The following is a 55417-nucleotide window of genomic DNA, read 5'->3' as shown; positions in this document are numbered from 1 at the left end:
GCCATGGCAAACGCGATCCCGATGATGTTCATCCGGAACCCTCCGATACGCGCCGCGACCGAGGCACCGGCATGCCACCTTCCCTGGGGCGGGGGTGAAAGTCAGTCATCTGGGCCACGGCACAAGCCTGTCCGGCTGCAGCGCCGCACGCGATCAAGGTGGCACCCCAACCGGCCCTGGGGACGACCCCACCGTGCGGGGTGGAGTTTTCCCTACCGGGAGGCACTCGGAACAGGCAGGGCGAGGTTCGTGATTCCTTCTGCTGGTCAGATGGTTGCGGTCGCCAGGGTTGTCACCATGGGTGCCGGGGTGGTTACCCACGTTGGCCGCGTTCGGGCTTGTGGTGGTGAGCGGACAAGTCCGGCATCGCTCTGCCCATGACTGTGCTCGCCAAGTCCGGGCACAGTGACATCGAGATCGCGCCATCGTGTGCGTCCGAGGACGATCTTGTTCACTATCTACACGGCTTCGGTTGTTGGTGTAAGCCATCGGGCTTATGCCGGTGTCACGTCAGGCCTTCAGCACTGGCTGAGGCCAGTCGAACGGGTGTCCGGGTAGCGGCGGCGCTCGGTGGAACTCAGGCTCACCCCTGTGCTAGCACGGCGCTACCGCACCTTGGGTGCCTACAGGGCACCAGCCTGGGTGTTCTCGCAACCATTTCTGTCGAGCTGATTCAACGCTGCTCTGCGTCAAACCACGCGCAGCGTTGACACAGCCGCCGGTCTGGCACTTGATGTTTGTGCCTGGCTCGTAGCACTGGTTCTCGTCTTTCAAACAGGCAGCTTTGCTGTGCACCGTCGGGGTGGTCTTCGGCTTGGATGTTGTGGTCGCCGCTGCGACTGTCGTGGTAGGCGTGGTCTGGGTCGGGCTGGGGGCAGCGGTTGTCGATGGCTGTGCAACCGTCGTTACGGCTGTTGTGGTCGAAACCACCAGCGGAGCAGGTTGGTTTCCGACAGGAGAGGTGCAGGCTGTCGACATGGCCAGCAGGAAGGCCGAGGAGATCAGCAGCGAAATGCGCAGCATTTTTCCTCCTCGGATGAAGCTCCTGGGCTCTCTCGTCAGATACGTAGTCGTGAAATTGTCGTAGAGCGTTACGGCTACGGTTTGGGTAGCCACACTGCGATCTCGGCGAGCGCGTCGAGCACCGCACTGCCGACGTGTCCTGCCGCACTCTCCGTTTCGGCGATGACCATGGTGGCGCCGTCACGGTGGGCTCGGTAGTGGTGACCGGTGAAATGGACATCGGCGAGGTCGAGCAGTGCGCCGGCGAGCGGAGTGATGTCGCCGCTTCCTTGGACTGTCTCGACTCGTTCGAAGGCGTCCGCGTGACTGCGGCTCGTGAAGCCGATCCAGGCGACGGAGATGACTGCTGAATTTCCTGCGGTGTCACCAACTGCGAGTAGTACCCGGTCCAGTGACTTGCACGGGGTGCGAAGGAAGAAGCCGCGTACTCGGCCGGTGGACGCCGCGACGCATTTCAGATCTCGCTTCACCGCTTTCTTCAAAGTACTCATTCCCATGCAGTTCCACGCTTCGTCGGCTTTGCCGTTGCGCGCGGAAGCTTTGCTCTCGTTCTTGCGCTGGTCGAGATTTCTTCCGTTCACTGAGTCTGCGGTGATGCCGGACTCCGCCGCCGTCCCGCCGGCGCCAAGTGCGCCGGTGGTTCCGCCAGCCAGCGCAAGGGCGACGGCGCCGGCGGCGACGAGTCGCCCCACACCTTTGCCGGGACCAGGATCCGACCCACCGCCTGACCGCCGATTCGCCGTGCCACGGACCACCCTTTCCGGGACCATGCCGCCACTACCGGCGAGGTAGGCTACGGGCGGATAGCGTTTCGTCGCTGCCGCCAAATGGGCGATCTGCCGGCTCGGGTTTCAGCTCCTCGCCGGGCCGTCCTGATCTCGGTCACTTGTGTGGCGTTGTCCGCAGGTCGGTCGCGGTCGGGGCATGGCTGCCGCCGGGGGTCGGACTCGTCTGTCTGGGTGGATGTCGGGCCGTATGACGTCACAGGTCAGCACCTGGCTTGGTCCGGGTTTCGCATGGGGAAGGAGCCCAAAATGAGTGGGTCGACCGGTTCGAGGTTCGCCGAAGCTGCGGCAGGGCGCCGCCGTGGGTTCGCTGCGTGGTTCCGGTAGCGCGGCCAGTGGGTTGCGGTTTGCGTTCTACGGGCGGACGTCGACGTGTGAGTTCCAGGATCCGAAGACGTCGCGTGCGTGCCAGCGTGGGTCGCGTTTACCCAGGTAGGATCTTCTCGATGCGGCTGGCCGAGCCAGATCGACGTTGCGCGAGCGGCCGACGCCATCTGGATGCGGAGCACAACGTGACCGTTGCCAGCGAAGGGCTTGAACACCTGATTGGGGCTCGTGGAGGCAACGATGAACGGATCACATGTTGCGACCGCTTTGGACGCGATCAACCCTCGTGATGCTCTGCTGATCATCGGGTGTTCGAAGGCCAAGACGACGGGCGGCCGGCCCTCGACACCTGAAGCCAAGACAGTTTGGTCGGAGCCGATGCTTCGCGCGCGGGCTGAGGTGCTGGCCGGGTCCAAAGTCGACGACCGATATCAATTACCCGCCTGGCGTCGCTACAACGGACACTTCTACCGCAACGTGGGTAATGCGTTGGGCGAGGCCATCGGCAACGGGCGGACGCTGATTCTCAGCGGTGGCTATGGGGTTGTCCGGGGTGACGAGCCGATTGCGTACTACGACCGGAAACTCAAGCTCCGCGACTGGCCGCCCGGCCTGCTCGAGCGGACTCTTGTCGAACAGACGCGCCGAGTCGGTGCGACGAAGGTGATCGGATTTGTGTCTGCCAGCGCAGACTACGCGAAACTGCTGCGCAAGACCCCCTGGGGCGCGGCAGGCATCGATGCCACGCTGGTGACGATCGACTGGCACACCGGCGGAGCGCAAATCGAAGTGCCGCGACGTCTCGCGCAGGCACTCAGCGCCTGGTGGTATGGCACGCCAGCGGACTACCCCGCAGAGATGATCGCGGAGTCACTGAGATGAGAAGCAACCGAGATCTACACAGATCCGAGTTGTACGCCTTGCTCGATCTGCTCGCCAATCGGCTCGGCGGCACTCGTCAGCTCAGTACCTGCACCGGGCGCGACGGTTGGCCAAGCCACGGCGTCTACTTCTTCTTCGAACCCGGCGAACTACGCATTGACGGTAAGCCGCGCGTGGTACGAGTCGGTACTCACGGCCTCCACGGCACCAGCCGGACCACCTTGTGGAAACGGCTCGCCCAACACCGCGGCTCACGCGTCGGCGGCGGGAACCATCGCGGGTCAATCTTCCGTAAGCACGTCGGGAGCGCTTTGATCAACCGTGACCGCATGCCTGCCGGCTCGCTAGAGGCCTGGGTCAGTCCCCAACCCCGGGCCGAGTGGTCGGCAGCCGAGGCAGACATCGAACACATGGTCAGCAACCACATCGGCCGGATGCCCTTCCTGTGGCTAAATGTGCCCACGAGTGCCGACGGCACCAGTCAACGTGGATACATCGAGCGAAACAGCATCGGCTTGCTCTCAAACCAACTCAGCTCCCAGGATCCCCCCGGCCCAGTGTGGCTTGGCCACCACGCGGCGAGCTTGAAAGTCCGCGCGTCCGGGCTATGGAACGTTAACCATGTCGAAGAGGACTACGAGCCAGAGTTCCTCACCTTGATGCGGGGCCTAATAAAACGCATCGCAATCTCCGCATAACGTGGCACGTCGTGCACGTAAAGCGGCGCTTCGGGGCCGGCTGGTACGGCGACCGAGGAAGGCTTGCGCCGTACGCCCCGACGTCGTCAAGCTCAGAGCCGCCAACCGGCCTCGTGTGGTTAGTGTGCACGACCGGAGGGGATATCAACCCCCCACGCACTTGACGAGGGATTCTACTGAATGTAATCTCAGCTGCCGCGCAATGCCGCTGGTCAGAGACCTAACTATGTGTCCGAGGGGGATTTGAACCCCACGGCCGTTGAGACTGCACCCTTACGCGTGGAACACGGCGACTTCGTCCGGAGCTTTTTGTGCTTACCGGAGTGCGGTCTTTGCGCCCGCGGCTACTGCTGCTGCTACTTCTGCCAGAGCTGGGGACTCCAGCTTCCACTGCTGCCAGTGCAGCGGTACGTCCAGTGGGCGATCCGGCGCCAGGTCCACCAGGGCATCGCCTCGAGGAGCCGCTTGGATCTCCGGGACCATGCCCCAGCCCAGGCCTCCGGCCACCGCGTCCACGAATGACTCCGATGCCGGGATGAGGTGGCGGACCAGGGTGAAGTTGCGGCGGCGGGTCAGGGCCCTCAGGAAGCGGTCCTGGAGGTCGTCTTTGCGGTCGAACATGATCACTGGTGCTGCCGGGAGGGAGGTGGGGAGGGGAGGCGTCAGCCAGCGGGCGATGAACGCGGGGGAGGCCATTGCCCGGTAGCGCATGCGGCCCAGGCGGACCGATGTGCAGCCCTGGACTGGTTGAGGCGAAGCCGTTACCGCGGCCATGACCAAGCCCTCGCGCAGCAGTGCCGCTGTGTGGTCCTGGTCTTCTCGTTGGAGGTCGAACGCGATCGAGAGCGACGCTGGGAGGCGCGAGAGGGACGGGAGGAACCACGTTGCCAGGGAGTCCGCGTTGACCGCGATCGAGAGCGTGCGCGTCGATGAGTCCAGGCCCAGCTCGGACAGGGCGTCCTGCTCCAGCTGGGCCAGGGAACGCGCGAAGCGGACCAGGACCTGGCCGGATGCCGTCAGGGAGATCGGCTTCGTGCGCAGGAGCAAGACCCGGCCCGTGCGCTGCTCCAGCGCCTTGATGCGCTGGCTGACCGCCGATGGGGTCACGTGCAGGAGCGCCGCCGCTGCGTCGAAGCTTTGCTCGTCTACTACGGCCAGGAGCGTTCTGACCTGGTCGAGCGGGAGATCGGACATCACGAGCGCTAATGTTACGTAAGAATCTTTAGCTGGAGTAATCCAGCGGGCCGGCCGTACCGTGGACGGGTGCTTCCACTGCTCCTCGCCGGGTTCGGGACCAGCCTGTCCCTGATCGTCGCCATCGGCTCACAGAACGCCTTCCTCCTGCAGCAAGGGCTGCGGGGAGGCGCAGTGACCCCGCTGGTCGTCATCTGCGCCGTGTCGGATCTGGTGCTGATCGGGCTCGGCGTCAGTGGGATCGGGGCCGTGATCGAGCAGTGGCCGACGGCGACCGGGGTGATCGCCGTCGGGGGCGGGCTCTTCTTGCTCGGCTATGGCGCTCTTGCCGCGCGGCGGGCTTTTCGGCGTTCCGTCCTGACCGTCGGTGAGGAACGGACGCCGGTGCGGAAGGCCGTGCTGGCCTGCGTTGCGTTCACCTGGCTCAATCCGCACGTCTACCTCGACACCGTCCTCCTGCTCGGCTCGGTCGCCGTCGCCCACGGCGATGGGCGGTGGCTGTTCGGGCTCGGCGCCGGCATGGCCAGCGCCGTCTGGTTCAGCGCGCTCGGTTTCGGGGCCAAGAAGCTGGCCGGCGTGTTCGCGAAGCCCGTGGCGTGGCGCGTTCTGGACGTCGTCATCGCCGTGACCATGACCGGGCTCGGCGCCACGATGCTCCTGAGTCACCTGTGACTCACCAGAGCTGGCCGCGCTCCGTCGCCGGTGGGCGTTCCAGCTCCAGCAGGAACTGCTTGCGCTTCAGCCCGCCCGCGTAGCCCGTCAGCTTCCCGTTCTTGCCGACGACCCGGTGGCACGCCACCAGGATGCTCAGCGGGTTCCGGCCGACCGCCGCCCCGACCTCGTGCGGCAGCCCGCCGACCGCCTTCGCCAGGTCGCCGTACGTTGCCGTCGCGCCGTAGGGGATCTTGGCGATCTCGATCCAGACGGCGCGATCGAAGTCCGGGCCGCCGGCCTGCGTCGGCACGTCGAACACCGTGCGCTGCCTGGCGAAGTACTCCTTCAGCTGGCGTACGCCCTCGGGGAACGCCGAGTCGTCACGAGGGCCGAACGTGGTTCGGTCCGGCCGGGTCCAGTGGTGCGGGAAGTACAGGCCGGTCACGACGTCGCCGTCGCCGACCAAGGTCAGCTCGCCGATCGGGGAATCGACCAGAGTGTGGTTCATCAGTCCTCCCAAGTAGTGCCGTCTGCCCGGGCGCCGCGTACGCCGGGGAGACGGAAATCCGCCAAAGCCGCCGTGACGACCGTCCGATGGGGACGCCACGGCGTCGACATCCGCAGCCGGCGTGTCATGCCGGCCCAGCCCGCCGAGGTGGCGGCGACGACCCAGACGTCCGGGTCCGGCGCCGCGAACCGCCTGGCCGGGCGCAGCCACGACGCCGCTGTCTCCGGCCAGGTCACCGTCGCCAGCACCAGGCCGCCCCACGCCGCGGCGATCCGCTCGCCGTCGGCCCGGGAGGCCGGGTCGGCCGCGGTGCCGAGCACGATGTGCCGGGCTCGGCCGATCAGGTTCACGAGTGCCTCGAGTTCCGCGTCGGTCATGTCGCGTCGTGGAAGACCAGGCCCAGGGTGTGCCGGCGGCCCGAACGGACCGCCGAGACGCCGTGGCGGACCGGTGCCGCCGACCAGCCGCGGGCCGAGCGGACCGGGCGGTCGCGGGTGGTGAACACGAGGCCGTGGCCCTGCGGGATGAGTGTCGCGGTGCCGCGGGACTGCGCCCGTGGCCGCTGCTCGACCAGCAGGAACTCCCCACCCGTGTGGTCGGTGCCCGGGTCGTCGAGGTTGATCACGACCTGCAGGGGGAACACCTTGTCGCCGTAGAGGTCGCGGTGCAGTGCGTTCCAGCCTCCCGTCTCGTAGCGCAACAGGATCGGTGTCGGCCGTTTCTGGCCGGCGGCGTGGCAGGCTTCGAGCCACTCGTCCAAAGTGGACGGCCAGTCCGCCTCGCGGCCGAGGCGGGCGTACCAGTCCTGGGCGATCGGCAGCAGACGCGGGTAGAGCGCTTGCCGCAGTTTCTCCACCGGTTCGGGGAACGGCGCGGCGAAGTAGTGGTAGTCGCCGTTGTCGCCGAAGCGGTGACGGCGCAGGTTGACCGTCGCGCGGAAGTGTTCCGGTCGGTCCCAGAGGGCGATGAGCTTCGCGCACTCGGCTGGGGTGAGCAGCGGGGGAAGGAGCGCGCAGCCGTAGTCATCGACCTCGGCGGCCACCGCGCCCCAATCGGCCGCGGCGACGCGTTTCTCGTAGGTGCTCATATCGGGTAGACGCCCGGGCGGGGTGAAACGTGAGATCGGCCGGGCAAAGATTTCCGGGCCGAGTGGTGAGCAGCGGCAGACAGGGCGTCGGTTTGCCCCGCCCGCCGCCGCTGTCCGGCCGGGAGAGCCCTGCTGAACCCGCGGCTCAGGCCGCTTCCATCGTCAGCAGGACCCGCTTCGCTTCCTCACCACCCGCGTACTGGCCGTACGAGCCGTCCGAGCGGACCACCCGGTGACACGGCACCACCACCGGCAGGGGGTTGAGCGCGCAGGCCGTGCCGACCGCTCGGACCGCCTTGGGGCTGCCCGCCGCCGTGGCCACCTGGGCGTAGCTCTCCGTGTGGCCGTACGCGATCTCCGGCAGGTGCTCCAGCACCGACAGCCGGAATCCGCGGGCCAGGCGGAAGTCCAGCGGGACGTCGAACGACCGGCGGCCGGCCGTGAAGTACTCGTCCAGCTGGCGGGTCACCCGGTCCAGGCGGGCCGGGGCCCGGAGGATGCGGGGGCTGATCGCCGACGCCAGCGCGGCCAGGACCGCGTCGTGGTCCTGGCGGTCGAAGGCCACCTTGACCAGGCCCCGCTCGGTTGCCGCCAGGAGCAGGGAGCCGACCGGGGTGTCGAGGGTGCGGTAGGCGACGTCCAGCAGGCCTTCGCGCTCGGCGGCGGCCGTCAAGCGCTCGTGCAGGTGGTCCGGCAGGACTTCGTAGGCCACCGGAAGCGACGGGATGACGTCGATCATGAGTGCGCTCCTTCCAAGGGGTAGGTGGCCCGCAGGGTCTTGACGCCGTCGGCGGCGGCGCGGCGGGCGGCGTCCGCGCTGCCTCCGGTGATTTCCGCGATTTCGCGATAGGGCAGCCCGGCCAGGTAGTGGTAGGCGACGGCGACGCGCTGCTTGTCCGGCAGCTTCGCGAGCGCCTCCCACAGGTCGCGATCCGGCTTGTCGGTGGGGCCGGGCCGGTCCGGGATGTCGCCGACCGGGAGCGGTCGGCGCGCCTGGGCGCGGGTGACGTCGATGGCCTTGCGGTGCGCGATCGTGACGAGCCACGCCTGGACGTTCGCCTCTGCGGGCAGGTCCGTATACGCCTTGAGGGCCGCGAGAAAGGTCTCCGACCAGGCATCTTCGGCGTCGGCGGGACCGAGCACGGCCCGGCAGACCCGGAGGACCATCGGCCCGTGCTCGGCCACGACTTGCTCGAACGGTTTCACGATCACACCCTGTAGACGTCCGGGAACGCCGCAATGTGAGATCGAGTTTGTCACGCGCCCGGGTGAAGGGTCCCGGTGACGACGGTGGCGCCCAGCTCGTCCGAATCGCGCACGCGCGGTGTCAACCCGGCCGCGGCGAAAATCCCGCTCACCACCGGCGCCTGCCGTTCACTCGATTCCACGAGCAGGGACCCACCGGGCGCGAGCCACCCCGGCGCGCCCGCGGCGACGCGGCGGGCGAGGTCGAGGCCGTCCGTACCGCCGTCGAGCGCGACGCGGGGTTCGTGCAGGCGCGCCTCCGGCGGCATGGTCGCGACGGCGTCCGAAGGGACGTACGGCACGTTCGCCATGAGCACGTCGACTCGCCCGCGAAGCGACGACGGCAGCGCGTCGTAGAGGTCGCCTTCATGCACGAAGGCGTCGGGAAGGTTCACCCGGGCACAGGCGATGGCCGCGGGCTCGACGTCGGCCGCGTGCAGCTCACGCGGGCGCAGCGCGGCGGTGAACGCGGCCCCCAGCGCGCCCGAGCCGCAGCACAGGTCGAGCACCACCGGGTCGGGCGGCGCGAGCGAGACGGCGACGTCGACCAGGAACTCGGTGCGGTGGCGCGGCACGAACACCCCGGGCCGGACGGTGATCCGCAGGCCGTGGAACTCGGCCCAGCCGAGCAGGTGCTCCAACGGCAGTCCGGCGACGCGGCGCTCCACCAGGGAATCGAGTTCGGCGGGCGTCGACGCGGCGGCCATCAGCAGGTCCGCCTCGTCCTCGGCGAACACGCAGCCCGCGGCGCGCAGCCGCGAGACGACAGTCGAAGTGTCCAACAAGGAACGGACGTTACCGGACCTGCACCGCGTCCCCGACGTTCAGGCCCTCGAAGAACGCCGCCGAATCGGCGTCGGTGAGGTGGACGCAGCCGTGCGACGGCGCGTCCAGCGGCCCGGCGTGGAAGGCGATGCCACCGGCGGCGAAGAACACCGAGTTGGGCATGTCCGTGCCGTACACGCTGCTGGTGTGCTCGCGGTCCTTCCAGGCCACGCGGAACGACCCGGCCGGCGTCGCCTGGTCCGGCGGGCCGAAACCGGCCGGGACCGGGCCGCGCACGACCTTGTCGTCGCGCAGCAGCCAGGCCAGGTGCTGCGTGAGGCTCACGCACGCGCCGGTCGTCACCGCACACGGCGGCGCGGGCAGCGGTGTCGTGGTGGTGGGCGGGGCCGAAGTGGACGTCCGGACGAGCGGCGCCGGCTCGGCGATCGGGCTCGGCGTCGTCGTGCGCGGTGCCGCGCACGACGACGTGACCAGCGTCAACCCCAGCAGGGTCGCCGCCCCGGCTCTTCGCATCCGTTCCCCTCCTCGCAAGACCTCTCGGAGGGCAATACGGGTGAGCGGCTCCGGAGGTTGAGCCGCGCGTGCACCCGGGTTGTCCCTGCGTGCACCGCGGCTAGCGCGGGGAGTACCCGGGCGGTCAAGGTCGAACCATGACGAAGCTGAGCGCCGAGCAGATCGCCCGGCACGCCTACGCGGCCGGGTTCCGCGGCCAGGGCCTGACCACCGCGGTCGCCGTCGCGCTGGCCGAGTCCGGCGGGCGGACGACCGCGCACAACGCCACGCCGCCGGACGATTCCTACGGCCTGTGGCAGATCAACATGCTCGGCGCGCTCGGCCCCGAGCGGCGTCACCAGTACCACCTGAAGGCGGACGACCGGCTGTTCGACCCGGACACCAACGCCCGGGTCGCCAACAGCATCTCGAGCGACGGGCGCGACTTCACCCCCTGGTCGACGTACACGAACGGCGCCTACAAAGACCACCTCACGGCCGCCCGCAAAGCCGCCCAAGACGTCACGAAGCACCACGGGAAGCCGAGCAGCAGCCACACGGCCGGTGGGGACAGCCCGCTCCGGGTGGACGACACGATCCTGCATTCGTACGTGAGCCGCACCCGGCACGTCGCCGACGCACTCGGCTCCGCGACCGGGCAGCTGCGCGACGTCCGGGAGATCGGCCACGAGAGCTTCGGCAAGGTCGGCGAGGAATCGGGCTTCGCCGACGCGCTCGCCGGCTTCGGATCGGCCCTGCAGAAGCAGGTCAAGGGCGTCGGGACGCACGCCGACGGGCTCGCCACCGCCGCGCGGAAGGCCGCGAAGTCCTATCGCGACCACGAGACGGCCACCGCGGCCGCGCTGAACGGGATGGGCTGACATGGACACCACCGCGCTCGCGCATTCCTTCGCGAAGGACCTCGTCGCGCACCGCAACAAGCTCGCCGGGAAGGCCGAAGACGCCGTCCGCGCCGAGTACGCCCTGCACCAGGTGGCCGGTGCGCTGGACGCCCAGCACGACGCCTACCACAAGGAAAGCGCCACCGTGCTCGAACACTGGCGCGGTCACGGCGCCGACGGCTTCCGGCACAACAGCGCGAAGCTGACGAAGGAGCTTCGGATCACCGGCGCGGCCGGAGCTGCGGCCGAGAAGGTCGTCGCGCACGTGGCGTCCACAGTGGACAGCGGACACACGGCCGTGCAGCGGCTGGTCGACGAGTACACCGCCAAGGCGAAGCAGGTTCTCGACGCGGGCGTCGCCGCCGGGACGCAGGCCGCGCTGATGTGCGCGGTCGGGCACGCCGCCGACCTCGCACCGCAGTACACGCGGCAGTCCGCGTCGACGCTGCGGCACGTCGACGCGGAACTCAAGGCGGCGGCGAAGAAACTGCACGACCTGCGGAAGGACCTGACCCACGACGGCGTCCTGGACAAGACCGTGGACCAGACGAAGGTGACGCACCCGGGCAAGGCGAGCGCGCGGGGCAAGGACGTCGTCCACGCCGCGCGTAGCCAGCTCGGCGTCCGCGAGAACCCGCCGGGCAGCAACCGGAACCCGTACGGGCCGACCGCGGCGTGGTGCTCGTCGTTCGCGACGGCGATGTGGCGCAAGGCCGGCGTGAAGATCCCGGTGCTGCCCTTCAGCGGTGACGTCTTCCACTGGGGCCAGGCCAACGGCCACGCCTACGGCAAGAACTCGCTGCACGAGGCGAAGCCGGGTGACGTGCTGATCTTCGGGACCGGTCCGCAGAACACGTCGACGAGCACACACATCGGCATCGTCGAGAAGGTCGAGGGGAACCAGGTCACGATGATCGAGGGCAACTCCGGGGACGCCGTCCGCCGGAACACGCACCCGCTCTCGGCGTCCACGTTCTACGGAGGGGTCCACCCGTGATCACCGGAAAAGCCGCCGACCGCACGGTCGCCGTCGAGGTCGCGCCGGGCGGGGCGCTGCAGGAGCTGACGCTGGAGGCGTCGGCGCTGAGGCTGGAGCCGGACGAGCTGGCCCGCCGGATCCTGGTGCTGGCCGCGGCTGCCTCGGCGCGGGCCACGGCTTCGCTGTGGCACAACGTGGACGGTCTCGGCCTTCCCGAGGCGGGTGAGGACGCGGAAGCGACCACACCGGACAGCTGGCGGGCCCGGTGAACGCCGAGCGGACGGCCGCGGAACTGGCCGACGCTGCCTTCGAGACCCCGGATCCGGGGTTCGGCGCGAGGTTGGCGGCGATCCGCGCTTCTGCCGCGGACGACGGAGTTTCCGTGGTGGTCGATCTCCACGGAGCGCTCGTGGACCTGCGGTTCGACCGGCGGGCGCTGAATCGGTCGCCGCGGGAGCTGGCCGGGGTGATCCGGCTCCTCGCTTCGGAGGCCGGGGCCGACGCCCTGCGGGAGGGACGCGAGGTGCTGGGGGACTTGCTGCCGGACCCACCGCCGGCTCCGCGGAGCAGGCGGCAGCCCGAGCCGGAAGACGACGCGTTCACGCCCGTGACCTGGGCGACCTGAGCGGTCAGCGGGCGTCGTCGACCAGCCGGGTCAAGCGGTCGGCCAGCCAAGCGCCGTCGGCCGGGGTGACCATCACCCACGGCTCGCCGGCCACGTCCTCCGGCGTCACCGCGTACCGGCCGGCCGCCGTGTCGAACCAGGCCAGGACCGGGGTGCGGCCCGCCGGACCGGTCGCCGCCAGCTGGCCCGCCGCATACCGCTCGGCCGTCACCAGCGTCGCCAGCGGACGGACCGCGCGGCCGGTGATCCCGGCCGCGCCCAGCGCCCGCTCGAACGCGTCGTAACCGCTGCGCGCGTACGCGTCCATCGCCGCCGAGTACGTCGCGCGGGGGAGGCGGAGCTGGTCGCCCGGGCCCGCCTCGGCGTCGCCGAGCATCCGGGCCACCGCGGGGACCAGCTCGGCCGGGCGCAGCGGTTCCAGCACCAGGTCACGCTCGTCCAGCACCGCGAGCACCCCGGCCGCGTCCCGCACCGCCGCGAGCAGCCGCCACGGCGCTTCGCCCAGCACCAGCGCATCGACGCTCAGCGACGGCGCACCCAGCACCACGAACAAGTCAGCCAGCCCCGGGTCGACGTCGTCGCCGTCCGTGAGGCCCGCTTCGGCCAGACCGGCGAAGACGCGCACGCCCAGGTCGTCGCGCTCGGCGTGCGTGGTGCCGTGCGCCGGCACGTCGAACGGGTACGGCGGCGGCCCACCCGGCCCCAGGTCCGCCCAGAGGAGATCGAATTCCAGATGCGACAGGATCACTCCGGCCGCCGTCGCGGTGCGCCGCGCCATGGTCCCCCTTCCCGTGCCGTGCGGCCGCCGTCGGGCACGATGGTGCCGATGGCCGAGCCGCACCCGATGGACGTCCCCGCGAGCGGGTACCTCGTCGTCCGCGCTTCCGGCGCGGCGGCCGCGCGCGCGGCGATCCTCGGCGGCAGCGGCGACCCCGAAGGCATCCAGCTGCTGCTGCGCTGCCCGGTCCCGCGCGCGGTGGCCGAGTCCGGCGCGAAGCTGACGTACGCCGACGCGACGCTGCACCTCCTGCCGACCGGCGTCGTGATGCTGACCGTCGCAGCGGCGAAGCTGTCGATCTCGTTCGCCGAACTGCGGCCGCTGATGTTCCGGCCGGTCGAGGTCGACGCGCCGCTGCGCTCGCTGTTCGCCGGCGCGGTGGCGCACGTCGTGGCGGCCGGCCCGCGGCTCGACCCGCACGGGCTGGCCCACCACCTGCTCGGCCTGGCGGAATTGGTGCTGCGCAGCGCGTTGCGCGTCGAACTCGACCGTGTCGACGCTCTGGCGGCGCGAAGGCGTGAAGCGCTCGAGTACATGCGCGCGCACCTCGGCGAGCAGTCGCTCAGCGCGGACAAGATCGCCGAAGCGCTGTACATCTCGCGTCGGCGGCTGTACCAGCTCTTCGACGACGGCCAGGGCGTTTCGGAACGGCTGAAGGGCCTGCGTGTCGAGCGCGCGAAGGCGTTGCTGGCGGATCCGGCGAAGGCGGCTCGGGGCATCGGGGAGATCGCGCGCGACTGCGGGTTCACCAGCGCCCCGCACTTCTCGCGGACGTTCCGCCGCGCGACGGGCCGGACTCCGCGCGAGTTCCGCGAGCTGGCGCTGCGGGGGTGAGGTCGACGCCGGCGACGAGCGTCCCGGCCAGGCCGGCGACCTCCAGCCAGCCGCGGCCGCCGGGGGAGTGGAGCGTGAACACCGCCGCGCGTGGCCGGTCCGGATCGAGGACGACGGCCTGCAGCTGCGCGCCGGACAGGCCGATCCGCTCGACGATCACCACCGGGTAGCCGCGGCCGGTCCGCGCGTGGCTGACCTCGCGGATCCCGGGGGTCGTGTCGGCGACGAAGTGGCCGAGATCCGCGGCATCGTCGAGGGTGCCGTCGATCGGGACGACTCCGGCGATGAGCAGGGCAGGGTCGGCGTCGCGGTGTTCGACCAGGGCCAGCAGCCCGGCCCGCTGCTCGTGGGCGATCTCCGCGCACTGGACGGCGGCGGCCTCCAGGCCGAGGTCGCGGGCGGCGTCGGGGCCGCGCAGGCGCGCCATCAGCGCGTGCAGCTCGGCCGTGGTGCGCTCGACCGAGTCCAGGCTCACCGGGGTGATCCCCGGAACGGCGGGCAGTTTCACCGGCCGCCCAGCGCCGCGGCGAACGCGCTGACCGCGCCCGGTGGCGGTGTCACCGGCACGACGGGGGTCTTCGCGACGGTGATCCCCAGCTCGCGGCCGACGGCCGAGAACGTCTCCAGATGTGTGGCCACGCCACGGAAATCCGGAGCACTCGGCAGGGGAGTGCCGTCGCCGAGGGCTCGGAGCCGGTCGGCGATTCGGGCTGCTTCCGTTGTGTGGGCGCGTTCCAGCTCGCGGGCTTCGGCGAGGACGCGGTCGAGGTCGTCGTGCCGGGCGATGAGCCGGGTGCGGGCCGCCGTGAGGTTCGACCGGGTGGCGGGGGAGAACTGTGCTTCGGTTTCGGCTTGCTCGACGTCGTCTTGGGCGGTGGTCACGGCTTGGCGGGCGGCGATGGCCCGGCGATCGAGTTCCTCGGCGCGGCGGTGGTGGGCGACGAGGGTGCCGGCCCAGTCGTCGAGGATCGCGGCGGCCGCGCGGAGGGCTTCGGGGACGGCGGCGAGGCCGGCCGCGGCGCGTCCGGCGCGGTCGGCGAGTGCTTGTGCGGACCGGCCGGCCCACTCGGGGATTTCGCCGGGAGAAGGGACTTCGCCGAGTCTTGCCGCCGCGGCGGCGTAGTGGCGGGCGGCTTCGGCGACGGCGTCGGGCCGGCCGGGAACCGGGTCGAAGCCGAGGCCGCGGAACTCAGCCATGGGCTCGGCCCAGCTCGTCGGCTGCTGCCGCGTCCGTGGTCCGATAGGCCTTCGCAGCCGCGCGGACGCTGCCCGCCGCCGTCGCGAAGTCCGTTTCCACCGCCCGTATCCTGCCCGACCACGCGCCGGTCAGCGCGGTGAGCGCACCCGACACCGACAGCGGGCCCAGCTCACCGGAAGCCGCCGTCTCGACCGAACCCGCCGCCTCGCCGTACTCCGATGCCGTGTCCTCGAGCCGCAGTGCCAAGGCGTCGAGCGCCGCCGGGTCCGCGTGGAAGCCGGTCATTCGCCGAACACCGGGGGATAGGCCGGGGGCAGGTCGTCGAGCAGGTCGTAGCCGTCGGCGTACTTGTCGCGGTGCTCGGTGTCCTCCTCGCGGCGGGTGCCCTGGCCCGGCGGGTACATGCCGTACCCCGTGCCCGCGCCACGACCGCTCGCCGCGCCCGGTCCGAAACCCGATGCCGCGGCCCCGAAGCGCCCGGCACCGGCCCGTCCGCCCTCGTTCGACGAACCCGCAGAGCCGCTTTGGCCGGCAAAGCCCGCGAAACCCGGTCCGGCGGAAGCTCCCGGCCCGGTCGCGCCGATCACCCCGTCGACGCCGGGCAGCACGCCGGCTCCGGTGAACGCGGACGGCAACGCGGAGGCGGTGTTGGTCGAGTCATCCGGCACCCGGTCCGGCACCTCGCCGGGGCCGCGGTCCGGGTGGTCGTCCGGGTCGTGACCGACCGGCGGGTCCTCGACCACCGGCGCGTAAGGCACGCGCGGAACCACCGCGGCCGAACCCGCCGCACTGACCCGCGGCGCCGCGTCGAACGCCGGCGGCAGGCGGTGGCGGACGTCGTGGCTCGCGCTCTCGTACTGCTCCATCACGCGGACCGCCTCGGCCTTGGCGTCGTCCGCCTGCTTCTTCGTCGGCAGCTTGTCGTCGAGCAGCTCGTCCAGCATGTACGTGCCTTCGGGCCCGTCGAGCCGCTTGACCGCGTACCCCTCCTTGAACCAGCGCTCGGCCCAGTAGTGCACCGGTTCCGGCATCTTCCGCCGGGCTTCGCCGATCGCCGCGGTGTAGGTGTCGAGGCCGTCGCCGATGTGCCGGGCGTTCTCGCCCGCCGTGCTCGCCCAGCCGGTCAGGCTCTGCACCGAGTCCGCGGCCTGCGCCGCCGACGGCCCGCGCCACGACAGCAGCAGCTTCTGCACGAGCGTGTGGACGTCGCCGGTGGCCGTGTCGACGCCCCGGGCGAGCTCGGCCCACCGGTGGGCCTGCTCGCCGAGCCGCGGCGGGTCGGCCGACTGCACCATGTCCCACAGCTCGCGGTGGTCGTAGCTGTCCCAGTTGATCTTGCCGAACGCGGCTTCGCGGTCATTCACGGCTTTCTCGCGACGCACCCGCCGCGCCTTCGCCTTCTCACGCGCGGTCGGCTGGTGGTGCGTGGAGTGGAACTCAGGCATCGACCTCACCCACCCGCAGCGACGCTGCCGCCTCTTCGTCGTTGCTCCGGTGCGCCGCCGCGACGGTGTCGAGCGCCTGCCGCAGCGAAGCGAGCTCGGCCAGGTACGACTCCAGCGCGGCCTGCACGCCGCCGGCCTCGGCGCCGCCGCGCAGCCCGAACGAGCGGCGCATCCAGTGGGAGACCGGCCCCTTGCCGTCGGCCAGCGGCGCGCCCAGCTCGCGGGCGCTTTCGAGGTAGCCGGACAGCTCCTGGTGCCGTGCGTCGAGGGCGTTCTTGGCGGCGTCGATCTCGGCGTAGTCCAGCTCGAGGACGTCGGTGCCGTCGGCGACCAGCGCGGCCGCGCCGGTGCCCTGCGGCTTCGCGACACCCGAGGCGTGTTCCCTCGGTTCGTCCTTCTCGGGCTGGTGTCCGGCACGCAGCTGCCGCCGCGCGTCGGCCTCGTCGCGCACAGTCGCCATGGAGGTCCTTCCCTCGCCACCCAGGCGTCCATCCTCGCCAATGCGCGCCGCGATGAGAAGGGACCCCCACCCGGGTGCACGGGTGGACACGAAGACTGCACGGGCGGATAGGGCAGGATGTCCGGATGATCCCGCGTCGTGCGTTCGGAGCCGTTCTCGCCGCCCTCATCGGGCTCGTCGTGCTCGCCGGGCCGGCCTCGGCCCACACCGAGCTGGAGTCCAGCTCACCCGCCGAAGGTGCCACGCTCGCGGCCGCGCCGACGGAGGTCCGGCTGACCTTCGGCGAGCCTGTGACGCTGCCGCCGGAGGCGGTCGAGGTCACCGGCCGCGACGGCACCGCCTGGACGGTCGGCACGCCGGCGGTGGCCGGCGCCGTCGTGACCGCGCCGGTGACGCCGTCCGGGCCGGCCCAGGCCTACACGCTGACCTGGAAGGTGATCGCGAAGGACGGTGACAACCTCACCGGCACCCTGCACTTCACCCTCGCCGCCGCGGCTTCTTCCGGCGCGGCGCCGACGACGGCCGTCCAGCAGCAGGCCCAGGCACCCACCGCCCCGACCGCGGTGGACACCAGCGGCATCCCCGGCTGGATCTGGGTCGTGGTCGGGGTCGTCGGGCTGCTCGCGGTGATCGTCGTCGGCCTGCGTCAGCTGAGGGGCCGCGGGAAGGACTGAGCTACTCCTCCCGCGGGACCGTCACGACCCACCGCTCGGGCCGCCGGCGCAGGTAGCCCCACCAGTACAGCGCCGACACCACCAGCACCCCGGCGGTGATGCCGAGGTCGAGCGCGCTCTGCTCCACCAGGACGTAGGCCAGCGCCGCGACGGCGAGCACCGGCACGACCGGCCAGGCGGGCATGCGCCACACGTGCGGCTTCCGGTGCGCCGCCCGGCGTGCGCCGAGCGCGGCGGCCGCGACGCTCAGGTAAAGCGCGACGACGGCGACCCCGGTGACGCCGCTGAGCGTGTCCACCGGCACGAAGCAGAGGACGGCTTCGGACAGCCCGACCACGAGCGTCGCGACCCACGGCGCGCCGAACCGCTCGCTCACGACGCTCATCGCGCGGTTCACCGGTGCCGGCCACGCCTGGTCGCGCGCCGAGGCGTAGAGCACGCGCGAGTTCTGGATGACCATGACGATCACCGCGTTCACGATCGCCGCCGCGATGCAGAGGCTGATCGCGGCGCCGACGCCCGCGTTGCTCCAGCCGATGACCAGCGCGGTGAGATCGACGCCGGCGAGCGCGGCCGCGTCCGGCACCGCGAGGGTCACCGCGACGACCGGCACCAGGATGACCAGTGCGCTGATCCCGAGCGTCCAGAACACGGTCCGGGCGACGGTTTTGCGCGGTTCGCGCATCTCCTCGGCGAGGTAGACGGCCGTGCTGAAGCCCTGGACGACGAACAACGCGACGGCGAGCCCGGCGACGACGGCGATCAGGCCGATCCCGCTCGTGCCGAGGCTCGGTTCGACCAGCACGGCCGGGCTCTGCGTGGTGTGGGTGAACCCGAGCAGCGACACGACGAAGATCGCGACGACCTCGATGACCAGGAAGATCCCGGTGATCCAGGCGTTGGAGCGCAGGTTCAGCAGGCCCATCACGGTCGACGCGAGCATCACCAGCGCCCCGGCCACCGAAGGGTTGATGTCGGCGACCGCGGCGACATAGCCGGCGACGCCGATCGCGATGATCGGGGGCACGACGAGGATGACGATGAACGACAGCATGAAGGTCAGCCAGCCGGCGAACCGGTTCGCCACCGTCGTCACCATCGCGTACTCGCCGCCGGCGCTCGGCACCAGCGTGCCGAGCTCGGAGTAGCAGAAGGCGATCCCGACGCAGAGCAGCACCGCGAGGGCGATGGCGAGCGCGGTGCCGGTGCCGAGGTCGGCGAACAGCGGCGGCACGAGGACGAACAGCGACGACGCCGGCGTCACGCAGCTGAGCGTGAGCAGGGTGCCGCCGCCGACGCCGATGGAGCGGGTCAGCGTGCGGGGACCGGCGGGCGCGGTGGCGGGGCCGGTTTCGGGCGGGGCGGGAGTGCGGGGCATGGGCGTTCCCTCCGGCCGGGGCAAGGTGCGACGGATGGAACAACACCGATTCGGTGTTGTCAACGCCACTGAGACGACTGAATTCGTTGTCTGGCTGGGCCTGAGTCTTCGGATTTAGTCACTGATCGTGACCAAGGTGCCGCGTTTGCCCTGTGTCGCCCGCGTCGGGGATGATCCGGGGGGTGAGCAGCCAGGACACCCCCAGCCGGCCCGCGCCGCCGGTGCTCGACGACATCTCGCGGCAGATCATCGCGCAGCTCCAAGAGGACGGCCGGCGCGCGTACGCCACGATCGGCAAGGCGGTCGGCCTGTCGGAGGCCGCCGTCCGGCAGCGGGTGCAGCGGCTGTCCGACTCCGGCGTCATCCAGATCGTCGCCGTCTCGGATCCCTTGCAGGTCGGGCTCTTCCGGCAGGCGATGATCGCCATCACCGTCGAGGGGCCCCTCGAACCGGTCGGCGACGCACTGGCCGAAATGGACGAAATCGCGTATGTGATCCTCTGCGCCGGGCGCTACGACCTGCTCTGCGAGGCCGTCTGCGCGGACGACGAGGCGCTGCTCCAGCTGATCTCGACGCGGATCCGCGCGCTGCCGGGCGTCCGGCACGCGGAGGCGATGGTCTACCTCAAGCTGCGGAAGCAGACCTACCAGTGGGGCTCTCGCTGAGGGTGACGACTAAATCCGAAGACTTACCGAGGATATTGACCATGGATTAGTTGAGCAGATTCGTCTGGACGACTGAATCGCTTGCGTCGAGGGGCTGGGGCGTGCGATAACCGAGGCATGACCACTACCGCCGAAGACACCGCTGTGGCTTCGAGCCTCGCGCAGTCCGCCCGCAGCAACCTCTGGATGCACTTCACGCGCCACTCCGCCTTCGACGAGACCGACGTCCCGGTGATCGTGCGCGGCGAGGGTGCGTACATCTGGGACGCCCGCGGGAAGCGCTACCTGGACGGGCTCGCCGGCCTGTTCGCGGTCCAGGTCGGCCACGGCCGCGAGGAGCTCGCCGAAGCCGCCGCGCGGCAGACGAAGCAGCTCGCCTACTTCCCGCTGTGGGGCCACGCGCACCCGACGGCCATCGAGCTGGCCTCACGGTTGGCCGAAGCGGCCCCCGGTGACCTGAACCGCGTGTTCTTCACCGTGAGCGGCGGCGAGTCGGTCGAAACGGCGTGGAAGCTCGCCAAGCAGTACTTCAAGCTCGTCGGCAAGCCTGCCAAGCACAAGGTGATCAGCCGCGCGCTGGCCTACCACGGGACGTCGCAGGGCGCGCTGTCGATCACCGGCATCCCGGCCGCGAAGGCCGACTTCGAGCCGCTCGTGCCGAGCACCCTGCGCGTGCCGAACACGAACTTCTACCGCGCGCCCGAGCACGCCGACGACTACGAGGCCTACGGGCGCTGGGCCGCCGATCAGATCGAGCAGGCCATCGAGTTCGAAGGTGCCGACACCGTCGCCGCGGTGTTCCTCGAGCCCGTGCAGAACACCGGTGGCTGCTTCGTGCCGCCGCCGGGGTACTTCGCGCGGGTGCGGGAGATCTGCGACAAGCACGACGTGCTGCTGGTGTCCGACGAGGTGATCTGCGCGTTCGGCCGCATCGGGTACGACTTCGCCGCCAAGCGCTACGGCTACCAGCCGGACATCATCACGACGGCGAAGGGCCTGACGTCCGGGTACGCGCCGCTGGGCGCGGTGCTGGCTTCGGAGCGGTTGATGGAACCGTTCACCCGTGGTGCGACGACGTTCATGCACGGCTCGACCTACGGCGGGCATCCGGTGTCGTGCGCCGTCGCGCTGGCGAACCTCGATTTGATGGATCGTGAGGGTCTGTACGACCACGTGCTTTCCCGGGAGGACGCCTTCCGGTCCACTTTGGACAAGCTGACCGACCTGCCGATCGTCGGGGACGTCCGGGGGGCCGGGTTCTTCTACGGCATCGAGCTGGTGAAGGACAAGGCGACCAAGGAGACGTTCAGCGGCCCGGAATCCGAGCGGGTGCTGCGCGGGTTCCTGTCGGACGCGTTGTTCGAGGCCGGGCTGTACTGCCGGGCCGACGATCGGGCCGAGCCGGTCGTGCAGCTGTCGCCGCCGCTGATCTGCGACCAGGCGCAGTTCGACGAGATGGAGCAGATCCTGCGCGAGACGCTCACTCAGGCTTGGAAACTGCTGTAGGGCGGACCTCCGGCCCCCGGTATCCACGCTAGCGGAGGGCACCGACAGTTTCGGTCCGGTGTGGCGGCGGAGCGTGTCCCCACCAAGGTCTTGAATGAGTCATTCAGGACCTCCCCAGCCCTGAATGACTCATTCAGGACGTTGCGGCCGGCGCCGGTGTTGGCCCGAAAGGGCGGGGAATCGCGCGTTCCCCGCCCTCGCGCGGGTTTCTGGGTACCGTGGAGCGCGGGGGACCGGGGGGAGCGGCCGGTGACCGGGCCGCCCGCGTCCGCGCCGACCGGCCGCGCACCCCGGGAGGAGAACCCGATGACCGCGACCACGGGCACCCCGCGCCTGCCGTTCGAACGGCCGAACGTCCTGGAGATCGCCCCGCTCTTCGAGGTGCTGCGCCGGCAGGGCCCGGTCGTGCCGGTGACCACCCCGACCGGCGACCCGGCGTGGCTGGTCACCGGGTTCGATCAGGTCCGCGCGGTGTTCACGGACCCGCGCTTCGGCCGCTCGCACCCGGCGCCGGAAACCGCGTCGGCGCTGTCGGACGCGGCGATCCTCAGCCGGCCGCAGGGCGACCACGAAACCGAGCACGTGGAGCACGCGCGGATGCGGAAGATGCTCGTGCCCGCGTTCTCCGCCAACCGGATCCGGCGGCTCGCCGGTCACGTCCAGGAGCTGGCCGACGGCTGTTTCGACGCCCTGGAGCACGCCCGGCGCGCGGACGAGCCCGTCGACCTGCACGAACACCTGTCGTTCCCGCTGCCGGTGCTGGTGATCTGCGAGCTGCTCGGCGTGCCGTACGAAGACCGCGCCACCTTCCGGGTCCTGTCCGAGCGGATGGGCCGGATGGACATCGGCTCCGGCGCCGGCGCGGCGCTCGACGAGTTCGCCGAGTACATGGGCCGGCTGGCGGAGGTCAAGCGGCGCTCACCCGGTCAGGACGTCGTCTCCGACATGGTCCGGGCGCAGGCCGACGACCCGGCGTTCACCGACGGCGACCTCGCGCGGCTGGCCGCCGGCTTGCTGTTCGCCGGCCACGAGACGACGTCCAACCGCATCGACCTCGGCGTCCTGTACCTGCTCACCGACCTCGCGCGGCGCGACGCGCTGGCCGCCGACCCCGAGGGCCGGACGCACGGCGTCGTCGAGGAGATCCTGCGGCTGTCCGCGCCGGGCGGGCTCGGCGTCCTGCGGTACGCGCACGACGACGTCGAGCTCGGCGGGGTGACGATCGCCCGGGGCGACGCCGTCGTCCTGTCGCTGGCGGCGGCGAACCGGGACTCGTCGGTGTTCCCCGCCGCCGCGGAGTTCGACCCCGAGCGCAAGCCGAACTCGCACGTGGCGTTCGCTTACGGCGGCTGGTTCTGCATCGGCGCGAGTCTCGCCCGCACGGAGCTGCGCGTCGTGTTCGGCTCGCTGTTCCGCCGGTTCCCGGGGCTCCGGTTGGCGGTGCCGGTCGGTGAGCTGGAGGTCCGGACGAACCGGGTCACCGGGGGAGTGGACCGCGTGCCGGTCCTCTGGTAGACCTGCGGCGGCCACGACAGGAGGAAAACGTGACCCTGTGGGACAAACTCGGGATGGACGACAAGCTCATCAAGGTGCTGACGGAGATCCCACCGGGGCCGGACGCGTCGGAGTTCGGCCCGGCCTACGTCACGATCCACCAGCTGGCCGTGGAGCTGGATCAGCGGTTTCCCGAGGTTCGCAAGCAGCTGGACGTGCCCCTCGGCGGCGGCGCGAGCCGGCACGCGGGGCTGGTGGAGCTGCTGGGCAAGGAACTGGTCGACAAGATCAAGCGCTACGGCGACGTGTACCCGATCGAAGCGGCGCAGCTGTCTTCGGTGCGGTTTCGCGAGCTGCGGCTGCGCGGCCCGGGCGGGCGTGACCTGGTGGGCGCGTCGCGGACCGACCTGCCGCTGATCCGCCTGCGGCCCAAGGACTGACCGTGCTGCCTCCACCGCCGGTCCGGGTCCTGGTGGCCGAACGCGACCCGGCGGTGCGGTCCCGCCTGGGTTCCCTGCTGGCCGAGGCCGACGGCATCGAGCTGATCGGCTCGGCGTCCGACGCGCCCACAGCCCGCGCGACTCTCCGCAGCCGGCTGCCGGACGTGGTGCTGCTGGACCTGCGGCTGGGATCGCTGGGGCCGGTGTTCCGCCGCCCGGCGGTGGTGGCTTTGGTGACGTTCGACTCCGACGCGGGGATCCTGCGGGCGTTGCGCGACGGGGCGTCGGGGTACCTGCTGCGCTCGGCGCGGCGCAACGAGCTGATCAAGGTGGTCCGGCTGGCAGCGGACGGGCACGTGGTGCTCTCACCGGACGCTTCCCGCCGCCTGGTGTCGGCGGCGACGCGGTTGTCGGGGCCGCGGGACGAGCGGCTGGCCGGGGTGGACCGGTTGTCCCTGCGGGAGCGTGAGGTGCTGGTCGGAGTGGGGTCCGCGCTGACCGACACGGAGATCGCTTCGCGACTGGAGCTGCCGGAGCCGGTGGTCCGGAACCTGGTGGCCCAGGTGGTGCGGAAGCTGGGGTGCGCGCACCGGACCGAGGCGGGGTTGCTGGCGTACGAGCGGGGGCTGTGCCGGCCCGGCACCGAACGGCCGTGAAGGCCTCCTTGCCGGCCATAAGAGCCGGTAAGGAGGCCTTCACGGACTTCAGAAGCCGGTCAGGCCGTCGGGGACCCCCACTCCGGTCGGGGCGTCGTAGCCCGGACCGGCCACGCACAGGTAGTCGTTGCCGCACTTCTTCCCGGCGCCCGACGGGTCGTTGTTGCCCGCCGTGACGTCGACGAACTGGGACGCGTGCGCGTAGATCGTCGATGGCCGGGTCACGCCCGCCTGGCCCGAGCGGCCGATCAGGCCCGCGATGTACGGCGCCGACGCGCTGGTGCCGTTCGCCGGGAGCCAGCCGCCCGCGTCCGTGTAGTGGATCGCGATGTCCTCCGCCGCCGACGCGACGTCCGCGACCGTTCGCTTGCCGCAGTGCGTGTCCTTCTGCCACGACGGCTTCGCGATGTACGCCGAGCAACCGCTGCCGCCGTACTGCCACGCCGACTCCGCCCAGCCTCGGGCCGAAGACGGGTCACGCGCCAGCGTCGTCCCGCCGACCGCGACCGTGGTCGCCAGGACCGCCGGGTAGCTGGCCGCGGTGAAGCCCGCGTCACCCGAGGACGCCACCACCGTCACCCCCGGATGCTGGTAGTGGCTCCCGAACGCCAGTGGTGCGCCGCTTTCCCGCGCGCCGTAGCTGTTCGACACCACCTTCGCCCCCAGCCGGACCGCGGTGTCCTCCGTCTCCGCCAGGTCGGCGAACCCGGGCGTGTTGCCTTCGACGACCACGAGACGGCACGACGGGCACGCCGCCGACACCATCGACACGTCCAAAGTGGACTCCATCGCCCAGCCGAAATCCGCTTCGGGCAGGGGAGCGGACAGACCCTGCTGGTTCACCTTGCGGAAGCAGCCGTTCGCCGTCGTGCACGGCGGCAGGCCGTACCGCGCCCGGTAGGCAGCGAGGTCCGCCTCCAGGTTCGGTGCGTCGTAGGCGATCGAGATGCCGACGACGGTGTCCGGCCCCGCGTCGGAAGGCAGCCGGTAGGCCGAGGCCAGGTCGTCGGCGCCCCAGCCGATCGGGCCGTCGGCCAAGGCGCGTACCGCACCAGGCGTGTACGTGGTGAGGCAATGCGCCACACCGGGCCGGTCCGGACACGCCGCGCGCGGCATCGGTGCGGCGGACGCCGCCGGGGCGAAGGCGCCCGCGGCGACCACCACGGCGCTCAGCACGCCGATGATCGATCTGTGCACAGTGGACCGTCCCCTCAGGACGCGTAGACGTGGTAGGCGGCGGTGATCGTTTCGGCCACGGTCGCCCCGGCCGCGTCGGAAGCCGTCACGCGCAGGGAGACGTCGCCGCCGCGGAACGTGTCCGTGGTCGCGGCGAAGTCCGCGTGGAAGACCCCGTCGCCGCGAGGCGTGACCGTCGCGTTCTGCCAGGTCGTGCCGTCGGTCGAGTACTGGACCGTCGCGCCGGTCACCGGAGAACCCGCACTCTGCTGCAGGTGCCCCACCGTGAGGTCGAGGCCCTGGGGACCCGACGGCGTCGAGCCGTCCGGCCGCAGCCCGCCGACCGCGTACCCCAGCGTCAGCATCGGTTCGACCGCACACGTCCGGTCCCGGCCCTCCGCGCCCCGGGCGCAGTACAGGGCCGGTGGGAGCGTGCCGTCGGCGTGCCGGGACTGCCACGTCCACTCGGTGTGGGTCGCCGTGCTCTGGTGGTACATCGGGCCGGTGCGGCCCGCGTCGATCGTGAGCCCCAGGGTCGACGGCCCGGCCGCGACCTCCTGCTCCAGCGCCAGTTCGGTCGCTCCCACCGGGCTGCCCTCGGCGATCGTCGCGCCGTCCTGGGTCAGCGTGTAGTGCCCGGTCATCGTGTCCGTCGGTTCGCCGGAGAAGCCGAACCCGGTGTGCCCGGGCTGGTTGTCGCTGAACGGCGTGATCGACAGCCGCAGCAGGTCGCCGGCGCGCGTCGCGGCCGGGATCTCCGGCGCGCTGCCGTCGGACAGCGGCAGCAGCGCCACGCCACCCGCCGGGTGCAGCGGGAACTTGTTCCAGTCCTCCGTGACCGTCGTGCCGCCGGTGTAGGCGTGGAACGGCTCGTACTGGCCCCCGGCCCAGGCGGGGAACGGCCCCGGCGGCATGTACTTCGAGAACCCGCCGAACCAGCGCAGGTCCGGCGCGGCCGAGACGTACTCGGTCTGCTTCCGCGGCGTTTCGATCGGGTGCGACACCCGGCCGCTGCTGTCCTCGAAGGAGAACATCCCGCTGCGCTGCCGCCGCCCGAGCGTCGCGTACTCGCTGAAGTAGGTCGCGTCCACCGCAGCGACGTCCTTCGCCGTGATCATGTACCGCTGCTGCGGAATGGTGCCCACCGAAGCCTTCTGCAGCACGTATTCGTACGGCGTGCCCGGTGCCGGAGGGGACACCAGCCTGCTGTACGGGTACGTCTGCAGCGCGCCGGTCCGGACCGGGACGGCCGTCGGCGACACCGAGATCGGCACGCCGGGCCCGGCGTCGAAGTCGACGAGCAGCGCCGGGCCGGTCTTCGCGGCCCGGCGGAACAGGAACCCGGTGTCGTCGAGCAACGCGGGCCGCGGCGTCACCCAGGTGACCTTGCTGGAGGCGCGGGAAGCGTCCACCCGGACCGTCTTGTCGGCCTTCACCGCGAACTCGGGCTGCGCGCTGAACCGCACCTCGGTCGGGTTGCCGTCGGCGTCGGCGGTCCAGAACAGGCCGAGCGCGCTGTAATTCCCGTCCGGCGCGCTGAACTTCGCCGTGCCACCCGAGAAGTAGTTCACATTTTCGTTCGGGTCGAGCAGGTTCCCGTCGTCGGTGTTGTACAGGAACGCGACGCCGGTGTCGGCCGGTTTGCCCGCGATGTCGTCGGCGTCGACCGACACCGTGCGCAGCACCGAGCGGGGCTGGGCAGCCCGCCGCGCCGGTGTCCCCGAGAGCGCGTAAGTCTTACCCCCGGCGAAGAGCCCCTGACCCCCGAAGTGGCCCTTCGCGTTGTCTTCCTTGAACTGCTTCGCCAAAGCGGCGCCGAACGTCGCCGGGTCGACCGGGGCCGACGCGCCGGTCAGGAGCGCCTGGACGTCGAACAGGCTCAGGTCCAGCCCGCGCCCCAGGTAGGGGAGCGCGGTGCCGGGGACCTCGTAGTCGCGTTCGCCCAGGCGCAGGTGGACCAGCGCCCGAGCCATGCCCTTCGCGGCGGCGGGCTGGATCTCGTACCGGGACCGGCCGTCCGCGGTGGTCCGGACGGTGACCCGGTCACCGGTGGGCAGCGTGGCGGTGGCCGCGGCCACCGCGGCCACCGCGGCCGGCGGGGCGAGCCCGGTCAGCCCCGCCGAACCGGCGAGCAGGACCGCGAACACCGAAAGTCTTCTTCGCACTGGCGCCTCCGTGTGGTCGTTGATCACCACTACCGACGAGCCAGACGCCGGACCCGTTGAGTCCGGTTCTCGACCTTCCGGAAGTTACCTCGAACGGGTCAACCACCGAGAGTCAGGAATGGGCCGCCGGAATCGGCCGCGCGACGCCGAAACCGCCGTACGGACCGGCTTTCGCGCGCTTGCGGACCTCGTCGAAGTGCCGGTGCACGGCTTCGGCCGCGGCGTCGGCGTCGCGCAGCAGGAGCGCGTCGACGATGACCTGGTGCCGCTTCGCGGTGGCCGTCGGCGAGGCCGCCGGTCCGCCGAACTCGCTTTCGGCGATCCGGTAGACGTCCCAGAACAACCCGGTGAGCTCGCGCGCGAGGTCGAAGCCGGCCTCGGCGCAGATGAGGTCGTGGAACTCGCGGTCGGCTTCCGCGGCGTCCGGGCCCTTGCGCTTCATCCGCGTGACGCAGGCCTGCAGCTCGTCGACGAGCCCGGGCCGGTGGTCGGTGGCGACGCGGCGGGTCAGCTCGGTCTCGAGCATCTCCCGCACCTCCAGGAGGTCGCGCAGCCGCCCGACGTCGGTGGCGCCGCGGGCGCGGGTCCGGAACAGCAGCCACGTCTGCAGCGACTCCGACCCGGCCGAGCCGACGAACGTGCCGTAGCCGTGGCGGATCTCGACGATGCCGAGGGCCTGCAGGGCCTTGATCGCCTCGCGGATCGAGTTGCGGCTGACGCCGATGTCCTCCATCAGGCTCAGCTCGGTGGGCATGGGTGCGCCCGGCGGGAGCTCCCGCTCGACGATCAGGTCGATGATGCGCTTGGTGATCTCTTCGCTGCGCTGCGGACGGGCCACTGCTGTCCTCCCCGGATGCGTCGTAAGAGGACATCCTACGTCATACGTCCAGAAGGCTGTGACATCCGGGCCTTCGCCCCGGGCCGGGGGCTTCGCCACCCGGAACCCCCGAAGAGCTGGTCTTGACCGGCACGCGAACGCATCCTAGGCTCACGCCGGTCATAGGACGTCCCATGTCCTACCGTTCGAGGCCCGCAGGAGACAGCGATGTCCCAGAGCCCGTCGCTCAGCCGGCGCCAGTTGCTGCGCTACACCACCTTCGCCGGGGCGGCTTTGGCGTTCCCGACCGTGCTCGCCGCGTGCGGGGGGCCGGCGTCCACCAACAAGACCGGCAGTTCGGCGGGCTCGCTGACCGCCGTCGTCGGCTACGGCAACAACCAGACGTGGGACCCGCTGCAGACCGCGTCCGCGTTCTCGATGGCCGCGATCCTGCACTGCTACGAATCCCTCGTGGAGGGTGACCCGATCACCCGCGCCCCCTTCCCCGGCCTGGCGAAGGCGCTGCCCGCCGACGTCGGCGGCACCAGCCTGAAGTTCGAGCTCCGCGACGGCGCGAAGTGGCACGACGGCCAGCCCGTGACCGCGGACGACGTCGTCTTCACCTACGCCCGCGCGCTCGACGAGAAGGAGAACGTGCTGATCCACAGCTTCTTCTCCCATTGGCTGCAGGAAGTCCGCAAGACCGGCGACCGCGCGGTGGAGTTCGTCCTCAAGTTCCCGTTCCCCTACGCGTTGCAGCGGATCCAGTGCTGCAAGATCGTCCCGAAGCACGTCTACGACGGGAAGTGGGACGACGCCAAGGGCGGCAAGGTCGTCGGCTCCGGCCCGTACAAGGTCGTCGAGCAGGCGCCGCTGAGCCACACCAGTTTCGAGAAGTTCGCCGACTACAACGGCCCGCGCCCGGCGGCGTACGACAAGATGCTCTGGAAGTCCATCGTGGACTCCGCCCCGCGCGTCGCCGCGATCTCCGGCGCCAAGCCGGACGCGCAGATCGCCGAGAACATCCCGGCCGCCAACGCCGACCAGCTCCGCAAGGCCGGCCGGACGGTCGAGTTCGCCGACGGCGGCAACAACCTCTTCCTGCTCTTCAACACCGCGCACAAGCCGTTCGACAGCAACCTGGTCCGCCAAGCCCTGCACTACGCCATCGACAAGCAGAAGATGATCGACATCGGGCTGAAGGGCGCCGGCTCGCCCGGCACGTCGTTCATCAACCCGAAGCTGCCGTCCTCGCAGCCGGCGTCGCAGGACTTCGTCTACAACCCCGAGAAGGCGAAGCAGCTGCTGCAGCAGGCCGGCGCCACCGGGCTGAAGGTGACGTTGTCCACGACGAACACCTCGCTGGTCGCCGACTGCGTCAAGGTGATCAAGGAGGGCTGGGACGCGATCGGCGTCCAGACCACTTTGGACTCCCAGGACACCAAGGCGCTGTTCTCCAAGCTGGACGCGGGCACCGACTTCCAGGTCGTCGCCACGACGAACAACCCGCTGCAGTTCGGCAACGACCCCGACCTGATGATCCGGTACTACTACGACGCCAAGTCCATCCTCACGAGCAAGTACGCCCGCTTCACCGGCTCCGACGCCCAGTCCCTGCTCGCCCTGCAGGACCAGGCCGCCGCCGAGACGGACGAGGCCAAGCGGACGACGCTGAACAAGCAGCTGCTGGACCGGATCTCCGAGCAGGCCGTCATCTACCCGGTCGTGTTCACCCAGCTCGGCACGGCGTGGGACCCGAAGGCGATCTCCGGTGTACGCGCCCAGGGCTACCCGGGCATCTACCTGAACCAGGCCAAGCCGGTCTAAGAGGAGAACATCCGTGGCCGTCGTCGTGCGGATGCTGCTCAGCCGCATCCTCGCCCTGATCCCGCTGCTGCTCGGCGTGATCCTGTTCGTGTTCATCGTGATGCGGTTCGCGCCGGTCGACCCGGCGCTGGCCGCGTTCGACGGCGCGAACGCCACCGCCGAGCAGCTGCAGCAGTTCCGGCTCGAGAACGGGCTGCTGGACCCGCTGCCGCTGCAGTACGTCCACTTCGTCTGGCACCTGGTCCAGGGCGACTTCGGCACCAGCGTGATCACCAAGCAGCCGGTCGGCGAGACCATCTCGACCGCGCTGCCGCTGACCGTGCAGCTCACCCTGCTCGGCCTGGTCATCGCGCTGGTGACGGCGCTGGTCCTCGGCGTGACCTCGGCGCTGTTCCGCGACCGCTGGCCGGACAAGGTGATCCGCGTGGTCACCCTGGCCGGGGTCGCCGCGCCGGCGTTCTGGGTGGCGCTGCTGCTGGTCCAGTGGCTGGCCGTCGGCCAGGGCCTGTTCCCGACCAGCGGCTACGTCAGCCCGGCCGACTCCTTCGGCGGCTGGCTGAACTCGCTGACGCTGCCCGCGGTTTCCCTGGCGCTGCCGGTGGCCGCGCAGCTGACCCGGGTGATCCGGACGTCGATGGTCGAGGAGCTGGACAAGGACTACGTCCGCACCGCGCGCGGCGGCGGGCTGCCGCCGGTGGTCGTCGTCGGGCGCAACGTGCTGCGCAACGCGCTGGTGACACCGCTGACCGTGCTCGGCCTGCGGGTCGGCTACCTGCTGGGCGGCGCCGTCGTCATCGAGACGATGTTCGCGCTGCCGGGGATGGGGCAGAACATGATCCAGGCCGTCACCGACGGCGACACCGCCAAGGTGCAGGGCTTCGTCATCACGATCGCGATCGGGTTCGTGCTGGTCAACCTGATCGTCGACGTCCTGTACCTGATCGCGAACCCGCGCCTGCGGAGCCACGCGTGAAGCGCCTGCGCGCGGCCTGGCCCGCGCTCGCGATCCTCGGCGTCCTGCTCCTGGTGGCCGTGCTCGGCACGCTGCTCGCGACGCACAACCCGGACGCGCTCAGCACCGACACCGGCGGCCCCAGCGGCACGCACTGGTTCGGGACGGACACGTCGGGCCGGGACATCTTCTCCCGGCTCGTCGCCGGCACGCGCTGGTCGCTCGCCATCGGCCTGGGGGCGGTGGCGCTCGCGCTCGTGTCGGGGGCGGTGATCGGGGCGTTCGCCGCGACCTCGCACCGCCGGGTGGACGCCGTGGTCATGCGCGTGCTGGACGTCATCATGGCGTTCCCCGGCATCGCACTGGCCGCGGTGCTCGTCGCCGTGTTCGGCCACGGCATCCTCGTGCTGATCCTGGCCATCGGGTTCCTCAACATGCCCCCGGTGGCCCGGGTGATCCGGGCGAACGTCCTGGCCCAGTACGGCGAGGACTACGTCGCCGCCGAACGCGTCATCGGGGCCCGGCGGTTCTTCGTGCTGACCCGGCACGTCGCGATCAACTGCGCCGCCCCGGTGCTGGTGTACTGCACGGTCACGGTGGCCGACGCGATCGTCTTCGAGGCGTCGCTGTCGTTCATCGGCGCCGGCATCCAGCCGCCGGACCCGTCGTGGGGCTCGGTGCTCGCCGACGGCAAGGACCTGGTGCTGACCGGCGGCTGGTGGGCGACGCTCTTCCCCGGCCTGCTGATCCTGGTCACGGTGCTCGCGCTGAACATCCTGTCCGAGCGGATCTCGGACGCCTGGGCCGCGCCGTCCGCGCGCGCCGTGAAAGCGGCCGAAGTCGCGAAGGCCGTCGCGAAGCGGGAAGACGCCGACACCGCGCCCGTCCTGCCGATCGCCGGCCTGCGGGAAGCGGGGGAGCGGCTGGCCCGCACCGCGAGGTCTCTCGACCACCGCGACACGGTCTTGGAGGTCGACCGGCTTCGGATCGCGTTCCCCGGCCGCCACGAAGGCGTCGACGTCGTCGACGGCGTGTCCTTCAGCGTCCGCGCCGGCGAAGTGCTCGGCCTGATCGGCGAGTCCGGCTGCGGCAAGACGCTCACGGCGTTGTCGATCCTCGGCCTCCAGCCGGCGACGGCGCAGGTGTCCGGCCGGATCCGGTTCGCTCAGCGCGACCTGCTGAGCCTGCGTCCGGGCGAGCGCCGCCGGCACCTCGGCCACGACATCGCGATGATCTACCAGGACGCCCTCAGTTCCCTCAACCCGGCGATGACCATCCGCGCCCAGCTCAAGCAGTTCACCCGCCGCGGCGGCACCCGCACCCCGGCCGAGCTCCTCGAGCTGGTCAACCTCGACCCGGAACGGACGTTGCGCGCGTACCCGCACGAGCTGTCCGGCGGCCAGCGCCAGCGGGTCCTGATCGCGATGGCGCTCTCACGGGACCCGAAGCTGATCGTCGCCGACGAGCCCACGACGGCGCTGGACGTCACGGTCCAGGCCCAGATCATGGCGCTGCTCCTGCGGTTGCAGGAGGAGCTCGGCTTCGCGCTCATCCTCGTCTCGCACGACCTCGCGCTCGTGTCCGAGATCGCCGACCGCGTCGTCGTCATGTACGGCGGGCAGGTCGCCGAGCTGGGCGGCACCGCCGAGGTCATCGGCTCGCCCCGGCACCACTACACCCGTGGGCTGCTGAGCGCGGTGCTGTCGCTGGAGGAGAACGAGGCCCGGCTCACCCAGATCAAGGGCGTCGTCCCGGCCCCGGCCGAGTTCCCGGCCGGCTGCCGCTTCGCCGACCGCTGTCCGGCCGCCCGCGCCAAGTGCCACGACGAAACCCCGGTCCGCTTCGGCGAACCGGTCGACCACCTCGTCGCCTGCCACTTCCCGGCGGTCGACATCGCCCGGGAGAAGGAGGCGACGGCGTGAACCTCCTGGAGCTCGACGGCGTCCACGTCGTGCACAAGATCCGCGGTCGGGGTCTCTTCGGCCACGACAACGTCTACGCCCTCACCGACGCCCACCTGGTCGTCAATCCCGGCGAGACGATCGGCGTCGTCGGCGAGTCCGGTTGCGGCAAGTCCACCCTGGCCAAGGTGATCGTCGGCCTGCAGCCGCCGACCGCGGGCACGGTCCGCTTCCGCGGGAAGCCCCTCGACGAGGGGTTCGGGCGAGAGGTCGGGATGATCTTCCAGGACCCGTCGACCGCGCTGAACCGCCGGCTCGCCGTCGCCAAGATCATCCGCGACCCCCTCGACGTGCACCGCGTCGGGACGCCGGCCGAGCGCGACGACCGCGTCCGCGAGCTGATGTCGCTGGTCGGCCTGCCCGCCAGCGCCGCCGACGCCGTGCCGGGCCAGCTCTCCGGCGGCCAGCGCCAGCGCGTCGCCATCGCACGGGCCCTGGCCCTGCGGCCCGCGTTGCTGGTCGCCGACGAGCCGACGTCCGCCCTCGACGTCTCGGTCCGCGCCCAGATCCTCAACCTGCTGCTCGACCTGCGCGAACAGCTGGACCTGGCGATGGTCTTCGTCTCCCACGACATCCAGACCGTCAAGAAGATGAGCGACCGGATCGTCACGATGTACCTCGGGCGGATCGTCGAAGAAGCCCCGGCGAGCGCGTTGCCCGGCGAGGCCCGCCACCCGTACACGCGGGCCCTCTTCTCGGCGACGCCCAGCCTGCTGAACCCGGTCGAGCCGATCGTGCTCACCGGCCCGGTGCCGTCGGCGACGAACCCGCCGAGCGGCTGCGCCTTCCGCACCCGCTGCCCGAAGGCCACCGACGAGTGCGCCGCCGACCTGCCGCCGCTGGCCGCGGCCGAAGGCGGGCACACCTACCGCTGCATCCATCCCGAGATCCCTACCGGAGTGAGCGCCTGATGCCGAAGTTCGCCGGAATCGTCCCGCCGCTGTGCACGCCGTTCCACGACGACTTCAGCGTGGACACCGACTCGCTGCGGCGCCACGTCGAGATCCAGCTCGACGCCGGCGTCCACGGCGTGTTCGTCCTCGGCTCCTCCAGCGAGGTCGCGTTCCTGCCCGACGCGCAGCGCCGCGTCGTCGTCGAGACGACGGTCGACCAGGTCGCCGGCCGGGTCCCCGTACTCGTCGGCTGTATCGACATGACGACATTGCGCGTCGCCGAGCACATCAAGACGGCCGAAGCCGCCGGGGCCGACGCCGTCGTCGTCACCGCGCCCTACTACACGCGGACCCACGTCGCCGAGGTCGACCGGCACTTCCGCCTGCTGCACGAGCGCACGGCCCTGCCGATCGTCGCCTACGACATCCCGGTCGCGGTGCACACGAAACTCGACGGCGGGATGGTCCTCGATCTGGCCGCCGATGGCGTCATCGCCGGCCTGAAGGACTCCAGCGGCGACGAAGCCGCGTTCCGGGCCGTGCTGCTGGGCAAGCGCGACCGCGGCCTCGACACCTTCGCCGTGTTCACCGGGTCCGAACTCCTCGTGGACGCGGCCCTGGCGATGGGGGCCGACGGCGCTGTCCCGGGCCTGGGCAACGTCGACCCCGTCGGGTACGTGCTCATCCACGACCACATCAAGTCCGGCAACCTCGCCGCGGCCCGCCGCGAGCAGGAACGGCTGATGAAGCTGTTTTCGATCACGTCCGTGGCACCGCCGAGCCGGATGGGCCGCGGCTCGGCCGGGCTCGGTGCCTTCAAGGCCGCGATGAAGATGCGCGGGTTCATCGACAACGCTGTCATGGCCCCGCCGCAGCTTCCCCTCGACGACGAAGAACTGCTGCGGATCAAGGAGAAGCTCGCCGAAGCCGGTCTGCTCTGATGCTCCACTACGGGGCCGACTACAACCCGGAGCACTGGCCCGCCGACGTCCGCCGGGAAGACCTGAAGCTGATGGCCGAAGCGGGCGTCACGATGGTGACCGCGGGGATCTACTCGTGGGCCGGCGTCGAACCGCGGCGGGGGGAGTACGACTTCGGCTGGTTCGACGACGTCATGGCCGACCTCGCGGGTACGGGGGTCCAGGTGTGCCTGGCGACGATGACCGCGTCGCCGCCGGCGTGGTTGTCGCACGCGCATCCGGAGATCCTGCCGGTGCGCGCCGACGGCGTCCGGCTGTCACCCGGTGCGCGGCAGCAGTTCTGCCCGTCGAGCCCGGTCTACCGCTCTCATGCCGAACGGTTGGTCACGGTGTTGGCCACGCGCTACGCCGGCCATCCGGCGCTGGCGATGTGGCACGTCGGCAACGAGTTCGGGTGCCACATCCGGGCGTGCTACTGCGAGGTCTCGGCGTCGGACTTCCGTCGTTGGCTGCGGGAGCGCTACGGCTCGATCGACGCGCTGAACGCGGCCTGGACGACGACCTTCTGGTCGCAGCGCTACTCCGCGTGGGACGAAATCCTGCCACCCCGGGTGGCGCCGACGTTCCCCAACCCCGCGCAGCAGCTGGACTTCCACCGGTTCTCCTCCGACGCCTCACTCGGCTGCTTCCTGACCGAACAGGCGGTGCTGCGCCGGGGCACCCCGGAGGTCCCGATCACGACCAACTTCGTCGGCCTGGTCCAGAAAGCCCTCGACTGGCACACGTGGACGCCGCACGAGGACGTCGTCAGCCTCGACTCCTACCCCGACCCGTACGACCCGCGCGCCCACGTCGAAGCCGCGTTCGCCTACGACCTCGTGCGGTCCGCGAAGGACCAGCCGTGGATGCTGCTCGAACAGGCGCCGAGCGCGGTGAACTGGCGGCCCCGCAACAGCCCCAAGCCACCGGGCGCGATGCGGCTCGGCAGCTGGCAGGCCATCGCCCAGGGCGCCGACGCCGTGCTGTTCTTCCAGTGGCGCCAGACCAGCGGCGGCGCCGAGAAGTTCCACTCGGCGATGGTCCCGCACGGTGGCCGCGAGACCCGGACGTTCCGCGAAACGGCCGCGCTCGGGCAGGAGCTGGCGAAGGTGCCGGAGCTGGCCGGGACGCGCGTGCGGGCCGACGTCGCCCTGCTGCACGACTGGCCGAGCTGGTGGGGTCTCGAACTGGACTCGCACCCGGCTTCGCTGGAGCAGCTGGAGACGCACCTCGCGCACTACACGCCGTTGTTCGACGCCAACATCACCTGCGACGTCGTTCACCCGCTGCGGGATCTCACGGGCTACCAGCTCGTGGTCGTCCCGAACCTGTACCTGCTGGAACAGGCGTCCGCGGACAACCTGCGCGCGTATGTGGCGGGTGGCGGGCACCTCGTGGTGTCGTACTTCAGCGGCATCGTCGACGGCTGCGATCGCGCGTACCTCGGCGGGCACCCGGCGCCGCTGCGGGACCTCCTCGGCCTGCGGGTCGACGAGTTCTGGCCCCTGGACGGGTCGGTCTCGCTCGGGTTCGCCGACGGGACCACGGATACCGGCACGCTCTGGTCGGAGTGGATCGAACTCGAAGGCGCCGAGGTCGTCGCGTCGTTCGCGAGTGGCGACCTGGCCGGGCGGCCCGCGATCACGCGGCACCCCTTCGGTGACGGCGTGGCCTGGTACGTCGGGACCCGCCCCGATCTGACTTCGTTGCTGAGCCGCGTCACCGCCGAAGCCGGCGTGACGCCGGTGTTCGCCGCTCCGCCCGGTGTCCAGGCGATCGTCCGGCACGGCGAGGAAAGCGCTTACCTGATCCTGCTCAACCACGGCACCGAGCCGGTCGACGTCGACCTGCCGCGAGCCGCGACGGATCTGCTGACCGACCCGTCGCGGCCGGTGCGCGAGGTCCGGCTCGCCCCGCGAGGTGTCGCCGTCCTGAAGGGATGAGAATGAGAACACTGGGGAGATGGGCCGCATCGGTGGTCCTGGTGGCGAGTTCGCTGCTCGCCGTGAGTCCGGCGCAAGCCGCGCCGCGGTTCGACCAGCACGTGCTGTTCAAGGCGTCGCAGGATCCCGGGTACAGCTGCTTCCGGATCCCGGCGATCGTGAAGTCCGTCCACGGCACGCTCTTGGCGTTCGCCGAAGGCCGCATCGACAACTGCGGGGACACCGGCGACATCGACCTCGTCCTCAAGCGGTCCACCGACGGCGGGAAGACGTGGTCGCCGCTGCAGGTGGTCAACCGCGGCGGCGGGGACACGCACGGCAACCCGGTGCCCGTGGTGGACCGCCGCACCGGGCGGATCGTGCTGGTCACGACCTACAACAAGGGCCGTACCGACGACAAGGCGTGCGACGTCCCGTGTCCGCGGACCCCGCACTCGCAGTACAGCGACGACGACGGCCTGACCTGGTCCACCCCGGTCGACATCAGTGCGCAGGCCAAGCTGCCGAACTGGGACTCGTGGTACGCGTCGGGCCCGGTCCACGGGATCCAGCTGACGCGCGGCCGCCACGCGGGACGGCTCGTGTTCGGCGTCAACGCGGAAACCAGCGACGGGTCGCATTCCATCGAGAACCACGCCGGGCTCGTCTACAGCGATGACGGCGGCCGCAGCTGGCACGTCGGCGCGGTGAACAGTTATCCGCACCCGGTCGGCGGGACGTACACGCAGAAGCCGTCCGAAGTGACCGTGGCCGAGCTGGCCGACGGGTCGATCTACGCCGGCGGCCGCGAACAGGGCGGCACGGACATCGGCAACCGCGACTACGCCATCAGCCGCGACGGCGGCGAGACGTTCTCCAGGTCCTTCACCACCATCCCCGACCTGGTGACGCCGATGGTGCAGGGTGCGGTGCTGCGCATCGGCAACCGGCTGCTGTTCTCGTCGCCCTCGGACACCGACCGGCGGCGGTGGATGATGATCCGCTCGTCGTACGACGGCGGCCGGACGTGGGAGAACGCCGAGCAGGGCACGCAGATCACGACGGACTGGTCCGGCTACTCGGACCTGGTGCAGATCGGCGGCCCGGAGATCGGGCTCGTGTACGAGGGTGGTGCGGTCGACGCCCGTGACGAGATCCGCTTCGCACGGTTCAACGAGTCTCATCTGGGCTGGAAGAACTCGGCCGGACCGTCCACACCGGACGTTTCGCGGCACGCCGACGCCCGGGTCCTCGGCGGCGCTTCGGTTGCTGCGGGACGCTTCGGCGGGGCGTTGACCTTGGACGGCGTCGACGACTACGTCCGGGTGCCGTACGACCCGGCGCAACCGCCCGGGGAGGGTGACCTGACGTGGACGGGCTGGTTCCGTTATGGCGCCACGAAGGGCAACCAGGTGCTGTTCTGGCTGGGCGGGATGGGCACGACCGCGCCGCAGCTGTGGTTGCGGGGCGAGCCGGCCGGCCACCGGCTGATCGCGATGATGACCACGGCGGCCGGGAGCGCGTCGATCACGACGTCCCAGGCTTATGACGACCAGGCCTGGCACCACGTCGCTCTCGAGCGCACCGGCGGCAAGCTGCTGCTGTGGGTGGACGGCGTCCAGGTCGCTGCCGGTCCCGCGGCGGCCGGTTCGGTGAGCCGGACGGTGTCGTTCCAGCTGCAGCTGGGGCAACGGCTGGACAACGCCTACCGGTGGAACGGCGCGTTCGACGAGGTCCGGTACTACCGCCGGGCGCTGACGGCGCCGGAGCTCGATGCGATCCGGCTGCGGAACGCACCGGTTCCGGCGGGCCAGGTCCTGCGGCTGCCCTTCGACCGCGTGCACTGAGGTCGTGAGTGGGAACCAGGGTCAGAACCCTGTTTCCCACTCACGACCCGCGCCGGTCAGACCGTCCGGCAGGTCAGCTGCGGCCGTCCGGTGGCGTCGCCGGTGCCGGTCACCGCGTTGAAGCCGAACGTCGTCGAGCCGCCCGGGTCGAGCTTGCCGTTCCAGTCCGCGCTGTCCACGGTCACCGTCGAGCCCTCGACCGTGAACGTGCCGTTCCACAGGCCCGTGATGTGGTGCCCGTCGGGGAGGGACCAGCGGACGGTCCAGCCGCGCAGGTGGTCGTCGTGGTCGTTGCGGACCGTCACCTGGACCTGGTAGCCGCCCGGCCAGGACGTCGTCACCGCGTAGCTCGCCGCGCAGCCCAGGTCGGCGGGCGCGGTGGTCGTCGTCGGGGGCGTCACCACCGGGGGCGTGGACGACACCGGTGCCGCGATCGGGGTCGTGGCGTCGGGCACGAGCACCGTCCCGATCACCACGCCCAGGGCCAGCAGGACGGCTCCGGCCGCAGACGCCAGCACCACCCGGCGGCGCGGGCGGGGGAGGCGCAGCATCCGGGTTTCGGTGCGCGGGCGGGTACGCGGCGGCGGCAGCGGACGGCCGCCGGTGACCGCCTCGAACAGCTCCTGGACTTCCGCCATCGCCGGACGCTGGGACGGGTCGCGTTGCAGGAGCCGGCCGAGCGCCTCGGCCAGGGGGCCGCTGTGGCGCGGCGGGATCGGCTCCTCCCGGGCGACCCGCAGGAGCAGCGCGATCGGGTTGTCGTCGTTGCCGAACGGCGGCCGGCCCTCCAACGCGCGGTACAGCGTCGCGCCGAGGGAGAACACGTCCGCCGGGAAGCCGGCTTCGCCTCCGCCGGCCACCTCGGGGGACAGGTAGGCCGGCGTGCCCGCGATGAACCCGCCGCCGGTCACGGTGCCTTCGCCGGTGGCGCGGGAAATGCCGAAGTCGGCGATCTTGGCGACGCCGCCGTCCGCGATCAGGACGTTCGCCGGCGTGACGTCCCGGTGCACGATGCCTTCGGCGTGCGCGGCGGCCAGCGCGGAGGAAACCTGCACGCCGATGCGCGCGACCTCGTCGTCGGGCAGGCGCTCGCGGTCGAGCAGGACGTCGGCCAGGCTCCGCGACGGCAGGTACTCCATGACCAGGTAGGGCTCGCCGCCCTCCTCGACCACGTCGTGCACGGTGATCGCGTGGGGGTGCCGCAACCGCGCGGTCAGCCGGGCCTCTCGCAGCGCGCGCAGGGCGGCTTGGTCGCCGGCGGCCTGCCCGATGGCCGGGTCGTAGCCCAGCTGCTTGACGGCGACGACGCGGTCGAGCCGCTCGTCGCGGGCTCGCCAGACGACGCCCATGGCGCCCTGGCCGACCCGCTCGGCCAGCCGGTAGCGCCCGGCGATCAGCTGTCCTGCGTCGGTCACGACGACCTCCCGGCCTTCCCCGGAACACACGGATGCGGGGGACGATCGGTTCGAGCTTAACGACCCGGTGTCCGAGCCGCCGACGAACGCTCCGGAAAGCCATGAGGGGCACCCCCATGGCTTTTGGTCCATCAGGGTGCCCCTCACGGCAGCCTGCTCAGGCGCTGGGCGCGTGCAGCTGGTCCCACGTCGGCACGTACGGCGTGAACCGCAGCGTCATCCCGGCCTCGGCCGGCAGCTTGTCCGCCTTGCGCGCGTTGCAGCTGCGGGACGCGCCACCGCAGGCCGCGACCGTGTTGAGCCACGACGTCCGCGCGCCGCCGCGGCTGAGCGGCGTCACGTGGTCGATCGTCGTGGCGCGGCGGCCGCAGTACGCGCAGCGGTGGCCGTCGCGGGTCAGCACCCCGCGGCGGGACCAGCGGGGCGGCTGCGTATATCGCCACTTCATGACGACGTACCTCAGCAACCGCACGATCTTCGGGCGCGGGAACAGCCCGTACGCGAGACCGTCTTCGGCCTCGTGGATCTCGGCGACGTGCCGCACCAGCATCCGGATGGCGTGCGGAACGGACACGGTCTGCAGCGGCTCATAACCGGCGTTGAGCACCAGTACGCGCATGGAAAACCCCTTTCGATGACGCAAAAACCGCCCGTCGGCTGGTCCGGCGGGCGGCTTCTGCCTGGTGCGCATCATCGTCGCCGAGGGGCACGACCTGCGTCAATCGTGTTTCACCGCAGCGGATGCGTGCGGAAGAACCGCCAGATGACCGGCGTCGCGTCGATCACCGTCGGCGTGGCCGAGTCGTTGTTCGGCTGCGTGCTGGGCCAGACGTGCCCCGCACCTTCGACGCGGTAGTGCTCCAAGTCGCTCCGCCGGTCGCAGCCGAGCCACTTCTGCGCGACCACACCCTTCACCGGCGTCCACGACACGGGCTTCGGGAAACAACCGTCCCTTGTGGACCACGCGGCCAGCCAGGCCGGGATCGCCGGCAGGCCCTTCGCCGGGTTGCCGGTGTAGGGGATGGTCGTGTCGGCGGTGCCGTGGAAGTCGAGGATCGGCGCCGGACGGCTCGGATCGCACGCCCCGCCCTGCGGGTAGAACGCGCCCGACACCGGGGCGAACGCCGCGATCCGGCCGGGCAGCCGGCACGCCAGCACGCCGACGAACCCGCCGCCGTTGGACTTGCCGGCCGCGAAGATCCGGTCGTTGTCGACGCACAGCTCCCGCTGCAGCGAGTTCAGCAGGTCGCTGGTGAACAGGACGTCGTCGGCGGCGGCCGAGTAGGGCGCGCCGGTCCAGGCCGACTCGCCGTCGGTGCCGATCAGGCCCTGCGGGTAGACCGAGATCGCGTCGAGCGCAGAGAAGCCGGACAGCTCCTCCTGGTACTGCGATGTGCGCTTGTGCCCGTGGAACGACAGGACCAGCGGGTACGCCCGGCGCGGGTTGTAGTGCGCCGGCAGGTGCACGGTGTACTCGCGGTCGAGCCCGCCGGAGACGACGTGCCGGGTGGTCGTCACCCCGGACGGCACGGGCGCGGCCCGGCCGCAGCCGGTGGTGCGGACGGGGTGGTCGACGACGGTCGACGCGGCGGCGGGAGCGGCGAACGCGGTGGTCAGGGCGCAGGCCGCGGCGAACGCGGCCGCCCACCGGGGCAGGGGTCCGGGCACTCGATCCTCCTTGATCGGCAGCGGGGCGTGGCCAGCATCACCCCGCGAGGCGGACCCACCTACATTGCGTTCATAAAGTGCGCGACCGGGTGAGCACCGGGAATGTCGGACCGCCTCGGTAGGATCGGCCCGCTCGGCACCCCGCCCCGGAAAGGACCGGAAGTGACCACCCCGATCGAGACGCTCGAGTTCCAGTCGGAAGCACGTCAGCTGCTCCAGCTGATGATCCATTCGATCTATTCGAACAAGGACACGTTCCTGCGGGAACTCGTGTCCAATGCCTCCGACGCCCTCGACAAGCTGCGGCTGGAGTCGTACCGCGACAAGGACCTCGGCGCGGACACGTCCGACCTGCACGTCGCGCTCGAGACGGACCCGGCCGCGCGGACCCTGACGGTGCGGGACAACGGCATCGGCATGACGCGCGACGAGGTGATCGCCCTCATCGGCACGATCGCCAAGTCCGGCACCGCGGACTTCCTGAGCAAGCTGAAGGAGGCCAAGGACGCGGCGGCGTCGCAGGACCTCATCGGCCAGTTCGGCGTCGGGTTCTACGCGAGCTTCATGGTCGCGGACAAGGTCACCCTGGTGACGCGCAAGGCCGGCACCGCCGAGGGCGTGCGCTGGGAGTCCGCCGGCGAAGGCACGTACACGATCGAGCCGGTCGACGACGCGCCCCAGGGCACCGCGGTCACCCTGCACCTCAAGCCCGAGGACGCCGAGGACCACCTCTACGACTACACCTCCCCGGCCAAGATCCGGGAGATCGTCAAGAAGTACTCCGACTTCATCACCTGGCCGATCCGGATGGCGGGCGAGGCCGCCGAGGGCGAAGAGCCGAAGGTCGAGACCGTCAACTCGATGAAGGCGCTGTGGGCGCGTTCGTCGAGCGAGGTCACCGAGGCCGAGTACCACGAGTTCTACAAGCACGTCAGCCACGACTGGCAGGACCCGCTGGAAACGATCCGGCTGCAGGCCGAGGGGACGTTCGAGTACCAGGCGCTGCTGTTCCTGCCGTCGCAGGCGCCGATGGACCTGTTCCTGCGGGAGCGCAAGCGCGGGGTCCAGCTGTACGTGAAGCGCGTCTTCATCATGGACGACTGCGAGTCGCTCGTCCCCGAGTACCTGCGGTTCGTCAAGGGCGTCGTCGACGCGCAGGACCTCTCGCTGAACGTCTCGCGGGAGATCCTGCAGCAGGACCGGCAGATCCAGCTGATCCGCCGTCGCCTGGTCAAGAAGGTCCTCTCGACGGTCAAGACGATGATGACCGCCGACGCCGAGAAGTACGCGACGTTCTGGCGCGAATTCGGCCGGGCGGTCAAGGAGGGCCTGCTCGACGACTTCGAGAACCGCGAAGCCATCCTCGAGATCTCGTCGTTCGCTTCGACGCACGACGCGGAGAAGCCGACTTCGCTGCGCGAGTACGTCGAGCGCATGAAGGACGGCCAGGAGCACATCTACTTCATGACCGGTGAGTCGCGGTCCGCGATCGAGAACTCGCCGCACATGGAGGCGTTCCGCGCCAAGGGCTACGAGGTGCTGGTGCTGACCGACCCGATCGACGAGATGTGGGTCGACGGGGTGCCGGGCTTCGACGGCAAGCAGTTCCAGTCGATCGCGAAGGGTCAGGTCGACCTGGAGTCGGACGAGGACAAGAAGGCCACCGAGGTCGCGCGCGAGCAGCAGAACAAGGACTTCGAGGGCCTGCTGTCGTGGATGGGCACGGCGCTGGGCGAGGACGTCAAGGAGGTCCGGCTCTCGTCGCGGCTGACGACGTCGCCGGCGTGCATCGTCGGAGACACGCACGACCTGTCGCCGACGCTGGAGAAGATGTACCGCGCGATGGGCCAGGAGCTGCCCCCGATCAAGCGGATCCTGGAACTGAACCCGGAGCACGGCCTGGTGACGGGCCTGCGCGAGGCGCACACGGCGCGCCCGGAGGACGAAGGGCTGGCCGAGACGGCGGAGCTGCTCTACGGCATGGCGCTGCTGGCCGAGGGCGGCGAGCTGGGCGACCCGGCCCGCTTCATCAAGCTCCTGGCCGGCCGCCTGGAGAAGACCCTCTGAGGCTCTGACGCCGGAACTCGCGTGATCGAAGCCGTAACCGGCGTGATCGAAGCCGGATCTCGCGTGATTGGGGCCGGAACTCGCGAGTTCCGGCCCCCATCACGCGAGTCACGGGCCTGATCACGCGAGTTACGGCTCGAATCCGTGGTCAGGGGGCCGCGTTCATCAGGTCCAGCGCGCTCTGCTGGCGGGCCGCGTCGGCCTGGTCGAACGGGCCCGCCCACAGCAGCCCGTACGCCTCCGCGCTGGTCCGGTCGTTCGCGTACGCCGAGTTCGCCTGGCGCTGCAGGTAACTCGTGTACGGGTGGTCCGACAGCGCCGCGTTCAACGCCGCCAGGTCCCGGGCGTACACACCCTTGAACGTCGGCCCGTCCCCGCCGCCGCCCCCGGCCGCCTCGCCCGGGTCGCGGAGGATGCCGCCCGGGTTCAGCGAGCCGTTCGTCGTCGACGCGTTCGCCATCGCGCGGGCCTTCGTCAGCAAGCCCGCGTCACCCGTCGCGCGGTTCAGCTCGGCCAGCGCCGCCAGCGGCACGCCCTGGTTGTACGACCAGACCGCCTGGCCGTTGTTCGCGCACGTCGAGGAGTTCAGGCCGTCGTTGACCAGGTTCGAGCCGTTGATCATGCCGCTGCCCGAGAACCACGTCCAGCCCGCGCGGGCGCGCGCCAGGTACGCCGTGTCGCCCGGGATGCGGTTGTGCAGGGCCGCGTTCAGCTGGATGTAGAGCGAGTTCGTGATGGCGTTCTTGTAGGTGCGGCTCGTGCTCCACCAGACTCCGCCGCCGCAGACGCCGTCCCAATAGGCGAACATGTGATCGGCGTCGGCGCGGGCGGTGTTCAGGTAGCGGCTGTCGCCGGTCAGGTCGTACGCGTCCACCCACGCCAGGCCCCACCACCCGGTGTCGTCCAGGTAGTCGTTCCGGAAGCTGCCACCCTGCGCGCCGAGGTTCTTCGTGTACGTCGTGTCGATCGCGTAGCGGTAGCTGCTCATGCCGCTGACGCGGGCGTTGTCGATGATCGCGGTCAGCGCGTTGGCCGAGTTCCACCACCCGGTCGTGTCGAAGAGGCCGGTGCCGAGGTTGTAGCGCTCCATCAGCGCCGTCGCGGCCGCGGTGCGCCGGTCCCAGGCGTTCCACGTCGGGCGGGCCCAGCCGGTGCAGGCGATGCTCCCCGAACCCGCGGGCTGCCCGCAGGCCCGCAGCAGGCCGACGCCGCGGTTGTTCCAGTCGTCGGCGTTGTACATCAGGGTCCGCCAGCCGGTCGAACCCGACGGCGTCGCGGTGTCGCCCAGCTTGCTGCCCGACGCCCACGTGCGCCCGGCGTCGAACGAGCGGTCCAGCCAGACGTGGTCTCCGGCCGCACCGCCGGTGATCGCCGCCCAGCCCATGTCGTCGCCGTCGTCGAGGTGCAGGGACAGCCGACGGCCGCTGATGGACGCCGAAGCGCCTTCGCGGTCGCCGGGGGAGAGGGCGGGGTCCCTGGCGTCGCAGTACTTGTCGCAGATCGCCGCGAGTGGCGCGGCCGGGGAAGGGGCCGGCGTCGGGGTAGCCGCCAGGATCACGGTCAGCAGGGGGATCAGGAAGCTCATCTGTCACCTTCCGCGCTGAAGGGAGATGCTTCCATTCTCGGAAGCTAATAATATTGGTCCAGTCCTTACCGAGACAGGTTTCGGACAGGAATTCCCGCGGTAACCCCCGCCCATGACGAATCTCGACGACACCCCGGCCGCGAAACTCGACGAGTTCGTGCTCGCCCGGCTCGCGGAGGACGAAGAGCGGGTCCGCGCCGGCGAGCTGCCGCTGCTCGACGAGGCCGAACGGCGCGGCAGGCTGCGGATCATGTACGCCGACGACGGCGACGGCCTCCTGCTGGCCGGCGGTCCGGTCGAGGCGATGGAGGACCGGCACCCGGTGCCGTTCGCCGAGAAGGCCGAGTTCCTGCGCCGGGAGATCCGGGACGTCCACGACGACGCGTCGGTCAAGCTGATCGCCTCGGTGTACGAGGCCCACCCGGACTGGCGGGACGGCTGGCGCCCCTGAGGGTTTCGCGGCCCGGCGGAACGGGAAGGTGCGAAGTATGTCCGGAACCCTGCTCGACGACGACGTCACGGCCATTCGCGAAGCGGCGACGACGCTGCGCAGCCCGCAGGACCTCGACCCGCTCGTCCGGCGGATCGGGGGTGCGCGGATCGTGCTGCTCGGCGCATCGACGCACGGCACCGCCGAGTTCCACCGCTGGCGGGCCGCGCTGACCCAGCGGCTGCTCGCCGAACGGGGCTTCTCGTTCGTCGCCGTCGAGGGGGACTGGCGGGAATGCCACGGGGTGCACACCTGCGTGGCCGGGGCGCCCGGGGCGCCGAACGACCCCGGCCAGGCGCTGTGGGGGTTCCGCCGGTGGCCGACCTGGCTGTGGGCCAACGAAGAGGTCGCCGAGTTCGCCGGCCGGCTGCGCTCCTTCAACGCCACCGGCGCCGGAATTCCGTGCGGCTTCCACGGCCTCGACGTCCACGGCCTGTCCGATTCCTTGCGCGGCATCCTCGGCTACCTCCGCACGCACGCGCCCAGTGAGGGTGACGCGGCACTGCGGGCGTTCAGCTGCTTCGAGCCGTCCGGCGGAGACGGTGCCCTGGTACCGGCGGACCGCCGCGAAGAAGTCGTGCGCCGGCTGATCGCCGCCCGGTCGGCGACGCGCGTCCCGGGGCTCGACCTCGGGTTCGCCGAGGAGCGGAACGCCGAACACCACTACCGCGAGCTGCTGCGCGGCGGCGAGCGCGCCCGGAACGTTCACGCCGCCCACCTCGCCGACACCCTCGGCCGGCTCCTGCGCGCCTACGGCCCGCGGTCCCGGGCCGTGGTGTGGGCCCACGACGCCCAGATCGGCGGCGGAGCCGAGCTGTCCACCCTGGGCCGGCTGGTGCGCGAGCGGCACGCCGCCGACGGGATCGTCGCGGTCGGGTTCGGCACCTACCGCGGTTCCGTCGCCGCCGCCGACCGCTGGGGCGGGCCGGTGCGCCGGAGGGCGGTGGAGCGGGCGCGCCCGGAGAGCCTCGAAGGCGTGCTGCACGACGCCCTGCCCGGAGAGGACAGCTTGCACGTCTTCGACGAGCGCCTCCGCCGGTCGTTCGAATCCCGCGAGCACCGCGTCACCGGTGTCCTGCGAGACGGCGGGTACGTGCCGGCCGCCGGCTACGACGCCTTCGTGCACTGCGACGAGACCACCGCGATCACTCCGCTGCACCACTGGGAGCCGGAAGAGGCCCCGCCGTTCGTCCCGGCGCAGGCTTACCCTGGCGACTGACGCGGAGGGAGCCGGCATGGGCGCCGAGCGGGTCTTCGCCGATCGGGAGGACGGCGGCCGGCAGCTCGCCGAAGAGCTGAAGCGCCGGACCTGGATCGACCCGCTCGTGCTCGGCCTCGCCCGCGGTGGCGTGCCGGTGGCCGCCGTCGTCGCCCGGCGGCTCGGCGCCGAGCTGGACGTCGCGGTGGCGCGCAAGATCGGCGCCCCCGGGCGGCGGGAGTTCGGCGTCGGCGCGGTGACCCCGGACGGGCCAGCGATCTACGACGAAGCCATCCTCCGCGGGCTCGAGCTCACCGCGGCCCGGATGGCGCGGGTGGAGCACCGGGAACGCGCGGAGGCGCGACGCCGGCTCGAGCGCTACCGGGACGGCCGGCCCTCCGCCGACCTCGCCGGCCGTGACGTCATCCTCGTCGACGACGGGCTCGCGACCGGCGTCACCGCGACGGCGGCCCTGCGCGACCTGCGCGCCGGGAACCCGCGGACCGTCGTGTTCGCGGCTCCGGTCGGTGCCCCGGCCGCGGCGGCGGGATTGCGCGGCGAAGCCGATGACGTCGTCTGCGTGACCGAACCGCCGGACTTTCGCGCGGTCGGTCAGTGGTACGCGGATTTCCGCCAGACGAGTGACGAAGATGTCCTTGACTTGCTGCTCCACCTGGGGGAACACCGGGATTGACCGCGGGGGCGGCGGGGTATCACCCGGCGGGGGTACCGACCGGATGGGCAGGCGCGTGATGATCGAACGGGACGGGCTCGGCGCCGCGGCGCGCGGGCTCCGGCAGTACCTCTTGGCCATCGCGGCCGAGTTGGACGCGCCCGCCTGGTTTTGCGAGGTTGACGTGCCCGCCACGGCGTACCTCGCGCTGGAGCAGCGGCTAGCGCGGTTCCCGGACCACGAGACGGCGCTGCTGTGGGACGAGCGGGACGGGTGGGCCGCCGCGGTGGAGTCGGCGACCGGCGAGGACGTGGTCGTGCTCGCCTACCTCGGCGAAGACGTGCTGCCGGCGCCGAAAGCGGTCGTGGCGTTCGTGCGCGGTCTCTACGGCGACAGCTACCCCGGGCAGCCGGATCCCCCGGACTTCCGGAGACCCGGGGCCCCGGACGGCTTCGACGAACGCCTCGCCCCCTACGCGGGCGACACCGTCTGCCTGCCCGAGGGCCAAGCCTGAGTCACCGCGGCGGGAGGACGCAGAATTCGTTGCCCTCCGGGTCCGCGAGCACGATCCACGGATCGCCCGGCGGGTCGTCGAGGACCTTCGCGCCCAGCATCACCAGCCGCTCCACCTCCGCGCGCTGATCGCCGCCCGCCGGAGCGAGATCGAGGTGCAGCCGGTTCTTGCCGGCCTTCTCTTCGGGGACCGGCTGGAACAGCAACGCCGGCCCGTCGTCGAGGTCCAGCTGCCGGTAGGTCAGTCCGTGGGAGTCGGTCCAGGTCCGCGGCTTCCCTTGCCCCAGTGCCTTTTCCCAGAACTCGGCCAGCAGGTCCGGTTGCCGGCAGTCGACCGCGACGGCCAGGATCCGCAGGGTCGTCATGCCTGGTCCACCACCCGGTTGATCGCCTCGGCGACCAGGTCCGGTTCGGCGACCGTGACCGTCAGGCCCGGGTGGCGGATCAGCCCCCACGGGTCGAGTCCGGGCACCGGTTCGTGGAACCGCAGGCACACCCCGCCTTCGGTCGTCGTCCCGAAGGTCAGGCCGCGGTCGGCGAGCGACAACCTGATGCCCAGACCGCGAAGCGGGCTGTACGGGCCGCTGACCTCGGCGCCGGCGACGTTGCTCAGCGGTGTCGTGACGAGCCACGGCCCGAGCCGGACACGCAGGCCGGCGGCGTCCAGTTCCAGCCCGCTGCGGGAACCCAGCGCGCGGCGCAGCCAGGGGAACCGGACGGCGAAGTCCGCGTGCAGCCGGTAGTGCACGACGACTGTTTCGCTGCTTGTCACGCGGCGTCACCCTTCGTTGCCTGCCGCGCCGAAGCGCGTGCGCCGACGATTCCGAGCACCAGCCCGGCGACGGCGGTGAGCCCGTGCAGCACGTTGTCCGCCCAGTTGACGTTGATCGGGTCCTCCGGGGTGGCAAACGCCGTCGCGAGGACGCCGTAGGCGGTCATCCCGGCGAAGCCCACGAAGAGGACCCAGCAGTAGATGATCGAGCCGGGGCGCCGCGTCGCGGCGAGCAGCCCGAGCACGCCGACGGCGGTGTGGACGAGGTTGAGCAGCGAAGTCGCGCTGAAAATCCAGACCGCCCGGCTGGTCTCGTGCCCGACCGCCGCCGTTTCCGGGGTCAGGAAGCCGGCGATGCCGAGCGCGAGGTAAAGCAGCCCGAGCACGGCGACGGCCGGCCGGAGCCAGACCGGGCCGGTCCGGGAACGGGTCTCGGCGGACGTCATGGGGAGCCTCCTCGGGCGTTCAGGCCTGGATACCCGGCGTCGCGGGCGGCAAACGGGGGAGTGGAAGGGGCCGGACGGCGGGCTGGAGGTCCGCCGTCCGGCCCGCGGCCGGAGCCCGCGCCGGTCCCTGCAGCCAGGACGCGGGCTCCTGGTCTCAGGGGGAGCGCCAGTCGTGCCCGGCGTGGGCCGTTCCGTGCTGGGCGCCCATCAGGAGCAGGCCACCGTCGACGACGAGCGACGTGCCGGTGATGTAGCCGGCCGCCGGCGTCGCGAGGAAGGCGACCGCGGCCGCCACCTCGGCGGCGTGGCCGGTGCGGCCGAGCGGGATGCCGGGCCGCTGCTGCTCGCGCGGGTCGGCGTCGGCCTGTCCGGTCATCGGCGTCGAGATTTCGCCCGGTGCCACCGAGTTGACGGTGATGGCGTGCTCGGCCAGCTCGATCGCGAGCACCTGGGTCAGCGCGCCCGCGCCGGCTTTGGCGGCGCAGTAGGGCGCGGCACCGACCCGCGGGACGTGCTCGTGGACGCTGGTGATGGTGATGATGCGGCCGCCGCGGCCGGCGTCGACCATGTGCCGCGCCGCGCGCTGCGACAGGAGGAAGACGCCGTCGAGGTCGACGTCGAGGACCTCGCGCCACTTCTCGTAGGTGAGTTCGAGGACGCGCTGGCTGCTGCCGGTGCCGGAGCAGTTGACGAGGACGTCGATGCCGCCGAGGTCTCCGGTGAAGGCGTCGATGACGTCGGCGGCTTCGGGCAGCCGGGTCAGGTCGAGCTTCCGGACGTGGGCGGTGACGCCGTGCGAACGGACTTCGGCGGCGGTTTCCTCGGCGCCTTCGGCGTCGGAGTGATAGGTGATGCCGACGTCCAGGCCGCCACCGGCGAGGGCGACGGCGACCGCGCGCCCGATGCCGGAATCGGCGCCGGTCACGACGGCGTATCGCGGCGAAGCGGCTTCGGTGGGTAGCGGTGCCGGCAAGGACACGGGCCTCTCCTCTCCTCCTCCGGCGGCTACCACGTCCACCGGGGACTAAACGCGCCCGACGATCGGCGGCCGCTCAGGCGCGGTGCCGTTGTCCGAAGTGGACGCCGCTACAGTGCCGAGGTGATCGCGGTCGTAGGGGCGGTGACCGCGCCGAGGTCGGCCACCGCGCGGCAGACGTCGGCCGGGTCGATCGCGTCCAGGCAGGGGTGACCCGGGATCGGGCAGACGCGAGCGCGGCTGGCGCGACACGGTGCGTGCTGGTCGCCGAGCACCACCACCGGCACTCCGTACGGTGCCCACCGCGCCGCCGGCACCACCGGCGCGAACAGCGACACCACCGGGGTGCCCGCCGCCGCCGCGAGGTGGGCCGGACCGGTGTTGGGCGCGACCACGACCTGCGCTCCCGAGAGCACCGCGGCCAGTTCGGGCAGCGACGTCCGGCCGCCGAGGTTCACCGCCGACGTCCCCGCCACGGCTAGGGTCAGGTGCCGTTCGGACGGTGCGCCCGTCACGAGCACGCGGTACCCCTCGGCGACCAGCGCCCGCACGATCCGGTGGCCGGCCGCGGGGGACGGCTGCCGGGCCGGGACCGACGCTCCGGGGTGGACGACGACGTACGGCCCGCCGCCGGTCAGGTGGGCCACACCCGGCAGCGGCCGGCGCAGCGCCGGGGCGCCGTGGTCGTCCGGCGGCAGCGAGTACCCGGCCGCCTCGGCGAGCGACAGCATGCGGACCGCCTCGGGCGGATCGCCGTTGACGCGGTGGCGCAGGTCGAGCAGGCTGCCTGGGTAGTCCTCGGAGATCGCGCCGATCCACGGCACGCCGGCCTGCCGCAGCAGCAGCGCCAGCGGCAGCGGTGACTGGTGGAACGACGTCAGGACGAGCGCCCGGTCGAACGACCGCGAGCGCACCAGGGCGACGAACTCGGCGGTGTCCGCCGCGGTCACCGGCGGCGGCTCGGGGTCGATCCACGGTGCCGTCCACGTGATCAGGTCGTCGGCGCCCGGCAGGAGCTCACCCGCGGCGCGTCCGTGCGGCCCGGTCAGCAGGGTCACGTGGGACGCCCCGGCGGCGACGGCGCGGACGCAGGGCCCGGCGAGCAGGACGTCGCCGAGGTTGTCCTGGCGGGCGACGAGCACCCGGCTCATCCGGCGACCCCGGCGACGCGCAGCGCCTCGGCGAGGTCCCGGGCGACGGCGGCGTGCCGGCGGGCCCGGGCGATCTCGGGTTCGAGCGTGCGCGCGGTCGGGACCAGCACCGCACGCGCGCCGGCGGCGAGGGCGGCGTCGACGTCGGCGCCCGTGTCGCCGATGACCACGCAGGACGCGGGGTCGACGCCCAGCTCGCCGGCCGCGCGCAAGACCATGCCGGGCGCGGGTTTGCGGCAGTCGCAGCCGTCGCCGTCGTCGTGGACGCACACCTGCCACGTGCCGAACGGGCCGAACAGCTCCTGGACGCGGGCGTTGACCGCCGCGAGCTGGCCCGGCGTGATCAGTCCTTTCGCGACTCCCGACTGGTTGCTCACCACACCGACCGGGACGCCGCGGTCCCGCAGCCGGCGCACGAGCTCGACGGCACCGGGCACCGGCCGGACGCCGTCGGGGTCGTTCAGGTAGGGGACGTCGACGATCAGCGTGTCGTCCCGGTCGAACAACACCGCGACCGGCGGATCCGGACGCCGCCGCGCCGCGATTTCCCCGCGGATCCGGTGGTAACAGGCGGCCGGCGGGATGAGCGCGCTGGTGACGGCCATCCGGGCCACCTCGCCCGGGGTGCGGGGGCCCGGCAGGATCCGGCGGGCCGCGAACTCCGCCGTCAGCCCGGCCCAGACCCCGGCGGCGAGGACGGCCTTCCCGCGCTGCCGCAGCAACGGCAGCGCGAGCGCGGCCAGACCGGCCACTGTGGACAGTACGTGGAGGCCCAGCCGGCCTTGGCCCGCGGCGGTGCGCTGCCGCCAGAGCACGCCGTGCTTGTGGCGCATCAGCGCGTTGTCCGCGTTGCCGCGCTGGGCTTTCACGCTGTAAAGGAAGGCGGCCCGGCGGGCCGGGTGCGTCGTCAGCCGCTCGCCCCGGTCGATCCGGTGCCCGGCTTCGGCGACGCGGAGCGCGAGGTCGGAGTCTTCGCGGAACGCGCGCGGGAACCGCTCGTCGAAACCACCGGCCTCGACGAGGGCGGCGCGCCGGTAGGCCATGTCCGCGGTGATCCACCGGGCGTGCTCGAGGCCGGCGGTGCCGCGTTCGTCGTCGGTGGGGCGGCGGTCCGCGGGCAGCGGGACCCTGATCCGGCCCTGGGACGCGGCCACGTCGCCGGGCAGGAACAGCAGGTCCTCGCCCAGCTGCCGCGGCCAGTCGGGAGCGAGCACGACGTCGTCGTCGACGAACGCGATCCACTCGCTCTTCGCTGTGCGCCAGCCGAGGTTCCGCGCGGCCGCCGGGCCGCGTCCCCCGGACCGCAGGACGCGGACGCCGCCGGGAACGTCCAGGGTGGACCCGCCCGGGCGGTCGTCGACGACGAGGATCTCCGCCGGTCGCGGACCGTCCCCGGTGAGCAGGGTTTCCAGCAGCGGCCGAAGCGTCTCCCGGCCCGTCGTGGGGATCACCACGGTGTAGTCGAGCGAAGCAGTCACGGCAGTGGGCTACCCGGGGCGCGCCCGGTCAAACGGCGTGTCGTTCGGGCCGGCGCGGGTAACCCGGCAACGACACGGAGGAGGTGCGGATGACCGCGGGCACGATCGAAATCCGGAACCCGGCCGACGGCAGCGTGGTCGGCGGTGTGCCGACCGCCGGCGAGGACGAAATCGCCGCCGCCTTGGAGCTGGCGAACCAGACCCGGCCGAGGTGGGCGCGCACCCCGGCCGCCGAACGCGGTGCGCTGCTGCACACCGCTGCCGCACGGCTGAGGGCCCACGCCGACGAGCTCGCCGCCGCGAACGAGGCGGAGACCGGGCGCCCACGCGACGAAGCGCGCGAAGGCGTCATGGCGGGCGCGGGAACGCTGGACCAGTACGCCGAGCTCGGCCCGGTCCACCGCGGCCGCAGCCTGCTCGGCGACCCGGGCGCGACGGACCTCATGGTGCCCGAGCCGCGCGGCGTGGTCGTCGCGCTGACACCGTGGAACGACCCGGTCGCGGTCGCCTGCGGACTGCTCGGCGCGGCCCTGGCCACCGGGAACACCGTGGTGCACAAGCCGAGCGAGCGCGCGCCGCACACCGGCCGGCTGCTTGGCGAGGTCCTCTCCGGCGTGCTGCCGGGCGGCGTGCTGCAGACCCTGCACGGGGACGGCGGCGTCGGCGCGATCCTGGCGATGCGCGACGACGTCGACGTCATCGCCCACGTCGGCAGCACCGCGACCGGCCGATCGATCGCCGCGAGCGCGGCCGCGACCGGCGCGAAGACGTTGCTGGAGAACGGCGGCAACGACCCGCTCGTCGTCGACGCGGACGTCGACCCGGAGTGGGCCGCCGGCCAGGCGGCGCTGGGCGCGTTCGCCAACTCGGGTCAGATCTGCGTCGCCGTCGAACGGATCTATGTCTGCGAAGCCGTGGCCGAGCCGTTCCTGGCGGCGCTGGTCGAGGAAGCCGAGGCGCGGACCCTGGCGCCGCTGGTGGACCGGCGGCACCGCGAGCACGTGCACTCGCACGTCGAGGACGCCGTCGGGCGCGGCGCCCGGCTGCTCACCGGCGGAGCGGTGCCGGCCGGTCCCGGCGCGCACTACCCGGCCACCGTCCTCGCCGGCTGCGCCTCCGACCTGCGGGTGATGACCGAAGAGACGTTCGGTCCGGTGGCCCCGGTGCAGGTCGTCGCGACCTTCGACGAGGGCCTCGCCGAAGCCGCGAGGGGCGACTACGGGCTCGCGGCGACCGTGCTCACCGCGTCGATGGCCCACGCGCAGCGCGCCTGGCGGGAGCTGCCGGCCGGCACGGTCAAGGTCAACGACGTCTTCGGCGGCGCGCCCGGCGGGGCGGCGCACCCGCGCGGCCGCAGCGGGAACGGCTACGGCTACGGGCCCGAGCTGCTCGACGAGCTGACGCAGACGAAGCTCGTGCACGTGGCGCCGCCCGGATGACCCAGCCCGACCGCAACCGCGTTTCCCGGCTGAAGGTGGGGGAGGACGTCCGGCGGGACCTGGCGGCGACGTTCGGTCCGGCGGACACCGAACGACACGACCGGACCCCGGTGGGCTGGTTCGCCCGTGCGCTGCGGGTGCCGGGCCGCGAACGCCGCATCCTCGTCCAGACGGCCAAGGCGACCCTGGCGGCGACCGCGGCGTGGCTGCTGGCGACGCTGGTGCTGAAGCTGCCGCAGCCGTTCCTCGCCCCCTACGCGGCCATCTTCCTGGTCGAAGCGACCGTGTACCGGTCGTTGCGCGGGTGGATCCAGCAGGTCGGCTCGGTGGCCACCGGCGTGCTCCTCGCGGCCGTGGCCGGGCAGCTGATCCCGTCGCAGGCGGTCGCGCTGGCCGTCGTCGTGTTCGTGGGCCTGCTCGCGGGCAACTGGCGGCGCTTCGGGGATTCGGGGGTCTGGGTCGGCGTCACCGGCATGCTGCTGATCTCCTACGGCACGGCCCGGGACCCGGCGCTGCTGGGCGACCGGCTCCTGGAGACGGCGATCGGCGCGGCGATCGGCGTCGCGGTGAACACGCTGATCTTCCCGCCGCTCTACGGCGAACGCCTGGCCACGGCGACCGACCGGCTCGCGACGGCACTGGCGGGCCTCCTGGAGTCGCTGTCCGATCTGGTCCGCCGCGACGATCCGGGCGACCTGGACGACCTGGTGACCCAAGCCCAGGACACGCGGAGCCAGGTGGTGGTGGCCGAGGAAGCGGTCGGCCTGACGCGGGAAGGGCGGATGCTGAACCTGCGCCGCGGCCGCCCTGAATCCGGGGCGCACCACGAACGTCCGCTTCGGACACTGATCGCGTTGTGGCCCGCGGTCGCCCAGCTGATCTCCGCGGTGCGCACCACGGCGGCCCGGCGGGAGCAGCACCCGTTCGAGTACCCGTGGCGCGACGCCCGGGACGCCCTGGCGGACCTGGTGCACCTGCTGGCCGGCGCCGTGCAGGCGGTGGCGGTGGCTGGGGAGCCGGTCGACCTGGACGGGTGCCGCGCGCTGCTGGAGAAGCTGGAAGAACGGCTGGTGACGGCGGACGAGGACGGGGTGCCGGCCCGGCTGGGCCTGAGCACGATGACCCTCCCCGCGCGGCTGCTGCTGGAGAAGCTGGAGAACCGCTGACCGCACCGAAACGTCTTGACTGAGTCGTTCAGGACCCGGGAAGACCTGAATGACCAAGGCCGGGTAGTTAGGGCGGTGGGTGTGGCGTCAACCCCCATGACATAAGGCAACGGAGCTTCCGCTAGAACATCGTCGACCAAGATCAA

58 protein-coding genes (1 of these 58 cut by a window edge) are annotated in these 55417 nt (G+C 71.5%); 28 read left to right on the top strand and 30 right to left on the bottom strand.

The window, feature by feature from the left end; translation table 11 throughout:
* Positions 1–32: the start of a DMT family transporter gene (locus tag AB0N03_RS40085; protein ID WP_364383751.1), read on the bottom strand. Its footprint begins 898 nt before the window's first position; only the first 32 of its 930 coding nucleotides appear in the window; the start codon lies at positions 30–32; the stop codon falls past the left edge of the window.
* Between the two features lie 1065 nt (positions 33–1097).
* Entirely contained in the window at positions 1098–1715 is a 618-nt protein-coding gene (locus tag AB0N03_RS40080) for a hypothetical protein (RefSeq protein ID WP_364383748.1), read from the bottom strand.
* Positions 1716–2375: 660 nt separating this feature from the next.
* Here AB0N03_RS40080 and AB0N03_RS40075 point away from each other — a divergent pair.
* Together AB0N03_RS40075 and AB0N03_RS40070 are read left to right on the top strand one after the other, a co-directional pair.
* Complete coding sequence (locus AB0N03_RS40075; protein WP_364383745.1) at positions 2376–3017, top strand: hypothetical protein; 642 nt, start codon at positions 2376–2378, stop codon at positions 3015–3017.
* A 38-nt stretch (positions 3018–3055) separates the two neighbouring features.
* On the top strand, positions 3056–3715 hold the full coding sequence (locus AB0N03_RS40070; RefSeq protein ID WP_364383743.1) for a hypothetical protein: 660 nt from the start codon (positions 3056–3058) through the stop codon (positions 3713–3715).
* 315 nt (positions 3716–4030) lie between these two features.
* Here the strand turns inward: AB0N03_RS40070 and AB0N03_RS40065 are convergent, their stop codons facing one another.
* Entirely contained in the window at positions 4031–4912 is an 882-nt protein-coding gene (locus tag AB0N03_RS40065) for a LysR family transcriptional regulator ArgP (protein WP_364383740.1), read from the bottom strand.
* Positions 4913–4978: 66 nt separating this feature from the next.
* Here AB0N03_RS40065 and AB0N03_RS40060 point away from each other — a divergent pair, with 66 nt between their 5' ends.
* Positions 4979–5581: a LysE family transporter gene (locus tag AB0N03_RS40060; protein ID WP_364383737.1), complete on the top strand. Its 603-nt coding sequence runs from the start codon at positions 4979–4981 to the stop codon at positions 5579–5581.
* 1 nt (position 5582) lies between these two features.
* Here the strand turns inward: AB0N03_RS40060 and AB0N03_RS40055 are convergent, their stop codons facing one another.
* From AB0N03_RS40055 to AB0N03_RS40025, 7 genes are all read right to left on the bottom strand, one after another.
* A complete protein-coding gene (locus AB0N03_RS40055; protein WP_364383735.1) occupies positions 5583–6071 on the bottom strand; it encodes a methylated-DNA--[protein]-cysteine S-methyltransferase in 489 nt (162 codons plus the stop codon).
* Entirely contained in the window at positions 6071–6448 is a 378-nt protein-coding gene (locus AB0N03_RS40050; RefSeq protein WP_364383732.1) for a hypothetical protein, read from the bottom strand. Before AB0N03_RS40050 ends, AB0N03_RS40055 begins: the two co-directional genes overlap by 1 nt.
* On the bottom strand, positions 6445–7158 hold the full coding sequence (locus tag AB0N03_RS40045) for a 2OG-Fe(II) oxygenase (RefSeq protein ID WP_364383729.1): 714 nt from the start codon (positions 7156–7158) through the stop codon (positions 6445–6447). The genes AB0N03_RS40050 and AB0N03_RS40045 overlap by 4 nt, the downstream gene beginning before the upstream one ends.
* Positions 7159–7303: 145 nt before the next feature.
* A complete protein-coding gene (locus tag AB0N03_RS40040; RefSeq protein ID WP_364383726.1) occupies positions 7304–7897 on the bottom strand; it encodes a methylated-DNA--[protein]-cysteine S-methyltransferase in 594 nt (197 codons plus the stop codon).
* A complete protein-coding gene (locus tag AB0N03_RS40035) occupies positions 7894–8370 on the bottom strand; it encodes a sigma-70 family RNA polymerase sigma factor (protein WP_364383723.1) in 477 nt (158 codons plus the stop codon). Before AB0N03_RS40035 ends, AB0N03_RS40040 begins: the two co-directional genes overlap by 4 nt.
* Before the next feature lie 44 nt (positions 8371–8414).
* On the bottom strand, positions 8415–9185 hold the full coding sequence (locus tag AB0N03_RS40030; RefSeq protein WP_364383720.1) for a putative protein N(5)-glutamine methyltransferase: 771 nt from the start codon (positions 9183–9185) through the stop codon (positions 8415–8417).
* A 13-nt stretch (positions 9186–9198) separates the two neighbouring features.
* On the bottom strand, positions 9199–9702 hold the full coding sequence (locus AB0N03_RS40025) for a L,D-transpeptidase (protein WP_364383717.1): 504 nt from the start codon (positions 9700–9702) through the stop codon (positions 9199–9201).
* Positions 9703–9839: 137 nt separating this feature from the next.
* Here AB0N03_RS40025 and AB0N03_RS40020 point away from each other — a divergent pair, with 137 nt between their 5' ends.
* Genes AB0N03_RS40020 through AB0N03_RS40005 form a run of 4 tightly spaced genes read left to right on the top strand, consistent with a single transcriptional unit; the run spans position 9840 to position 12187 of the window.
* Positions 9840–10562, top strand: a complete 723-nt coding sequence (locus tag AB0N03_RS40020) for a transglycosylase SLT domain-containing protein (protein ID WP_364383714.1) — start codon at positions 9840–9842, stop codon at positions 10560–10562.
* Between the two features lies 1 nt (position 10563).
* A complete protein-coding gene (locus AB0N03_RS40015) occupies positions 10564–11580 on the top strand; it encodes a CHAP domain-containing protein (protein ID WP_364383711.1) in 1017 nt (338 codons plus the stop codon).
* Complete coding sequence (locus AB0N03_RS40010; protein WP_364383708.1) at positions 11577–11831, top strand: YbaB/EbfC family DNA-binding protein; 255 nt, start codon at positions 11577–11579, stop codon at positions 11829–11831. Before AB0N03_RS40015 ends, AB0N03_RS40010 begins: the two co-directional genes overlap by 4 nt.
* Positions 11828–12187, top strand: a complete 360-nt coding sequence (locus tag AB0N03_RS40005; protein ID WP_364383705.1) for a hypothetical protein — start codon at positions 11828–11830, stop codon at positions 12185–12187. The genes AB0N03_RS40010 and AB0N03_RS40005 overlap by 4 nt, the downstream gene beginning before the upstream one ends.
* Before the next feature lie 4 nt (positions 12188–12191).
* Here the strand turns inward: AB0N03_RS40005 and AB0N03_RS40000 are convergent, their stop codons facing one another.
* Positions 12192–12965, bottom strand: coding sequence for an ESX secretion-associated protein EspG (locus AB0N03_RS40000; protein ID WP_364383702.1), 774 nt, complete (start codon positions 12963–12965; stop codon positions 12192–12194).
* Positions 12966–13013: 48 nt separating this feature from the next.
* Here AB0N03_RS40000 and AB0N03_RS39995 point away from each other — a divergent pair, with 48 nt between their 5' ends.
* On the top strand, positions 13014–13799 hold the full coding sequence (locus tag AB0N03_RS39995; RefSeq protein ID WP_364383700.1) for a helix-turn-helix transcriptional regulator: 786 nt from the start codon (positions 13014–13016) through the stop codon (positions 13797–13799).
* On the opposite strand, the gene AB0N03_RS39990 is transcribed toward AB0N03_RS39995, so the two are convergent.
* From AB0N03_RS39990 to AB0N03_RS39970, 5 genes are read right to left on the bottom strand one after another with little or no spacing between them, the layout of a single operon-like run.
* Positions 13711–14274, bottom strand: coding sequence for a hypothetical protein (locus tag AB0N03_RS39990; protein ID WP_364383697.1), 564 nt, complete (start codon positions 14272–14274; stop codon positions 13711–13713). The genes AB0N03_RS39995 and AB0N03_RS39990 overlap by 89 nt on opposite strands.
* 29 nt (positions 14275–14303) lie before the next feature.
* Complete coding sequence (locus AB0N03_RS39985; protein WP_364383694.1) at positions 14304–14996, bottom strand: hypothetical protein; 693 nt, start codon at positions 14994–14996, stop codon at positions 14304–14306.
* The gene (locus AB0N03_RS39980; RefSeq protein WP_364383691.1) at positions 14989–15282 is read right to left on the bottom strand and encodes a type VII secretion target; all 294 of its coding nucleotides are present in this window, start codon (positions 15280–15282) and stop codon (positions 14989–14991) included. Before AB0N03_RS39980 ends, AB0N03_RS39985 begins: the two co-directional genes overlap by 8 nt.
* A complete protein-coding gene (locus AB0N03_RS39975) occupies positions 15279–16442 on the bottom strand; it encodes a PPE domain-containing protein (protein ID WP_364383689.1) in 1164 nt (387 codons plus the stop codon). Before AB0N03_RS39975 ends, AB0N03_RS39980 begins: the two co-directional genes overlap by 4 nt.
* Positions 16435–16902 (bottom strand): hypothetical protein, encoded by a 468-nt coding sequence (locus AB0N03_RS39970; RefSeq protein WP_364383686.1) that lies wholly within the window; start codon positions 16900–16902, stop codon positions 16435–16437. Before AB0N03_RS39970 ends, AB0N03_RS39975 begins: the two co-directional genes overlap by 8 nt.
* Before the next feature lie 125 nt (positions 16903–17027).
* Between AB0N03_RS39970 and AB0N03_RS39965 the strand changes: the two genes are divergently transcribed.
* On the top strand, positions 17028–17576 hold the full coding sequence (locus tag AB0N03_RS39965; RefSeq protein ID WP_364383683.1) for a copper resistance CopC family protein: 549 nt from the start codon (positions 17028–17030) through the stop codon (positions 17574–17576).
* A gap of 1 nt (position 17577) precedes the next feature.
* On the opposite strand, the gene AB0N03_RS39960 is transcribed toward AB0N03_RS39965, so the two are convergent.
* A complete protein-coding gene (locus AB0N03_RS39960; protein ID WP_364383680.1) occupies positions 17578–18954 on the bottom strand; it encodes an APC family permease in 1377 nt (458 codons plus the stop codon).
* 170 nt (positions 18955–19124) lie between these two features.
* On the opposite strand from AB0N03_RS39960, the gene AB0N03_RS39955 reads away from it, so the two are divergent.
* From AB0N03_RS39955 to AB0N03_RS39935, 5 genes are all read left to right on the top strand, one after another.
* Entirely contained in the window at positions 19125–19619 is a 495-nt protein-coding gene (locus AB0N03_RS39955; RefSeq protein WP_286003766.1) for an Lrp/AsnC family transcriptional regulator, read from the top strand.
* A gap of 117 nt (positions 19620–19736) precedes the next feature.
* A complete protein-coding gene (locus tag AB0N03_RS39950) occupies positions 19737–21125 on the top strand; it encodes an aspartate aminotransferase family protein (protein ID WP_364383677.1) in 1389 nt (462 codons plus the stop codon).
* Between the two features lie 306 nt (positions 21126–21431).
* Complete coding sequence (locus AB0N03_RS39945; protein WP_364383674.1) at positions 21432–22640, top strand: cytochrome P450; 1209 nt, start codon at positions 21432–21434, stop codon at positions 22638–22640.
* 29 nt (positions 22641–22669) lie between these two features.
* The gene (locus tag AB0N03_RS39940) at positions 22670–23059 is read left to right on the top strand and encodes a hypothetical protein (protein WP_364383671.1); all 390 of its coding nucleotides are present in this window, start codon (positions 22670–22672) and stop codon (positions 23057–23059) included.
* Between the two features lie 2 nt (positions 23060–23061).
* Positions 23062–23715: a response regulator transcription factor gene (locus AB0N03_RS39935; protein ID WP_364383668.1), complete on the top strand. Its 654-nt coding sequence runs from the start codon at positions 23062–23064 to the stop codon at positions 23713–23715.
* Between the two features lie 48 nt (positions 23716–23763).
* On the opposite strand, the gene AB0N03_RS39930 is transcribed toward AB0N03_RS39935, so the two are convergent.
* The 3 genes from AB0N03_RS39930 to AB0N03_RS39920 form a co-directional block, all read right to left on the bottom strand.
* Complete coding sequence (locus AB0N03_RS39930) at positions 23764–24912, bottom strand: S8 family serine peptidase (RefSeq protein WP_364383665.1); 1149 nt, start codon at positions 24910–24912, stop codon at positions 23764–23766.
* 14 nt (positions 24913–24926) lie between these two features.
* Positions 24927–27056: a hypothetical protein gene (locus AB0N03_RS39925; RefSeq protein ID WP_364383662.1), complete on the bottom strand. Its 2130-nt coding sequence runs from the start codon at positions 27054–27056 to the stop codon at positions 24927–24929.
* A gap of 112 nt (positions 27057–27168) precedes the next feature.
* Positions 27169–27894, bottom strand: a complete 726-nt coding sequence (locus AB0N03_RS39920) for a FadR/GntR family transcriptional regulator (RefSeq protein WP_364383659.1) — start codon at positions 27892–27894, stop codon at positions 27169–27171.
* Positions 27895–28101: 207 nt separating this feature from the next.
* Between AB0N03_RS39920 and AB0N03_RS39915 the strand changes: the two genes are divergently transcribed.
* Genes AB0N03_RS39915 through AB0N03_RS39885 form a run of 7 tightly spaced genes read left to right on the top strand, consistent with a single transcriptional unit; the run spans position 28102 to position 38234 of the window.
* Entirely contained in the window at positions 28102–29700 is a 1599-nt protein-coding gene (locus tag AB0N03_RS39915; RefSeq protein WP_364383656.1) for an ABC transporter substrate-binding protein, read from the top strand.
* A gap of 13 nt (positions 29701–29713) precedes the next feature.
* Positions 29714–30673 (top strand): ABC transporter permease, encoded by a 960-nt coding sequence (locus AB0N03_RS39910; RefSeq protein WP_364383653.1) that lies wholly within the window; start codon positions 29714–29716, stop codon positions 30671–30673.
* Positions 30670–32574: a dipeptide/oligopeptide/nickel ABC transporter permease/ATP-binding protein gene (locus AB0N03_RS39905; RefSeq protein ID WP_364383650.1), complete on the top strand. Its 1905-nt coding sequence runs from the start codon at positions 30670–30672 to the stop codon at positions 32572–32574. Before AB0N03_RS39910 ends, AB0N03_RS39905 begins: the two co-directional genes overlap by 4 nt.
* Positions 32571–33524, top strand: coding sequence for an ABC transporter ATP-binding protein (locus AB0N03_RS39900; protein WP_364383647.1), 954 nt, complete (start codon positions 32571–32573; stop codon positions 33522–33524). Before AB0N03_RS39905 ends, AB0N03_RS39900 begins: the two co-directional genes overlap by 4 nt.
* Entirely contained in the window at positions 33524–34447 is a 924-nt protein-coding gene (locus AB0N03_RS39895) for a dihydrodipicolinate synthase family protein (RefSeq protein WP_364383644.1), read from the top strand. The genes AB0N03_RS39900 and AB0N03_RS39895 overlap by 1 nt, the downstream gene beginning before the upstream one ends.
* A complete protein-coding gene (locus AB0N03_RS39890; protein WP_364383641.1) occupies positions 34447–36408 on the top strand; it encodes a beta-galactosidase in 1962 nt (653 codons plus the stop codon). The genes AB0N03_RS39895 and AB0N03_RS39890 overlap by 1 nt, the downstream gene beginning before the upstream one ends.
* A gap of 2 nt (positions 36409–36410) precedes the next feature.
* Positions 36411–38234 (top strand): sialidase family protein, encoded by a 1824-nt coding sequence (locus tag AB0N03_RS39885; RefSeq protein ID WP_364383638.1) that lies wholly within the window; start codon positions 36411–36413, stop codon positions 38232–38234.
* Between the two features lie 56 nt (positions 38235–38290).
* On the opposite strand, the gene AB0N03_RS39880 is transcribed toward AB0N03_RS39885, so the two are convergent.
* The 3 genes from AB0N03_RS39880 to AB0N03_RS39870 all read right to left on the bottom strand — a co-directional run bounded on the left by AB0N03_RS39880 (position 38291) and on the right by AB0N03_RS39870 (position 41317).
* The gene (locus AB0N03_RS39880; protein ID WP_364383635.1) at positions 38291–39649 is read right to left on the bottom strand and encodes a protein kinase; all 1359 of its coding nucleotides are present in this window, start codon (positions 39647–39649) and stop codon (positions 38291–38293) included.
* Between the two features lie 157 nt (positions 39650–39806).
* Entirely contained in the window at positions 39807–40268 is a 462-nt protein-coding gene (locus AB0N03_RS39875) for an HNH endonuclease (RefSeq protein WP_364383632.1), read from the bottom strand.
* A gap of 110 nt (positions 40269–40378) precedes the next feature.
* Positions 40379–41317, bottom strand: a complete 939-nt coding sequence (locus AB0N03_RS39870; RefSeq protein ID WP_364383629.1) for a ferulic acid esterase — start codon at positions 41315–41317, stop codon at positions 40379–40381.
* A 162-nt stretch (positions 41318–41479) separates the two neighbouring features.
* On the opposite strand from AB0N03_RS39870, the gene htpG reads away from it, so the two are divergent.
* Positions 41480–43384 (top strand): molecular chaperone HtpG, encoded by a 1905-nt coding sequence (gene htpG, locus AB0N03_RS39865; protein ID WP_364383626.1) that lies wholly within the window; start codon positions 41480–41482, stop codon positions 43382–43384.
* Positions 43385–43532: 148 nt separating this feature from the next.
* On the opposite strand, the gene AB0N03_RS39860 is transcribed toward htpG, so the two are convergent.
* A complete protein-coding gene (locus tag AB0N03_RS39860) occupies positions 43533–44969 on the bottom strand; it encodes a glycoside hydrolase family 76 protein (protein ID WP_364383623.1) in 1437 nt (478 codons plus the stop codon).
* 112 nt (positions 44970–45081) lie between these two features.
* Here AB0N03_RS39860 and AB0N03_RS39855 point away from each other — a divergent pair, with 112 nt between their 5' ends.
* Genes AB0N03_RS39855 through AB0N03_RS39840 form a run of 4 tightly spaced genes read left to right on the top strand, consistent with a single transcriptional unit; the run spans position 45082 to position 47844 of the window.
* Positions 45082–45420, top strand: a complete 339-nt coding sequence (locus AB0N03_RS39855) for a hypothetical protein (RefSeq protein WP_364383620.1) — start codon at positions 45082–45084, stop codon at positions 45418–45420.
* Positions 45421–45457: 37 nt separating this feature from the next.
* Positions 45458–46678: an erythromycin esterase family protein gene (locus AB0N03_RS39850; protein ID WP_364383617.1), complete on the top strand. Its 1221-nt coding sequence runs from the start codon at positions 45458–45460 to the stop codon at positions 46676–46678.
* A 16-nt stretch (positions 46679–46694) separates the two neighbouring features.
* Positions 46695–47351: a phosphoribosyltransferase family protein gene (locus tag AB0N03_RS39845; RefSeq protein WP_364383614.1), complete on the top strand. Its 657-nt coding sequence runs from the start codon at positions 46695–46697 to the stop codon at positions 47349–47351.
* Positions 47352–47409: 58 nt separating this feature from the next.
* Positions 47410–47844, top strand: a complete 435-nt coding sequence (locus AB0N03_RS39840; RefSeq protein WP_364383611.1) for a DUF6292 family protein — start codon at positions 47410–47412, stop codon at positions 47842–47844.
* A gap of 1 nt (position 47845) precedes the next feature.
* Here AB0N03_RS39840 and AB0N03_RS39835 read toward each other — a convergent pair whose 3' ends face one another.
* The 6 genes from AB0N03_RS39835 to AB0N03_RS39810 form a co-directional block, all read right to left on the bottom strand.
* Positions 47846–48208 (bottom strand): VOC family protein, encoded by a 363-nt coding sequence (locus AB0N03_RS39835; RefSeq protein WP_364383608.1) that lies wholly within the window; start codon positions 48206–48208, stop codon positions 47846–47848.
* Positions 48205–48615, bottom strand: a complete 411-nt coding sequence (locus AB0N03_RS39830) for a hypothetical protein (RefSeq protein WP_364383605.1) — start codon at positions 48613–48615, stop codon at positions 48205–48207. The genes AB0N03_RS39835 and AB0N03_RS39830 overlap by 4 nt, the downstream gene beginning before the upstream one ends.
* Positions 48612–49061 carry a DUF4383 domain-containing protein gene (locus tag AB0N03_RS39825; RefSeq protein ID WP_364383602.1) on the bottom strand — a complete coding sequence of 150 codons (450 nt, stop codon included), beginning with the start codon at positions 49059–49061 and terminating at the stop codon, positions 48612–48614. The genes AB0N03_RS39830 and AB0N03_RS39825 overlap by 4 nt, the downstream gene beginning before the upstream one ends.
* A gap of 154 nt (positions 49062–49215) precedes the next feature.
* A complete protein-coding gene (locus AB0N03_RS39820) occupies positions 49216–50040 on the bottom strand; it encodes an SDR family oxidoreductase (RefSeq protein WP_364383599.1) in 825 nt (274 codons plus the stop codon).
* 107 nt (positions 50041–50147) lie between these two features.
* On the bottom strand, positions 50148–51188 hold the full coding sequence (locus tag AB0N03_RS39815; protein WP_364383596.1) for a glycosyltransferase family 9 protein: 1041 nt from the start codon (positions 51186–51188) through the stop codon (positions 50148–50150).
* A complete protein-coding gene (locus tag AB0N03_RS39810; RefSeq protein WP_364383593.1) occupies positions 51185–52666 on the bottom strand; it encodes an HAD-IIIA family hydrolase in 1482 nt (493 codons plus the stop codon). The genes AB0N03_RS39815 and AB0N03_RS39810 overlap by 4 nt, the downstream gene beginning before the upstream one ends.
* An 89-nt stretch (positions 52667–52755) precedes the next feature.
* Here AB0N03_RS39810 and AB0N03_RS39805 point away from each other — a divergent pair, with 89 nt between their 5' ends.
* Positions 52756–54105: an aldehyde dehydrogenase family protein gene (locus tag AB0N03_RS39805; RefSeq protein WP_364383590.1), complete on the top strand. Its 1350-nt coding sequence runs from the start codon at positions 52756–52758 to the stop codon at positions 54103–54105.
* Positions 54102–55271: an FUSC family protein gene (locus AB0N03_RS39800; protein ID WP_364383587.1), complete on the top strand. Its 1170-nt coding sequence runs from the start codon at positions 54102–54104 to the stop codon at positions 55269–55271. Before AB0N03_RS39805 ends, AB0N03_RS39800 begins: the two co-directional genes overlap by 4 nt.
* Positions 55272–55417 lie beyond the last annotated feature (146 nt).

It is taken from the genome of Amycolatopsis sp. NPDC051061 (genome assembly GCF_040682935.1).
Classification (GTDB): Bacteria; Actinomycetota; Actinomycetes; order Mycobacteriales; family Pseudonocardiaceae; genus Amycolatopsis.
Note: the sequence above shows the minus strand (reverse complement) of the source record. Positions and strands in the feature narration are given on the sequence as shown.

Coding starts and splice junctions, on each gene's coding strand:
- AB0N03_RS39845 (WP_364383614.1), top strand. CDS start 46,695: ATGGGCGCCGAGCGGGTCTTCGCCGATCGGGAGGACGGCGGCCGGCAG.
- AB0N03_RS40050 (WP_364383732.1), bottom strand. CDS start 6,448: ATGACCGACGCGGAACTCGAGGCACTCGTGAACCTGATCGGCCGAGCC.
- AB0N03_RS40040 (WP_364383726.1), bottom strand. CDS start 7,897: ATGATCGACGTCATCCCGTCGCTTCCGGTGGCCTACGAAGTCCTGCCG.
- AB0N03_RS40055 (WP_364383735.1), bottom strand. CDS start 6,071: ATGAACCACACTCTGGTCGATTCCCCGATCGGCGAGCTGACCTTGGTC.
- AB0N03_RS40025 (WP_364383717.1), bottom strand. CDS start 9,702: ATGCGAAGAGCCGGGGCGGCGACCCTGCTGGGGTTGACGCTGGTCACG.
- AB0N03_RS40000 (WP_364383702.1), bottom strand. CDS start 12,965: ATGGCGCGGCGCACCGCGACGGCGGCCGGAGTGATCCTGTCGCATCTG.
- AB0N03_RS39825 (WP_364383602.1), bottom strand. CDS start 49,061: ATGACGTCCGCCGAGACCCGTTCCCGGACCGGCCCGGTCTGGCTCCGG.
- AB0N03_RS39840 (WP_364383611.1), top strand. CDS start 47,410: ATGATCGAACGGGACGGGCTCGGCGCCGCGGCGCGCGGGCTCCGGCAG.
- AB0N03_RS39960 (WP_364383680.1), bottom strand. CDS start 18,954: ATGCCCCGCACTCCCGCCCCGCCCGAAACCGGCCCCGCCACCGCGCCC.
- AB0N03_RS39955 (WP_286003766.1), top strand. CDS start 19,125: ATGATCCGGGGGGTGAGCAGCCAGGACACCCCCAGCCGGCCCGCGCCG.
- AB0N03_RS39835 (WP_364383608.1), bottom strand. CDS start 48,208: ATGACGACCCTGCGGATCCTGGCCGTCGCGGTCGACTGCCGGCAACCG.
- AB0N03_RS40045 (WP_364383729.1), bottom strand. CDS start 7,158: ATGAGCACCTACGAGAAACGCGTCGCCGCGGCCGATTGGGGCGCGGTG.
- AB0N03_RS39890 (WP_364383641.1), top strand. CDS start 34,447: ATGCTCCACTACGGGGCCGACTACAACCCGGAGCACTGGCCCGCCGAC.
- AB0N03_RS39850 (WP_364383617.1), top strand. CDS start 45,458: ATGTCCGGAACCCTGCTCGACGACGACGTCACGGCCATTCGCGAAGCG.
- AB0N03_RS39915 (WP_364383656.1), top strand. CDS start 28,102: ATGTCCCAGAGCCCGTCGCTCAGCCGGCGCCAGTTGCTGCGCTACACC.
- AB0N03_RS39815 (WP_364383596.1), bottom strand. CDS start 51,188: ATGAGCCGGGTGCTCGTCGCCCGCCAGGACAACCTCGGCGACGTCCTG.
- AB0N03_RS39950 (WP_364383677.1), top strand. CDS start 19,737: ATGACCACTACCGCCGAAGACACCGCTGTGGCTTCGAGCCTCGCGCAG.
- AB0N03_RS39805 (WP_364383590.1), top strand. CDS start 52,756: ATGACCGCGGGCACGATCGAAATCCGGAACCCGGCCGACGGCAGCGTG.
- AB0N03_RS40075 (WP_364383745.1), top strand. CDS start 2,376: ATGAACGGATCACATGTTGCGACCGCTTTGGACGCGATCAACCCTCGT.
- AB0N03_RS39885 (WP_364383638.1), top strand. CDS start 36,411: ATGAGAACACTGGGGAGATGGGCCGCATCGGTGGTCCTGGTGGCGAGT.
- AB0N03_RS40015 (WP_364383711.1), top strand. CDS start 10,564: ATGGACACCACCGCGCTCGCGCATTCCTTCGCGAAGGACCTCGTCGCG.
- AB0N03_RS39875 (WP_364383632.1), bottom strand. CDS start 40,268: ATGCGCGTACTGGTGCTCAACGCCGGTTATGAGCCGCTGCAGACCGTG.
- AB0N03_RS39945 (WP_364383674.1), top strand. CDS start 21,432: ATGACCGCGACCACGGGCACCCCGCGCCTGCCGTTCGAACGGCCGAAC.
- AB0N03_RS39980 (WP_364383691.1), bottom strand. CDS start 15,282: ATGACCGGCTTCCACGCGGACCCGGCGGCGCTCGACGCCTTGGCACTG.
- AB0N03_RS39895 (WP_364383644.1), top strand. CDS start 33,524: ATGCCGAAGTTCGCCGGAATCGTCCCGCCGCTGTGCACGCCGTTCCAC.
- AB0N03_RS39860 (WP_364383623.1), bottom strand. CDS start 44,969: ATGAGCTTCCTGATCCCCCTGCTGACCGTGATCCTGGCGGCTACCCCG.
- AB0N03_RS39995 (WP_364383700.1), top strand. CDS start 13,014: ATGGCCGAGCCGCACCCGATGGACGTCCCCGCGAGCGGGTACCTCGTC.
- AB0N03_RS39800 (WP_364383587.1), top strand. CDS start 54,102: ATGACCCAGCCCGACCGCAACCGCGTTTCCCGGCTGAAGGTGGGGGAG.
- AB0N03_RS39965 (WP_364383683.1), top strand. CDS start 17,028: ATGATCCCGCGTCGTGCGTTCGGAGCCGTTCTCGCCGCCCTCATCGGG.
- AB0N03_RS40020 (WP_364383714.1), top strand. CDS start 9,840: ATGACGAAGCTGAGCGCCGAGCAGATCGCCCGGCACGCCTACGCGGCC.
- AB0N03_RS39975 (WP_364383689.1), bottom strand. CDS start 16,442: ATGCCTGAGTTCCACTCCACGCACCACCAGCCGACCGCGCGTGAGAAG.
- AB0N03_RS39855 (WP_364383620.1), top strand. CDS start 45,082: ATGACGAATCTCGACGACACCCCGGCCGCGAAACTCGACGAGTTCGTG.
- AB0N03_RS39970 (WP_364383686.1), bottom strand. CDS start 16,902: ATGGCGACTGTGCGCGACGAGGCCGACGCGCGGCGGCAGCTGCGTGCC.
- AB0N03_RS39985 (WP_364383694.1), bottom strand. CDS start 14,996: ATGGCTGAGTTCCGCGGCCTCGGCTTCGACCCGGTTCCCGGCCGGCCC.